We start from the raw sequence: 57,671 nt of genomic DNA, 5'->3' as shown, positions 1-57,671 counted from the left end.
AAATCAAAAAGAAAAATGATGCGCTTCTGGCTGACCGCAAGAAACTCAAAGCAGAGCTCGATAAAGTAGAAACATTAATGAACGAGATGACGTCGCTGCTGGAATATCAACCTTCCAAGGAACAGGACACGGCCGAAGCCTACGGCCAGTTCCTGGATAAACATCCCGAGAGCCCTTTTGCCCGGGAAGCTGCCGCCAGGATGTACGATCTTCAGTTCACACCTTATAAGGAGGAGGGTACGGCCCGGGCTTATGAGGAGTTTATCGCCAAATATCCTGAAAACCCCTATCTTGAAGAGGCTCAGGGGCTTCTTGGGGAGGCTGTATTTAATGAGTACAAGGCTTTGGGTACGGCTGCCGCCATGGAGGACTTTCTGAAAGAATTCCCTGGAAGTACGTATGTCGCGGAGGCTGAGGTGCTTCTGATCCAGCTCCAGTATCAGCCTTTCAAAGAGCAGGATACCCCCGAGGGCTATGCTGAATTTCTGGTGACCTACCCTGAAAACCCCAACGTGGAGGAAGCACAGTTAAGAATGGAAGAGCTCCAGTATGAGCCTTTCAAGGAGCAAAACACCATCGATGGTTATACGGAATTTCTTGCACTTTATCCTGACAACCCTTTCGCGGAGGAGGCTTCCAAAAAACTGGGGGACCTTCAATACGAGCCCTACAAGGAACAGGACACGGCCTCAGGGTATGCGGAATTTCTTGCCCAGTATCCCGAAAGCTCCTTTGCCCAGGAAGCCCAGACAAGGATGGATGCGCTCCAGTTTAAGACCTACAAGGAGATGAACTCCGTGGAAGGGTACGAAGAGTTCATCTCCAGCTATCCCGAAAATATCCATGTTGAGGAAGCCAGTTATCTCATTGAAGACCTGGAGTACGAGCCTTTCATGGCGGCGGGAACACAGGAATCTCTGGAGGAGTTTATCGAAACGTTCCCCACCAACAGGCACATTGAGGATGCTCGAAAGGTTATCGAGGAAATGAAAGCAGCAGCGGAACCGGAGGCTCCCGCAGGAGATAACCCTGAAGAGGCCCTGGTCCCTGAGGTTGACCAGGGAACCGGAAACTGAAGCCTTGGTGTTTTAGATGCCCAGAGGTGAAAAAAAGGTAGTTGAATCGCTGCTGACGGCCGGTCATGAACCGGCCGTCAGGCGTTTTGACCGAAAGACCGAAACGGCAGAGGATTCAGCAATGATGCTTGGGGTTGAAGTAGCCAGGATCGTCAAATCCATGGTTTTTTCAGCTCAGGATGAACCAGTAGTTGCCCTGATCCCTGGAAACCGCAGGGCTGATATGAGGGCCATTGCTCGCGTTTTGGAAGTGAAGAAGGTGAGAATGGCAGATCCGGATATGGTTCAGAAGTGGACCGGGTTTACTGTGGGCGCTGTGCCCCCGATAGGGCACTTCCAGAAGATCCCTGTCCTGATGGATGAAGGGTTTCCCCGGGACGGGAAGATCTACCCTGCAGCGGGGGAAAACAACAACGCGTTCGAAACCACCTTCGAAATGCTACAGGAAATAACCCGAGCCAAGGTGTGCCGCATTTCGAAGGAGTGAATAGTGAACAGTGGACAGTGAACGGTTAGAATCGGTCCAGGAATCAGGGGATCAGTGTTCGGTGATTATTAATAAGTGTTCTGTAAGGTCAGAACCAGGTGCAAGGTCCTGGTACTATTTAACCTTCGGACTTGACAGGAAAAGCAGAGTGGGTTTCGCTTCCACGCTCCACCCTTCACCCTTCACTTTTCACCGATCACTTCCAACAACTCCGTGATGATCTTCGCTGTTAATCCCCAGACAGGTTTCCCGTTCACAGGGTAGATCGGCGGAGGCAGTTCAAAGGAGTTGACTCCTGTGATCACCTCATTTACCAGGGTGCTCAAGATAGCAGTGTGAGTGCTCTGAACCTCAACAGGGTCCGGGGAGAAGTTATAGGGGAATGGAATTATGCCCACAAAGGGTTTTACCGTAAGTCCAGAAACGATCGTTTGGCGCTGTGAGAGTTCCCCGATGATCTGAACATCTTCAGGAAAAAGGTTGAGTTCCTCTTCCGACTCACGCAAGGCTGTCTGCAACAGGTCTCCGCCGTCTGCGGGCTCAGCCATGCCCCCCGGAAACCCCATTTGTCCCCTGTGCAGCCCTTTTGTTTCAGACCTATGGATCAGAACCAGACCGATGCTGCCGTTGTACTCAAAAAGAGGGATGAGGACGGCTGCATTGGCTTCCTGGTGAAGGTCATGGGGTTGGTGATCTTTTAATGTGTCTCTTATCTTTCGCAGCATAAAGCTTATTGTATCGGGTACATTTGCTTTGGTCACGGGAAAAGCTCCAAGCCCCGTTGATGGTCTTGAATAACCGTGCTAAAGTTCAAATCCATTCGGATGGACAGCATACAGTTAAAGGTTTACAGTCCACTGTAGGAGCTGAAATCAGGTGGAGATAGGGCCGGCATCGACCACTTTTCACCATTCCCTTTTCCCTATTCACAGGAAGCAGCCATGAAAATTCTAATCACCGATTCCATTGATCAGGAGGGTATCGATATTCTCCGCGCCCAGGAGGGTTTTGAGGTTGTTGTAGACCTTTCTCTTAAGGGAGATAAGCTCGCGGATAATATCGAATCCTATCATGCCCTTATTACGAGAAGCGGGACCGACGTGACTGCGGGGATCCTGGAAAAGGCCCAGAACCTGAAGGTCATCGGAAGGGCCGGCGTGGGCGTGGATAACGTTGATATTGAAGCAGCATCCCGGAAGGGTGTTGTGGTCCTGAACGCCCCTACCGGCAATACTCTGGCAGCCACTGAGCACACCCTTGCCATGATGCTGGGTGCAGTGAGAAAGCTGCCCTTCGCCCATCATTCCCTGGAGAGCGGCCAATGGGACCGCAAAAAGTTCATGGGAATCCAGCTTTACAAGAAAATCCTTGGTATCATCGGCCTGGGGCGCATCGGGAGCGAAGTGGCGCGAAGAGCGCTGTCTTTCGATATGAGTATTCTTGCCTACGATCCCTATATCAAGAGGGAAAAGGCGGAGAAGGCCGGAGTAGAGCTGGTGGAAGACCTGGACAAGCTTCTCAATCGGTCCGATATTATCACTTTCCACGTACCCCTTACCGAGGAAACAAAAGGGATGATCGGAGAGAGTCAGTTCGGTGTGATGAAGGACAAAGTGGTGCTGATCAACTGCGCCAGAGGCGGCATCGTGGATGAATCTGCACTGGCAAGGTCCCTTGAAAGCGGCAAAGTGAGCATGGCGGCAGTGGATGTTTTTTCAAAGGAGCCGCTGCCCGATGATTCGCCACTTCACGGAGTGCCCAACCTCATCATGACCCCACACCTTGGAGCAAACACGGAGGAAGCCCAGAAGAACGTTTCGGTGATCATCGCACAGCAGGTTATCAATGTGTTGAATGGGAGTTCCTATGAGAACGCTGTTAACCTGCCCTACGTCAGGGGTCGCTTGTCACCTGAGCTTCAGGCTTATTTCGATCTCTCCGAAAAGATGGGACGGTTCCTTTCTCAGTTCGTAACGGGCAGGATCGAGGAGGTCCATGTCACCCTGGTGGGATCCCTGTTCGCCGAAGATGTCTCTGAAAAGGTCTTCGATTCCCCCTTCCGCTATCAGCCGTACACCTTTGCGGTTCTGAAGGGACTCATGGAAAGAAATCAGCAGGAAGCGGCTACTTTTATCAGTGCTCCCTATTTCGCCAAGGAGAGAGGAATATCCATTACAGAGGCGAAGGCTGACCGGGTTAAAAACTACAGCGATCTCATTTCCGTCAAGGTTATCACTGACCAGGGAGACAACACGGTTGAAGGAACTGTGTTTGCCGATCTGCGCGGAAGGGTAACTGCGGTGGATCGGTTCCGCGTGGACCTCGTTGCTGAGGGAACGTTCCTGGTTTTTACCAACCAGGACAGGCCGGGAGTTATTGGAAAGGTGGGAACCATCCTTGGAGAGAACCGGATCAACGTGGCGGGGTTCTTTCTGGGAAGGGAGAGTTGTCAGGGGAGCGCCGTGGGGTTTGTTGCCCTGGATGGAAGGCTGCCTGAGGGGGTTTTGCGCGAGATCGTGAATCTTGAAGAAATACTCGAAGCGAAGGAAATCGTATTGTAGGCTGATTAGTACGGCTGCCAATAGCACGCCATCTGTTTCGTACTCCCTCTTCGACAATCCTCACGTACGATATCATGTACGCTCCGGTTCCCTCATCGGTCGAGCCTCCCATCTGGCATACTCTTGGCGACCGGTGAGCATGGTCCATCCGGTGCGATAATGGCTGTGTTATCACCCCTCTGAGATCCTCGCTCCCGCCACAGGCGGGACCTCCGGTCGGTTCCTCAATCGCACCCCGCATCTGATGCACTATGGTGTCCCTTGGTAAGTCAAGGAATGGGGCTTTCGACGCAGAAGGATGAATAATGCAAAATGGAGGATGAAGAAATACTTGTTTCTTTTATTCCTCCTACCTCTATTTGATTTGTTGTTCGGGCGATTGGTATACTTTTACTTGATTACGGATCACCCGTCTTCGCTTTCAGCTTCCGTCTTCGTTCTTCGAACTACGCCGTGACAAGTCGCCGTGGCAGGCGGATCACGGATTATGCTACACTTCTCCCAAAGGAGACAAATCATGAAAAAACGCACTCCCCTGCTATTCCTATTACCATTGCTGTTACTTGCTTTCCCTTCCCCCTCCCACGCAGTTGTGGAGTTAGGGGTGGGTTACGGACTCGTCTCCTTTGACAATGATCTGGATGGAGTGGACACCGACATGGGTACGACTATCGAGGGAACTTTTGGGTCGGGTGGAATCCGTCTCATGGTCGCCATGCAGGACAGTTCCCATGACCAGGGAGACTACAATGCCGTCATGGGCGGGCCTGCGTGGGTCATGGACATGGGAGGGTTTTCCACCCGGATCTACGCTCTCATCTCGGCCCATGAGTTCGAGAACATCGACGGAGCAGGTGTGACCCTTGGTGGAGGTTTCGGGTGGCCCATCTTCCCCTCGGCCAGCCTCGGGTTCGACCTTCGTATCAGCCGGTGGGATGGGGGTGGCGGATATAAAGATGTAGGAACGGGAACGCTGCAGGTTTTATTTAGAATAGGATTCTAAATAAGACCTGCAGTCCAGAGTGTAAAGTCCAGGGTCCAGAGGTAAAATAAGAGGCCGGAGCAAAAGCTCCGGCCTTTCTTTAGATTTTAGATCCTGGATTTTGGATTGGTTTAAGGCAAAACCGAGATGCTTGAAGCAAGAAGATTTACCACGTAGATCGGGTTGTGATAACCCAAACTTCCATCCCCTACCACGAAATCGTAGTTGTAGGCGGCGGCCCTCTCTGTGGTCGTTCTCGAGGCCATCTGGGTAAGGTCGAAAAGACCCTGGCTGCTATCGAAGAGTACTCCTGCTCCAGTGAGATCGTTTTTCAGGTTGTTTAACATCCCCTTGATCTCGGTTTGAAGTGGTTCAACGGTTCCATCGAAGTCATGGTCGGCTCCCGGCTGCCCGGCAACCGAATAGTAGATGGATGCGAAATTGAAGGACCCCAGGGTTGAGTCCTCAAAAGAGGGGTTGGTGCCGTCGGATAGAAGGAAGTCGGTTTCCTGATGGCAGCCGCCCAGCCCGTAACTTGACAGGCAATTCTCTACCCGCGGGACGAACCTGTGTCCTGTGGTGGCCTTGAGTGGAAGCTCGGTGGGGTTCTTCTCGGGCACAAAAAGGTAGTGGCAGCCGGCGCATCCTTCAGGGACGTTGCTGGTGCCGGCGTGGGCGGAATCGGCCGCAAGGAAGCTGGGCAGGGATTCCACTCCCCTCAACCCGTCATTATTTGTGTTGTTGACACCCTCAAACATCTCCTTCTGGGGGTGCCTCGGTATTTCCAGGCCGCCGGTACCGGATTGGCCGGAACCCACATCCGACATCAGTTGCCGCACGTTATGACACTTGACGCAGAGGTTGGCCATGCCCTGGGTACCGGTGGCGGCCCCGTCCAGCCCACGTACAAGCACGCCCGGCTCGTGGGATGGATGGCAGGAGACGCATGAGACCTGCGCAAGAGCAGCGCTGCCGGGAGCGTTTGATGGGTCCTCAATGTCGGTGTCCCCTGTCTCTGAGATGAGCCGATCGATGACCGCCTGGCTGGACGCCCAGGATGTGTCACCCCTGACGTAGTAGGTCACGAACCCTTCAACTGTGTGGCAAACGGCACATGGAACGCCGCGGACTGTGCTGGTCATCATGCCCTGGGCGGTCTCTACGATCAGGGAGTCGGAATGTCCGTCATCGGAATAAAAACCCTGTCCATCGCCCCCGTACCATTCTGGATACTGGTTGGCCAGGACATTGCTCAGGGAAGACCCTCCGGTGTGCTGGTCCGGACTGTGACAGGGGCCGCAGGGAAGAAGATGAAACGGGTTAGGGAAAACATTTAATACCGGGCTATCCATCGGTTCACGATGATTGCCATAATACAGGGTCGAATCAATGTATGCATAATGTTCCATTCCAGAACCGTGGCATGCTTCACAACCTATGATCGGTTTATAGGTGAGACCGAGGGCAGTATGAATGCTGTCGGCAATGATACCAGTCGAATTGGCAGTAAAGAGAAGAGAATAGTCGGAAATGTCATTGATCGGATCGTGACAGTCCGTGCAGGTTCCTGTAATAGAGCCCGATTCGGCGTCAACGTTTCCGTGAAACCCCAGGACCCATGATACAGCTGGATTGTACCCTGGATAAACGCTGGTTGTGGCCGTTGTAGAATCATGGCAACCGGAATACAGGCACTCGACGGTCCCCTTTTCCACCCCGGAAGGGATTCCTCCCCCGGAATCCTTGGGGTTGAACCCACACCCGGTAAAGGCCAGGAATGCCGATAGCAGGCCTGCTGTAACGCGTACCATCAGTGACATTTGGCGCAAACCTCCGGTGATTCCTTCCTGAACCTGGTCTGGATCTTGCCCCAGTTCCCGGGGTGAGGGCTTATCATCAGGCCCGTTTTGGCAGAATGGCAGTCCAGGCAGGCATCACCCTCAGGGTGACACGACTGGCAGCTGCTCAATGTGCGGCGCGCTTCCTTGGCGTGACCGCTGCTCCACTGGGCAGAGGAAAGGGCTCCGCCGGGATGACAGTCCTGACACTGATTCAAGGGGAAGGTGATGTGGTCGGTCATCGTTTCCCAACTATTCTGTTTCTGGTGGGAAACGATCTCCCGGCCGGTTACCCGAAACTTTTGTCTGTAATCCTCATGGCAGTCCACGCACTCCGACTTCGAGTGACATGTATAGCACTTTTCGATCTGCTCAGCGGTGGCTTTGAGGGGATGGACGATCCGGAACCGTGACGTGTGGGTGCTCGGAGCTGTATCCATCCTCACGATTCGTTTTTCCAGGTTCACTCCCAACTCCCCGCCCTTGTGGCAGTCCACACAGAAGGTAATGGTGTGACAGTCGGAACATTGCGCCCCGGCAGATTGGGAGTCGATCCCGTGCTGGCGCACCCATAGCGGGGTGTGAGTTTTGGTCGGGCCCAGCACAGTCTCCTCAATAGCCTTTTCTTCGTGGCATCCGTAGCAGACAGCCCTTTCGGGAATAATGGTCACGGCACCAGGAGTGTGACAACGTGAGCACTGGGAGATCTCATTCTTCTCGTGGAGAATGTGTGAAAAACGCATGGCCACAGCCTGGGTTGCAGTGAGAAGCGCAGCCGAAAATAAAATAAATATGAAGAGGCAAGACAGTCTGTTTTTGTTACTCATCCTAGCAGTGGGTCGGACTATCTCAACTCGCTGCTGTAAATTTTTCGAAATGCTCTTTTTTTGAGAGGTTATTTCAATAAAGGTAACCATAATGTCAATAGCCATAACGAGTTGCTCCAAAAATCCTCTTAAGTCGCCTCTTTTTAGGCAAAATTCCGTTTCGAAAAATTATTGCTAGGAGTCTGAATGGATACTCCAACAGACTCCTAGAACTCCACTTTCAGGGCCAACCTTGCGGTTCGGGTGGGTTCTGTAAGTTCATCGCCGCAGTGTTCCAATCGCAGGTCAACAGAGGTATTTGGTCCCAGCTCCCACTCTCCGCTCAGGTAGGCGAGGTGGCTCTTCACCGAACTCTCACCGGGATTCTCCGTAGTGGCAAGGTCCCCTCCGATACCCGCATAAAAGTTTTTGAAGACAGGTGTGGACACCGAAGCGGATATCTCTGTCACATCACCCCCGGTGCCTGTGTGCTGAAGCAGGCTGCTGTAGATCTTTGAGCGGCCAGGTGTCCAGTGGCCGCTGACTACATAGCGTTTGGCTCCTCCGTCCTTGGAGGATTCTACAACATAGTCCCAGGCGTATTTCGTGTTGCGGCTCGGAGTGAACAGAAGGGAAAAAGACCTTGTGTAAGCCGCGTCCACGGCGAATACACTGTAGATAGAGTCGGAGTCAAAAACCTGAACGTTGTGCGCAAATTCCACAACCGCTGAAAAACGATCGGAGAAAAAGAGCCGGGTGCCCACAAGAGACTCATGGAGAGTTTGGGACATGAGGTCCCAGTTAAGGTTGATGTAGGCCTTTGTAAACCGGTGCCAGCTGTAGACCCACTCGGTGGCCAGAAGTTCGGAAAGGGTACGGTCATCGTAGGTGCGGCCGTAATCGAGGGACAGGTACATCCCCTGCTTGATATTATAGTCAAACCCGAGGCCGAGGATGATGTCATCCTCCGAACCCCCGCTAACATCCGATCTGTAACCCCAGCGGGCATTGAAAGTGGCCTTGCCGGCTTCGGTCTGTATTGACAGACCGTCGATCATTTCAGGGCCCACAAGGGCGGTGACAAACTGTCGCCCCAATATGATCACATTCCGGTCGTTCTCTCCAGACAGCGTCATTGCGAGAACGTAAAGACGGTTGGGGTCTTCGTCACCTGGTTCGTCACCTGGTTCCCACTCTTCCTCCAGTTGAGAAAATCGCCCGTACCCCTCCAGGTCGAGTCTGAACCCTCCCAGTGCTCCCCGATTGTAAAACTTTAGATATTCGGAGGCCGAACTGTTGGTAGTCCCGTCCTCCTCCTCCCAGGATGTTGCCGAGGTCCGGGATGTCAGGGAAAAATCCCCTCCCAGGGCAGATAGAGGCAATATCAACATTGTTGAGATAAACAGGATGATAAGGGTGATTTGAGGAGATCTGAACAAAAGTATTTTGTCCTGTCCGGAAAGGTTAATTGGATTCAACTAGACAGACTTACAACAGGGCTCGGGGGTTGTCAAAGGGGAATAAAGAGAGTGCAGAGTGCAGGGTGTAGAGTGTAGAGGAGAATATAGGCAAAGCCTTTTGTTTGAACAAGGGCTATGGGCTATAAATGGGCATTAAAAAAGGGGAACTTCCGTTCCCCTCCATATTCAATTCTCTGCACTCTACACTTTACACTCTGAACTCCAACCTGACAGTTCTCAGTGCCGCGTCCGGTTGGGCGGATCCGCCATGGTGGTTCGCCCCGAAAAAAAGTTCGGGTCAGTCCCATGCTCCTCGGATACTTCAGAGGCCAGGTCAGCGAGGATCAGAGATGGATCGGCGTCCTCAAAGAAGGTGGCCAGGTAGTATGCGATGGTCATGAGCCTGTGGATAGTATCCTCCACCACTTCGGCTGCCTTTCCCGTATCGCTTCCCATGGACACTTCGCTCATGGCCCAGGTCAGATAGTTATCCAGGTCAGCTTTCACCTCGGTGAGGTATGTTGTGATCTCATTTTTCAGTTCATCCGGCATTTTGTTCTTCAAAATGTCCTCCATTTCCCCTCGCCCCCCTGATATAGGGAATCTCTCTCCGTGTCAAGGGGTAGGTAATGCCATTGAGAATTGAGAATTACTGATTGGGCATTTGACATCTGCACCTGGGTCCTTTCGGTGTTTTTCGAGGAATGCAGTCTTTTGATAGAATGCTCCCGCGTTTTTCAATCTTGACAGGGTCGCAAAAAGTCCAATCCGGGACTTTTCGCTCCACGGAAAGGGAAAAGCGTCGTTTCCCCTTTCCTTACAAATCAATGACTTACGGAGTGAGTCATTGATTTGGGTGCCCCGCGCGGGGCGCATTGATGACTTTTTGCGAAGTCATCAATCTTCAATTTTCAATTCGCAATCCTCAATAGTTAAACTGCCCGATCTTTCAGACCAGGCAGTTTAACTACTTGCAGTTGCGGACCGGTGAGGTCATGTGTATGTTTCATAGGACGATGTTCAAAATAGATGGACAAAAAAAAGATGTCTATAAAAACGGAAAGGAAAAGATCATTGAGACATATATTAAAGCGCCTGATCCTTATCTTGCTCCTTTTGCCTGCATTGGCTGTTGTAAGCAGCTCCGCCCGGGCAGAAATTATCGACCTGTCAGGGATGTCCACCCTTAAGAACGGTTTCGATGTTCGGCTCATGCGGGAAGCATCCACACCGGTGGTTGCTGCTCTTGTTCTTGTCCGTACCGGATACGCCAGCGAGAATGAGTCGAAAAGCGGGTTTTCCCATCTTCTTGAGCACCTTGTTTTTGCCGGAACCGAAAAAAGAACGAAGGAACTCATCCAAAGAGAGGTCAAGGACCTGGGCGGGTACATCAACGGTTTCACCCGGGATGACTATACGGGATATCTCGTCGTCGGCCACCGCGACCATCTCGCCAAGCTCCTGGAGATCCTGGCAGACATCCTGTTTAACTCCACGATAGAAGAGGAGGCCGTAGTTGAGGCAAAAGAGGTGGTGACCGAGGAGATCAATCGCTCCCGGAGCCGCCCCGGGACAAGGGAGGAGGAATTGTTTCAGTCCCTTCTTTATGAGGGTTCCTCCTATGCCGCTACGGGCCTTGGTAACGAAACCACAATGCGGACTGCCGGAAAATACGAGATCGCGCGTTTCTACCATCGGACCTATCGCCCGGACAATATGGTCCTGCTCTTAAAGGGCGGGTTTGACCCGGTCGAGGCCATGGAGGCGGTGAGGGTGTCTTTCGGTGATGTGGAAATGGGTGGTATCCCACCGGAAGTGGTGAAACCGATGCCCCTGCCGGCCGAAAGGACCTACTTCCTGGCTGGTGCCATGCCTGATGTCAGGGTGAGGATCGGGTTTACCGGGCCCGACCCAAGGGGGCCGGACTCTCAGGCGCTGGAACTGTTGGCGGCAGTTCTTGGCGGCGGGGAAGGTGTCCTGGACAGGGCACTCAAAGGCGCCGGCATGCAGCCCCACTCGGTCTCCGCCGGACTTTCCATAAATTATGGCTTTTCAAGATTTGTGATATCAGCAGTTCTCCCGTCCGGATCTGATCCGGCCGCCGCTCAAATGGTTCTTCTCGAAGCGATCCCGGCTGCCTTGACCCTGGACGCTTTCGCAGGTCAGGTAGCACAGACAAGGGAGTCCCTGGTGGCCGGAGAGGTCCTGGGAAGGGAAAAACTACACTATTATCTGATGGAAAAGGCACCCTGGGTGGCAGCAGGCTCTCCCGGACAGGGTTTCTCCTCCGGCAGGTGGGACAATCTGACCCATGAGGACCTGGCCGCCGCGGCCCGGAAATACCTGGTAAGCGCCCCCTTTGTTGCTCTCCTTACCGTACCTGAATCAATGAGATCGGATAATGCAGCTTCCAGGGGACCGGTTCGAGCCGAGGCTATGCTGGATAACGGGCTCCGGATCGTGGCAGAGCAAAGGTTCGGGTCCCCTGTATTTGCCCTGCACGTCATGACCAGGAACCGCCTGGCCGTGGAGCCTGAGGGGAAAACCGGGATTGCTGATTTTCTGCACCGTCTGCTCCCCCTGGGAACCCTCAACCAGAGCAGAGAAGATATAGACGTGACCCTTCGCAAGCTTGGTATTTCTCTTTCTACCGCAGACAACCCCATGGTTCCCTTTGGTGATTTCTACACATCACGCCTTTATTCCCACATCCGCCTCGAGTGTGTGGAGGATAAAGCCAAAAACGCCGTCACCCTCCTTTCAGATATGATGACAAACCCCCTTATGGAGGAGGAAGCTGTTGAGGAGGTCCGTTCCCGGATCCTTGAGTATATCTCCTACAGGAGTTCCAACCCCGGTACACTTGCCTCAGGAGCCCTGGCACAAAGGCTTTACAGCCCGGTACTCGCTGGGGACGTCTATGGAACCGAACCTTCCATCTCAGGGATCTCCAAAGAAAACCTGCTCCAGTTTCACAAAGGCTACTTTACCGGGCAAAATCTCATCATCTCTGTTGTAAGCGGGATGCCGCCAGAAGAGGCCATAGCCCTGGTAGAGGAGTTTTTCAAAGAACTTCCGGCAGGAGAGAGGGCTGAAATTACTCCCGTACCGCTGACATTGGAACCCGACCTGCTGGAGATGGAACTGGGCAAGCCCCAGGGAACCCTGGCGGTGGGTGCAGTGACAGGGGCAATGGATCGGGCAGACGCTCCGGCTCTGGCCATCGCTTCGAGACTTCTCAATGCCCGCCTGTACGAGGAGCTGAGGGAAAAGGAGGGGCTTGCCTATTCAGTGGGTGCATCCCTGGGTGGTGTGGGAGACAGGGCCGTGTTCACCCTTTCCATGGGGACCTCTCCTGAAAAGATCGAGCGGGCCCGTGCCGGGATCAGGGAGCAGATCGAGGCCGCAAGAGCGGCCTGGGTGACACCTGAGGAGATGCAGCGGGAGATCAACGGCCTTGCAGGCAGACTCCAGATGCGCATGCTTTCGTCCATAAACAGGGCCTACTATCTGGGCGTTGCCACCAGGCAGGGCTTGACCCACACTTTCGGGGAGGATTACAGAGAGCGGCTGCTGGCCCTTACACCGGAGGATGTGGAGCGGGCCACACGCAAGTACCTGCCGGAGGCCAACCTCGTAGAAATAGTGATTCGTTGATGGGATTTTGAAGGTCCCTAATCGGTGAAAACCCTTATGAATATTGTCTTTGGAATTCTGTTTGTATTTATTTTTCTTTTCCTGTGGGTCCGGTGGCAGGAGAGGAGCGGTTTGTTCTTCCCTGCCCGCGACCTTTACATCTCCCCTACTGCCGAAGGGCTGGCCTTTGAAGATGTCCACTTTAATTCCGCCGGCAACGAACTGCACGGGTGGTACATTCCCGCGTCTGGAGATCAGGTGGTCCTGTGGATGCACGGGAATGCGGGAAATATCGCCGACCGACTGGACCAGGCTGTGGAGATGAAGAGGTCTCTCGGGGTTTCCAGCCTCATGTTCGATTACAGGGGCTACGGTAAGAGCGAAGGGCGTCCTTCGGAAAAAGGCCTGTACCAGGACGCCGAGGCGGCCTTTAAGTGGCTCACCGGGACCATGGGTTTCGATCCAGGGAATATTATATTATACGGGCACTCTCTGGGATCTGCGGTTTCAGTGGATCTTGCACTTTCAAAGGGGGTGAGCGCGGGCGGGATGGTGCTGGAGAGCCCCTTTACCAGCGCGGCCGACGTGGCCAGAATGATCTATTTCGGCCTTCCTGTGGGCCTGGTCATGTCGGTGAAGCTCGACAACATCGGCCGGATCGGGGAGGTGAAGATGCCCATTCTCGTCATCCACGGGGTCAGCGATACGGTTATCCCCTTTAGGATGGGCAAAGAGGTGTTCGACGCCGCGCCGGAGCCCAAAACCTTCCTTTCCGTCGCCGGGGGGGACCACAGCGACTGCTATATTGTCGGAGGCGCCGATTATTGGAACGCGTGGAAGCGCCTCCTCCAGCACGCAGCACGCAGCACGCAGAATAAAGTCAAAAGCTTTAACGCAGGGTAATTGGGGTCAGGCCGGTGAATTGTAGCGTGCCTGACCTTATTTGTTGGTTTTGCTGGCGACCCTGCTGATGGTTGTCCGGTGTACTCCACCCTCTACATTCTCTGTCTTTACTGCGTGCTGTGTGCTGCCTCATTAACGCTTGCCGTTAATAACGCATAACGTTATTATGTTCCCATGATCCAGAGCTTCCGGGACAGGGCGACGCGGGACATATTCGACCGGCCTCGTGTGAAAAAACTATCACTGGAATTACAGCGAACGGTTTACAGGAAGCTGCTCCTGCTCGATGCCGCCGAGACCCTGGACGACCTCAGGGTCCCGCCCGGCAACAGGCTGGAGAAGCTGAGCGGCGACAGGCGGGGTCAATACAGTATCCGTGTCAATGATCAGCACAGAATCTGTTTTGTCTGGCGGGAAGGGAACGCCTTTGAGGTTCACCTGACCGATTATCACTAGGAGAATTTCGTCATGGCCGGAAAAATATCCGAAAAAATGTCGCCCATACATCCAGGTGAGATACTTATGGAGGAATTTCTAAAGCCCCTGGGCATCAGCCAGTACCGCCTGGCTGTAGACATCAGTGTCCCCCCCAGGCGCATCAACGAGATCGTTCACGGGAAGAGGGCTATCACAGCAGACACGGGCCTCCGGCTTTCCCGTTATTTCGACACATCCGAGCGCTTCTGGATGAACCTCCAGACCCGCTACGACCTTGAACTTCGCAAGGATGACCTGGGAGAGCGGCTTGCCAGGGAGGTGCCATCGCCGTATAAGGGGGAAGGACGGTGAACAGTGAAATGCGGATTCTGAGGTCGTATCTTGGGGTTTAAGGTAACCTTAAAAGGTAAGATACGACCCTCGATTTAGTACCAGCACTTCGACTGGACCGAGCCGGACGGCGGGAGCAGGGCAATCCTTGGGGTCGGAGCTCCCGTCTTCGTCACGCCAAAGGCGTGACTACGCCGCGACAGGCACATTCTCAGGTTTTATGAACGAAATCTTAAAATCTGAATTCTACCTCAGATGAGGTTCTTAAAATTATCAAGGACATGGAAGAACACCTGAAGAGGTTCCATGTCCTATCCTTGTCCCTTTTTGGTTCTGTCGCACGGGGGGAGGAGTCGGCCAGCAGCGACATCGATATCCTCGTTGAGTTCGCTGAACCTGTAGGGATATTTACCTTTATCCGTCTGAATAATTTCTTAGAGGAAATCCTGGGCAGTAAAGTGGACCTCGTTACACATGATGCTCTTAAGGACCGGTTCAGAGATAAGATCCTGAAAGAGGCGATCCGTGCCGCCTAGAGAGTGGGTTGTTCGCATCGAGGACATCCTCGAGGCAAGCAGAAGGATCGTGGATTATGTTGGAGGTTCCACTCAGAAAGAATTCGCTGCTGATACACGTACTATTGACGCTGTTATCAGGAATCTGACTGTTATTGGAGAAGCTGCGCGTCACATTCCGGAAGAGGCCATTCAAAAATATCCAGAGACCCCATGGAAGGAAATGCGCGGGATCAGGAACATAGTCGTTCACGAATATTTCGGCGTTTCGATCCCCATTCTCTGGAAAACCGCCACGGAAGACATACCCTCCCTTATTCCTCTCCTGGAGATGATTGTACGAGACAACCGTTAACCATTCCAATTCAACATACGTTAAGATATGAGCAATGCCTCTCAACGACCCTCTCAGGCCCTTACTGGGGCACTCCCCGTCCCCTTTATCCCCTTCATCCCCGAAAAATAATGTCTGTCATCGCGAGCCGATACCATGCGACCTGTCGCGGCAAAGCCGACTTGTGAGGGCATAGCCATCGGCGGCGACGCCCCAAGGCGACGACGGAAGCGATCCCAATCATTGAGATTGCCGCGCCCAGGAATAGGCACGGGGCTCGCAATGACAGCGTGGAAGCAGTTGCTTTTTTCTAAGTTCTATATTGTGCATTCTATTGGTGTACTGCGCCCTGTGTGCTGCGTCCTGCGTCCTGTGTTAATCGACGAAATCAGCCTTCAATCGCTCTTCTAGTCGTTTAACGATTCTTCGATTAACACTGGGCATCGCCAGCCCCTCCAACTCACCCAGGGTCACCCACTTCGCCGTGGGGTTGTGAACCGTCCCCGCTTTGCGCTTGCAGATAAAGACGTGGAGCTTCACCCGGAATCGGGTGTAGGCGTGATTGAACACCCCCAGCTTCTCGCACACCTGGACCGTTAACCCGGTCTCCTCGAGCACTTCATGCAGGACGGCTTCCTCGGGTGTTTCAGCTTTCAGCTTAGAGCTCTTTTCCCCGATACGCCGACACTCCGATACGCCGACACCGGTTATCTCTCCGTGTCCCCGTTTCCCCGTTTCCCCGCGTCTTGCCTTTTCGCCCACGCTCCCATGCGCCCCCTCTCCCCCTCTTATCGCCTTCCTGATTTTCCCACCCGGAAACTCCCACAATCCCGCCATGAGTCCAGTATCCGCCCGCCGCTGCACCAGGACCATGCCGTCCCGTACGATGATCCCGATGGCGGCCTCGATGTGCGTGGTGTCCGGTCGGGCTTTCTTCTGCGGATACTCTGACACCGTCCCCGTGCGGTAAGCCCGGCACCAGTCGGCGAGAGGGCACACCGGGCAGTCCGGGTTTTTTGGTGTACAGACAGAGCTGCCAAGGTCCATCAAGGCCTGGTTGAAGTCGCCGGGCCTGTCGGCCGGGATAACCCGGGCGAAGACCTTGTCGATCCGTTTTTTGTCGGAGGAGGTCAGGAGGCGGGACCACACCCTCAGGTTGTTGGCGTCTAACGCCGGCGCTCTGACACCGAAGGCGATGGAGGCTACAGCAGCGGCTGTATATTCGCCGATGCCGGGAAGCTTTTTAAGATCTACGGGAGTACCGGGAACCTTGCCCCCGTAGCTGGCAATGATCTCCCCGGCCGCCGCATGCAGGTTCCGGGCCCGTGAGTAGTATCCGAGGCCTTCCCACTGCAGCAGGACCTCGTCCAGCTCCGCTGCGGCCAGGTCCTTAACCGTGGGGTATGTGCTCATCCATCTGTCGAAATAGGGGATGACCGCCTGGACGGTGGTCTGCTGGAGCATGAACTCGGAAACCAGGACGGCATATGGGTCAGGATGGTCACGCCAGGGAAACTCTCTTTTCCCGGCGTCGTACCAGGAGAGAAGAGAAAATACCAAATCCGGAGCGAGGGTTGATCTCATATCTCAAATCTCAAATGGAGAAGGGCGGTGTTTGGTTGGCATTGAATGAATAGTGTTTTGGAGAATTTGTTTAAAGCCTTTCTTTGAGATCTGAAATCTGAGATCTGAGATTAGGCCCCGTCACATCCTCGCCCCCCGAAACAGTACCGCCCCGATGGTGAGCAGGGCCGCTGAAACGCCTCCCAGGACGAGCAGGTCCAGGGTGACCCCGAAGTGGGAGGTCCCCACCAGGGCCTGGCGCAGCCCGTCCACCCCGTAGGTGAGAGGGTTGAGCAGGGCGGCCCATTTAAGAAAGGGAGGCAGCTGGTCCACCGGGAAGAGGGCGCCGGACAGGAAGAAGGTGGGCATGATGAGAAAATTGAAGATGAGCTGGAACCCGTGGGGGTCCTCCATCCTCGAGGCCAGGGCCACCCCCAGGCTGGTAAAGGCGATGCCGATGAGGGCCATGAACAAAAGGGCCAGGAGAAGACCGGAGGCCGATGGCGGCTTGACCCCCAGGAAGATGCTGGCTCCGAGCATGAGCAGCGCCTGCATGGTGGCCGTTGTTGTGCCGCCCACGGTACGGCCCAGGACGATTGCCAGCCTTGGTATGGGGGCGACGAGCATCTCCTTGAGGAACCCGAACTGGCGGTCCCAGATCACCGAGATCCCGGCCACCGTGGAGGAGAAGAGCAGCACCATGCCCAGGATGCCCGGGGCGATGAAGTCGATGTACTTCTCTCCCCCCGGCTGGAGGGAGAAGGCCGACTGCATGCCGATGCCCAGGAAAGCCAGAAAGAAAAAGGGCATGCCCAGGCTGCCGATGATCCTGGAGGGAGACCTCAGGTACCGGATGACCTCACGCTGCCAGATCGTGGCTGATGCAAAAAAAAGAACTTTCATAAGATCGATCTCAAATCTCAGATCTCAAATCTCAAACGGTAATGCTGGTTGCTTATGTCATCGCGAACCGTAGATCGTGTGAAGCGATCCCATCTCCGAGATTGTTTCGCTTGGCAGTAACTCGCAATGACATCCTTTTGGCCCCGCGTCTCCGTGTCCCCCCATCCCCGTGTCAAAAGATTTACCTCCCCGTTACCCCGACACTCCGATACCTCGTTACGTTCCGAAGGAACTGGCCTTCACCTGTTGAAGGCCCGTCTTCTCTGGCGCATGCGGTCCACGTTGTCGGCCGTCTCGTCCCGGATGCTCCGTCCCGTGTGGTGAATGAACACGTCCTCCAGGGTCGGCTTCTTGAGAGTGAGGGAAAGGGCCCGCAGGCCGGCGTGCTCCATGAGTCTCAGAATTTCCGGGATGTGAGCTTCGCCGTTGTTGACTGTGATATCGGCCAGGCCGTCGCGGCTGCGCACCGCCTTGACCCACTCCTGATCTTCCAGGATCGGGACCACAGGGCCGGCATCGCCGTCGACCTTGATGCTGATGACATCGCCGCCCAGGTCGTCCTTGAGCTTGGACGGGGTGCCCAGGGCGATGAGCCTGCCGTGGTCCATGATGCCCACGCGGCCGCACAGGGCGTCCGCCTCCTCCATGGAGTGGGTCGTCAGCAGGATGGTGAGTTCCTCGGCTTTGTTGATCCTCTCGATGTGTTCCCAGATGCGTCGGCGCGTCTGGGGGTCGAGCCCAGTGGTCGGTTCGTCCAGGTAGAGGACCGAAGGGTGGTGGAGAAACCCCCGGGCGATCTCTAGCCTGCGCTTCATCCCGCCGGAAAAGGTCTTGACCCTGTGTCGGCTGCGGTCGGCCAGGTCCACCATTTTCAGCATCTCGGGGATCCTGGCGCGCCTTTCAGAACGCCCGACGCCATACAGCCGGCCGTGAAAATCCATGTTCTCCCACGCGGTGAGCTCCTCGTCGGTGGACGGGTCCTGAAAGACGAGGCCGATGGCGCGGCGCACACGGTCCTTTCCTCTCGTCACGTCGTGGCCAGCCACCGTCGCCGACCCTGACGTGGGGGGCAGGAGGGTGGCCAGCATGGAGAGGGTGGTGGTCTTGCCCGCCCCGTTGGGGCCCAGAAGCCCGAAGATCTCTCCGGCCCGGATCGTCAGGTTCAGATCGTTAACGGCGATGAGGTCGCCGAAACGGCAGGTCAGACCCTCTGTGATCACGGCATGCTGTTTCATCAGGTAGAGCAAGATACCAGAAAGTTCTTCAAGGCCCAAGGGGTTGTTGAAAAAACAGGGGCGGCCTGCAATGGCTGCCCCTGTTTTTTCTTGCATTCGGCTTATTGTGTTGCTATCGCCTGTTCACGATTCACGGATTAAAACAACTTCTTCAGCTTCTCCCCCAGATCCGTCCCGATCTTCTTCTTCAGATCTTCCGTTTTTTCCTTGATCTCTTTTTTTACCTCGGTTTTTGCCGCTTCATCCATGGCCGAAGAGTCCAGGCCGATCCTGGGAGAGGTGACGGTGCCGCCTATCTTAAGGGGGATCTGGACCCTGCCGTCCGGTTCTCTGGGGAAAAGCCTGCGACGGTTTGCAGGTATCTGGTCGCTCTTCTCCCGGGAGAGGGTCATACGTGAGGTCATGTCGAGAGATTTGTCCAGCCCGATATCCCCCCTGGCCTTCAGGGAGTATTCACCGGTGGAAATGCGCATGTTGCTCACCATCACCTTGCCTTCTGCTATGGTAAAACTTACGTCCATGTCCTCAAACTGTGTCTCGCCGTCACGCCCTTCAAGACCCAGGAGGGCTGCTGCCCTGGCGGCGTCTCCTCCCAGGTTCGCGGTAGTGAGGCGCCCATTGGCGGCCTTTACGGCTCCCTTGCCGGTGAGATACTTCTCGAGGTCCGCAAACTCCGTGCCCTTGCCTTCGATGGACACATCCATGGAAGCCTTGCCGTATACGATCCCGTCCATGTTAGCCACAGCGGTCAGGGCTTCGTTCACCTCAACGCCTGTCATCATCATTTTTGTGCCATAGGCAAGGGGCAAGGTGCCCAGTTCGGTCCAGGCTGAGCCGGCAAGACGTCCGGAAAAGGCACCCAGTTTGAGCTCCTCAAATGTGAACAGGGTCTCCCTCTGGGACAGTACGGCGGAAAGGTCTGTGAAGGTTATCCGCTCGAACCGGCCTTCCTCGACAGTGATCTTGCCGTTAACGGTGATGGGTGGTGCTTTAATGGGCTCTAACTGTGCCGCCGCTCCCACAGGAGGGACGATGATGTCGCTGGAGCTGCGCTCCATAAGGGCCGGACCTCTGTCCATCTCGAACCGTTTTGACCGGAACCCGAGCTCCGCAAAAAGGTCTTTTCCCACAGTGCCCGTAACGCTGCCTTCAAAAGTGAGATCCCCATCCAGTTTTACCATGGGGCCAAGATCCGGGAGCACCTTTTCCCAACCGGAGAGGGGAATAGGGTTTGATTTTACGGTCAGGTCCATGAGGGGCGTTGCTCCCAGGTTCCGGATTGAACCGGCAGCCTCGAATACGGCCTGGTACGCCTCAAGGGTGAACGCTTCCAGTGTCATGTTCATGTTATTCAGGTCCACAAGGCCTCTTTGTGTGATGGAACCGGTGAAGCCCGTGACCAGAGGCTTGTTGTCCGCGCCATTTATGTTCAGTTTTTCAAGAGCCCCGTCCATTTCAAAGCTGATTTCCTCGCTTATGCTTCCCTTGACCGTTTCGGAGGCGCTTACCACCCCTGAAAGTCCAATTGGAAGGGGCCCGATTATCCTGGAGATCCGTGCAAGTTCAAAGGGAAGGACCTCCAGTTTAAGGTCGAATGGTATTTTTCCGGGGAGGATGACCTTGCCCACGGGACCCACCGTACCGTCGAACTGAAGGTCTTTGGATTGATTTGGGGATTGATCTGGGGATTGATCTGGGGATGGGCCTCCGATCCTCAGGGCCGCATTGATAGTGACCGGTTTGTCGAGAGAAAGGTCCCTCAAGGTGAGCTCGATCCCCTCGATGGTGATCCCTTTTGACAGTCTGGGAATTGAGGCGTCTGAGAAGAAGACCTCGCCAGACTCCATGCGGATCTCCTTTACCAGGAGATCAATGGGTGGTGCCTTTATACCGCCGGCCCCGGGGTCCAGGGCGGCGTAGGGCAGTTCTGCCACAGCTGTTGGCTGGTTGATACGGTCGAGAATGTCGTCGAAATTAAAGCGCCCGTTCTTTTTCCGGAGAACAGTGATCCTTGGACCGGAGAGAATGATATGTTCCACAGAAAGGCGCAGGCGGAAAAGGTCCACCAGACGCAGTTTCAGGTCGAAGGATTGGAAACTGGCAAAGGGGTCGCCTCCCATACCCTGGGCTTCGGCTATGGAAAGTCCTGAGAGTTTAACCTTGGGACCGGACCAGCTGAAACTTGCGTCCTCGATGGTCACATCTCTTCCCAGATAGGCGGTCGCCTGCCCCTCCCCCCAGGTTTTCAATGCGTTCACATTGAGAAGGTAGGGGGCAGCGATGACCGTCGCGATGATCAGAAAAAGAAGAACGCCGCCGCCGATAAGGGAGTATTTAATGAGTTTTTTCATGGGTTACCTCTGTAGGATCTAATCCAGGATCCAAGAAAAAAGGGTGCCATTTTGTTGTCACTGCGAGCCAATTCCTGTGCGACTTGTCCCTCCATAGCCGAAGGCGGAAGCGATCAAAATACGGGATTGCCACGTCGCTCTCGCTTGTCCTCGGCGCTCCTCGCAATGACACCATCGGACGATGAACAGCTTTTCTCCGTGTCCCCGTTTCTCCCCGTCCCCGTGTCACGGTCTTTCCCACTCCACCTCTACGCATTTTTCAAAACGCTTTTTGTTCCAGCAGTATACCCGCCTGTAACCGCTGCTTTCCATGGTAGCCATTCGCATAAAGGTGACGCTGAACGCCTGTTCCTCCATTCCCAAAAGCGGGTAACCGGGAGGGGAGATCACATCCTCAAGGATAACATTAAAAACCGGCTTGGTGGGGTCCCGGTCGTCCAGAGTCAGAATACGGGCTGCCATAGCCGTGTTATTTTCTGTCAGATAGCAGGCGAGCATTTCGGCACGCCCGTCTCCATTGGTGTCGACGGTTTCCAGTGATCTTGGCGCGCTGCCGTCCTGAAGGCTTATACCCCCGTTGTCGTCCCACCACCTTGACCAGCGCCCCGAATCCCCCCTGAAAACAGTAAGGCGTGTTTCATCTGCTGTTGTGTAAAGAACGGCAAGCTCCTCCCGGGAATCCCCGTCAAAGTCCGCAAGGCTGAACTGAAGGACGCGGGTATCATCAGGAAGGACGTTATAAACGTCGGGGTTGGCGGAGGATGCTGCCGGTAAAATACATGACAGGGCCGTAAGGAGCAGGATTATGACCGTTGCTTTTACCGGTGGTATGAAGACGATGTCTGTTTTTCCGCTGCTTGTCATAATGCTTCAAGTATAAACTTCCCGATGAACCCTTTCAAGGAAAGACAGGAAAGACGGGCCTGACCGAAGGCCAGGCAGAAGGAGGAAAAATGAATAATGAAGGTGAAAAAAGCATTCTATTCCCCCTCCCTCCTTCCCTATTCCTCCTTCTGTCGTTTTAACCCTGTTTTTCCTCAGACTTGTGGTTAAATTTAACCCTCATTTGGGTTATACTCTTCAATATATCGTATGATTGGCAGTTCGCTTCGACCTGCCGGGGCTAAATTGATGATTGCACATGCTAGAAGGGAGAATGCATGAACGACAAGGGCAATGGCGGTTCCCAGGGACCGTTCCAGGACACTCCTATCTTCGGGAGGAAACGCCCTAAAATACCAGGGTTACCCAAACTTCCCGACTTCAAACTGCCCATCGGAGGACAAAAAACCGCAGCACTGATCGTGGCTATCCTCGTCATCGTGGCGATGGCTTATAACCTCCTCCTGGCGTACGTCGGGCCCGCCGAGTACGGGATCAAGCAGGTCAAGATCGGCATTAACCGGGGCATCCAGGAGAAGGTCTACGCGACGGGTCTCCACCTGGTTCTTCCGGGGATGGAGGTCATGCACACCTTCCCCAGGAATTTACAGGTCTTCGAACTCAACAACTTTCCCACCCAGTACACCCGCCTCAACCGCTACGAGAAGGCAGCTTACATCCAGACCTCCGACGGTTTCTTCGTGAGTGTAGATGTGGCGATCCTGTACAAGATCGTGGATCCTTACCTGCTTATCACCACCGTCGGCCCCGGCCGGGCCTTCGAGGATGGCGGAATTATCCCAAAAGCAGAGCCGGTGCTGAAGGAGGCCCTCGGCGAGCTTTCCACTGAGGAGTTCTACAACAGCCCCCTCAGGGTTGAAAAGACCATGAAGGCCAAGGATATGTTGAGCAAAGAGCTCAAGCCCTACGGGATCCGGGTGGAAGAAGTGCTCGTGCGCTACTTCACTTACAGCGAGGAGATCCAGAAGAACATCGAGGCCAAGAAGCTCCAGGATCAGCTGGTGTTCAAGAACCAGGCTGAACGCCGGGCTGCCGAGGAGGGCGCCAAACTCCAGAAGGTGGTCAGCGAGGGTGAGGCCCTCATCCAGGTGAAGCTCCAGGAAGGTGAGGCTTACCAGGTCACGCGCCTTGCCGAGCGAGATCTTTACGTCAGGACGAAGCACGCCAACGGGGATCTCCTCGTAAAGCTTGCCGATGCCAAAAAGACGGAGCTTAAAAACGCTGCCTTGAGGGGAGCCGGTTCCGAACGCCTGGTTGGCCTTAAGATGGCCGAGGTTTACGAAGGGCTCGAAGCGATCATCCTGTCCTCCGACGGTCCTGGGGGAGTCAACCCCCTTGACCTTGAGCGTACACTTCAGATGTTCGAGGTGAGGAAATGAGGTCGCAAATGAGATCTATAAAACACATGGCCATCCTGGCTGCTCTCAGTTCCTTCCTCATTTCAGGCTGCTGGCCCCATCAGGCCGGGCCCACCGAGGTGGGCGTTCGTACCGTCAAGTTCGGGATCTTTAAAAAACGCGGTGTCGAACAGACGTACTACGCCCCGGGCAAGACCTATTTTTTCCTGCCCATCATAAACGACTGGAACACCTTTGACACCAAGCTCCAGACCATGGAAATGACCTTCGACCCCAAGCGGGGAGACCTCCGCGCACGGGACGACCTGTTGTTTAAAACTATCGACGGCAACGACATCAGCCTTGACGTCATCATTCAGTACCGTATCGATCCGGCTAAAGCCCCTTACATTTTGCAGAACGTGGCTGAGGATGATTTTATTTTGCGCCAGAAGATCGTGCGCGCCGTGGTTCGCAGCGTACCCAGGGATATCTTCGGGGAGCTGCAAACAGAGGGTTTCTACATCTCCGGCCAGCGCCAGGAAAAGGCTGAGAAGGTCAAGGACGCTCTCAACTCGATCCTGGGGTCTATGGGGGTCGTCATCGCCAAGGTTTCCACCAAAGACTACCGGTTCCCCCCAGCTTACCAGCAGGCCATCGAGGACCGTAAGGTCGCAGACCAGCAGGCCGAAAAAAACAAATCCCAGGCCAAGGCTGCCGAGGAGGAGTACCGTCGGAAGGTGGCCGACGCCCAGGGGCAGGTAAATACCAGGGTCGCGGCTGCTGACGGCGAGTTCCAAAGGTCCAAGCTCGAGGCCGACGCCTATTTTCAGCAGCAGGAAAGCATCGCCCAGGCCATCATGGCGGAGGGTGTCGCCGACGCCAAGGGGATCAAGGCCATGAACGAAGCTTTGGGTGGATCCGGAGGCGAGATCCTGGTCAAACTCAGGATCGCCGAGGCCCTCAAGGGCAAGAAGATCTACCTTCTCCCTGTTTCAGAAGGTGGAATTAACCTCAAGACCACCGACATCAACGACCTGCTCAGGGTCTACGGGCTGCAGGGCATGGCTCAGAAGGCCGAGGTAAAACCCGCACCGCCAGCAGCGCCCGCTAAATAAGAGGCTTTAGGAGACAGCCGTAAAGGAGCGTGAATTGAAAGAAAACATGCGCAAGGTCCTCGTTCCCGTGGATTTTTCCAGTACCTCCAACAAGGCCTTCCTCTACGCGAGGGAAATGGCCGACTGCTGGGAAGGCGAACTCCATCTCGTCCACGTCCTGGACACCGAATTCCTGTCCGGAGCGGTTCATATAACCATCGAACCCCTGGATGAGTCCGTGGCCAAGTGGGAAAAGCGTGCGGAAGATAAACTGAAGTCCATCTACCATGAGGCGGGAGGGGAAGCGTTGTCTGGCGAGATCCACATTCGGAAGGGCAAGCCCCACGAGGAGATCCTCCAGATCGCCAAAGAACTTGATGTGGACATGATCGTCATCGGCAGCCACGGTCGGACGGGCCTGGAAAGGGCTATTTTCGGCAGTGTAGCCGAAAAGGTCACGAGGCTTGCCCCGATGCCGGTTCTGGTCATTAAGTAAGGGGCTTCGATACAACGGTTGTTCTCTTTACTGCTATTTTAAGTCCAAGGAATTTATTATTGGCGGCATTGAATAATATTCTCGAGGCCCGGGCAGTCATGGAAGAGGCTGTCCGGGCCTATTTTAACGAGGAGGGGTTTGTAGAGGTAACGACCCCCTCCGTGGTTTCTCACCCTAACCTTGATCCCAACATCCGCCCTGTTTCGGTAAATATCCCCGATCTTTCAGGCGGATCCCACGGATCCAATAGACACTGGCTCCACACCTCCCCCGAACTATCCATGAAAAAGCTTCTGGCAAAGGGATCTGGAAGTATTTACCAGATCGGTCCTGTCTTCAGGGACGAGGAGCCTACCCGGTTTCATCGACGCGAGTTTTCCATGCTGGAGTGGTACAGGGTGGATGCCGGTTATGAAGATGCCATCAGGGACACCATACGGGTGGTCCGTGCTGTGTGCCGAGCTGTAACAGATGAGGAAGAGTTGGTCTACGGTGGCCGGTACTATGATCTTGCAGGGCAGTGGGAGGAGATCACCATGGCTGAGGCTTTTAAGCGTTACGCCGGGGTTGATTCCCTCACCCATGATGACCTTGCCGAAGCCCTTGAAAGTCTGGGTTACAGGGTAGACGCCCAATCCACCACTGAGGATCTGTTTTTTCATGTATATGTGGAGGCGGTGGAGCCTTCCCTCGGCATCGAACGGCCCACCATCCTCAAGGATTACCCTTCCTACCTGGGCACCATGGCCAAGCCCAGAGAAGATGACCCTCATTTTCTGGAGCGGTTCGAGGTCTATATTGCGGGGGTGGAACTGGCCAACGGTTTCACGGAGTTGACAGATGGCATAGAGCTTGCCGGGCGAATGGAAAAGGTGCTGAGGGATCTATCGGAAGATGGTGTGGAGGGGTTGACCATCGATGAGCAGTTCCTGGAGGCCATGGATGATCTGCCCCCTTGCGCCGGGGTGTCCGTCGGTATGGACAGGCTGGCTATGCTGGTGCTTGACGCGCCGGACATTTCTCAAGTCGTCTTTCCTTACGAGGATCGGACGACTTGAGAATTGGACACGGAGACACGGAGACATCACGCCTCTGGCGTGACAGGCTTCGACACGGTGAACGACCACCCCGCGTCCCCCCTTCCCCGCGTCACCGCGTCACCATGCCAGGAAAGTCAACAGGATGATCACTTTCCTGGCCTGGAGCCCCATCCTCCTCCTCTTCCTCCTGGCCGTTGTCTTTCGCAGAAGCGCCCTGGAGCTTTCCGTTGCGGGCATGGCCTGGACCGTATTCATCGCTGTCACTGTCTTTGCCACACCGTTTGAGACAGTTGGGCTTGCCGCCCTGGACGGGCTTCTCGTTACTTTACCCCTTCTTTTTGTGGTCTACGGAGGCATTCTTCTCGCATCCGTTCTCATAGGCTCCGGATCCCTGGCCCGCCTGGCCAACTGGTTCACCGGAGCTGTCAGGGGGGAGTGGAACCGTTTGAGTCTCCTGGCGATGGGAATGGGGAATTCTCTTGAAGGGGCAGGGGTTATCGCCGAACCTGTGGCTGCTCCCATGCTGCGTGCATCCGGCCTGGCGCCGCAGGCCTCCGCTGCCCTGTCTATCATAGGCTACAGTGGTCTCATGACCCTGGGGCTGGGAGGGGTCATCATCACGGTCCTGGCTGCCGTGACCGGTTTTGAAGCAGGTGTTCTGGCCAGGGAGGTGGCTGTGCTGTCGGTTCCGGCTTCCGTTCTCATGGCGTGGTCCATGCCGTTCTTCGCGGGAAAGGGTGGATTCCAGCCGAGCCGCCTGCTTTATTTGACTGTCATCGGGCTCATCCCCGGCCTTGCCGCCTGGGGAGGAGTCGTCTGGCTGGGGCATCAGGTGGGAGAGTTAACCGGAGGTGTGGTTCTCATCCTCGTACTTGTGCTGCCCGGTATCCGGCGCCTCAAACTCACAAAGGAGTTGGCCAGGGATGCCTTGCCCCTGGTGGTCATGGGGCTGGGGATGGTGTCGGTCAGCGCCCTGCCCGGGATCAGGGACCTGGCCAGGGAGCATCTGGCCTTTGCTGTTTCAGTGATCCCGGGACGGGTCATCCACTTCCGCCCCTTGTCTGACGCCTATCTCTATCTCTTTGTGGCCTTTGGTGTGGCCCATTTTCTACACCAGCGGGGCCAGAGCCTCCTGGGTTCGTTGCGGACAGGAACCGTCCTGGGATCCAGAGCGATCCTCTCCATGGCCCTGTTTGCCGCCATGGGGCAGGTGCTTTCCTTCACCGGATCTGATCTTGTGTCCGGGCCAGCCATTGAGCAAGCGGGCAACATCCCACGTATTGTGGCCCAAAGCCTCACGGTGTTCGGTCCGGTGTACCCTGTGCTGGTCCCGTTCCTCGGGTGGGTGGGCACCTTCCTTACGGGGTATGGTGTAGCTTCCATCATGCTCTTCGCCGCCCTCCAGATGGGAATCGCCCTCCAGCTTGGATATTCGCCGGTCCTGTTCGTGTCGGCCCTTGCGGTAGGCGCGAGTATTGGCGGGATCTCCAGCCCCTTCAAGGTGGCTTTCGCCGCGAGCATGTGCGGCGCGGCCGGGGAGGAGGGGGATATTCTCCGGAAGACGATACCGCTGGGGATCGCAGCGTGTTTATTGCTGGGGGTGTTTTTACTGTTTATGTAGGACTTGGCAGTACCCGGTACCCAGGAGCCGGGAGCCGGGAGGAAATTCCGTGAGTGCGTAGAGCGTGCGTGGGTGTCTGCGCAATCAAGAACGCAGGACGCAATGGTAACGTATCGGTGTATCGGGGAAAATCCTGGAACGCGGAACTTGGAACCTGGAACTTCAGGTGGAGCCTGGGGTCATTGCGAGGCTAAAGATAGGGCCGAAGCAATCCCGGTTTATATAAAAGGCGACTAAAGCCTTAACGCAAAGTACGCCCTTCGACAAGCTCAGGGCAGGCAGTTAAACTAACTGAAGGCCGCACCGTCCCTCGACAAAGCTCGGGACCCTGAGCAAACGAAAGTGCGTCGAAGGGCAGGGTAACGCAGGGTAAAATCTTAATCCTGGGTAAAGCACAACAGTTATCATATAAGCGATGTTTTTCACCACGGAGGCACAGAGCACAGAGAAAGGCTGGGATCCAGTACAAGGTACAATGGCTATAGGCAACCCCGCATAATTCATGATGTTTATCGTGCCATTCCCATTTATCCATATTTGCCGCACAGTTAGCTGACATCTCATCACCATCATGAATAATGCGGGCTAGACGTAATTGTCTGTTTGGAGATTTAAAAACCAAGGTCGAAGATTTTAACAGCGTCACTCTGCGATGCGGCCGGAATGGGCCGCCCTGCGGTTCTCTGCGTTAAAGCTTTCATCGCTTTTGCAGTAAATTGGAGGCTCAATGGATACGATCTCATGGCCCGACTTTGAAAAAGTCGAGATACGTGTCGGCACAGTCCTCACCGCCGAACCGTTCCCCGAAGCGAGGGTCCCCGCCTTCAAACTTACCATCGACTTTGGTCCCTTGGGTATCAAACAGACCAGCGCCCAGATCACGAAGAGATATGATCCGACCTGGCTCGTCGGCCGTCAGGTCCTGGCTGTGACCAACTTCCTGCCCAAGAAGATCGCCGGGTTCAGATCAGAGGTGCTGGTCCTCGGGGCAGTGCCGGATGAAGGGGACGTAGTACTTTTGAATTTGGATGAGGAAGTAGAGAATGGAGTGAGGGTATTATAAGAAAATCCTGAATTGGGAGTTGGGAATAGGGAAGGAGGGTTTTGATGCCCATGGCCGCGGCTGTGTCGGCAAGGGCGGTGATAGCCCCGCCGTGGAGCAGCCCTTTCCCTTGAGCCAGTTTAACGGTAAAGGGCATGGTGAGGGTTGCCTTTCCATCACCCGAGGATTCGATCTTCATCCCCAGTGTCTGCTCAAAAGGAGCAAGCTCTACCCATCCGTTAAAATCAAAAGGCAGCGGTGCATCTGGATCCATCGGTTTTTCCCAGTCGGGGTTATGCATGCTGTTCCCTCCAAATGAGAAGTTCAAAACTCAAGGTTGATGACTTCGCAAAAAGTCATCAAGGCGCCCCGCGCGGGGCGCCCAAATCAATGACTCACTCCGGAAGTCATTGATTTGTAAGGAAAGGGAAAACGAAGCTTTTCCCTTTCCGTGGAGCGAAAAGTCCCGGATTGGACTTTTTGCGACTCTATCAAGGTTCAAAATTCAAAATAATGGCTGCCTCTCGCTCGTTCATCACGGTAAAGCGTGATTCACTAGAAACGCCGGTCTTCGCTGAAGTTTCGCCTCGGCAGGCAGGGAACACAGTTAAAACTTAAGCAGGGCTTGGTTAAAGCAAAGTCAACATTTGTCTTTCCCTGCGCTCCCTGCGAGAGACAGCTTTCGTCGCTTTTCCAGATAACGTTCTCTTCCACCAGTTCTCAGGTTTAACCCTGTGGGGCAGCCTTCAAATGGCTGTGCTGTGGTGAGTTTACTCTACTTGCTTATATTGCAACTGCTCTTCCCCCCAGATCAAGATTTTACCCTTTTCGCCGGAACCGTTCTTTAATACTCTACATCCTATTTTCCGACACCAGACACTAGAAACCAGACACTGCACTTTTCCTCTGCTATCCTTTACCTTGCGGGGTGATGTTCAGTGTGCCCGCATCCGGTCTGAACAGGGGCTATTACATCCCCAATTGAAAAAGGAGGGTACCATGCCGATATATATCATGCTCAGCACATTAACTTCCGACGGCCTCGAGACCATAAAGAAGAAACCTGACCGAATCCTGGAAGTTGGCGAGGAACTCAAAGCCATGGGGGTTACCGTCAAGGGCCAGTGGGCCGTTCTCGGTGACTACGACTTCGTCAACATCGTGGAGGCACCGGACAACGAAACCATCGCGCGAGCTTCGGTGGAGATCGGATCCAGGGGATCAGTCAGTATGGTGACCATGCCGGCCATACCGGTGGAGGATTTTATTGCCAGCTTGAAATAATAGGTGGATGGCATCCATGACACGGTGACACGGTGAAAGTGATTTTCCCTCCGCGTCACCGCGTCAGACGGTTTGAATGTTTTTTCGGAGAGTGATGGATAAAGACCAGGTCATTGTGCACGAACTCCTGGAGCTGGCCTTTCGCCTGGACATCAAGGTCCGAAGGGAGCGTCTTGGTGACGAAGAGGTGCCGGTTCAAAGCGGTCTGGCCTGGATCGACCACCGGCCGGTTCTTTTTCTCGATTCCCGGATATCATCCATCGAGGCGGTGGACATCATCGTCAAAGAGCTTGCCGGTTTCCCCCTTGAGGATGTCTATATTAAACCCGGGATCAGGGCCCTGTTCGAAGCCGCCCCGGAGGACGACGCCACACCTGGGTAACGAAATCCTCGAGAAATAGCACCGAAACCTCTTCCATGCCCTGTTCTTTCATCGCCGTTTTGGCTTGCCTGCTGTCTGTATAATCCAGCCCGGACAGGATCAGGTACCCTTCTTCTCTCGTGTGTTTTGCCAAACGACCCGCTTCTTTCAGGATGATGTCCCCGTGGATGTTGGCCAGGACCAGATCAAAATCGACGGAGTGAGTCACCGATTCCAGTGTTCCTTGAAACACACTTAACTGTTCACTCACCTGGTTGAGGACTGCGTTCCGGTTACAGTTCCGGGCGGCGCCACTGTCGATATCGAAAGCCAAAACCTTTCGAGCCCCGAGAAGGAGGCACGCCAGGGAGAGGATACCTGTGCCTGTCCCCACGTCCAGCACAGACCTGTTTTTAAGGGAACCCAGGCCCTCCAGCGCTTCAAGGCAGCTTACAGTTGTTTCGTGAAGGCCAGAGCCAAAAGCTTTCCCTGGGGATAGGCGTATAGGAATGCGACCGCCCGTTTCTTCAGGAGCTTTATTGGAGGGTGTTTCACCCGGGCTCAGCAGAAAACGGCGGCCGATTTTCACCGGGCGGCCGGTGGGAAAGGCGGGGTGGGTCCGGGGTGTTACCGGAGAACTCAGGCCGATGCCTCCGGGCTCATAACGGGCACTTCCTTCGGCCTGACGAACCAGAACCTGTAAAGGATGGCCCCGAGGGTGAAGTCGCCCCAGGCCATGCCGATACCGATGGATGTGGGGGCCGACAGGAGAAGAGTCAACAGGGAACCTGGCGGGTGGAACTGTGTCCAGCCCCAGTGGGCCATCATGACAGTGCCGTAGATGACGATAAGTCCGTTCAAAAGGTACCCCCACGCCGCGGTCTTTTTTCTTGAGAACAGAAAGGTGACTCCAAAGAGATCGATGAACGAAAGCAGGGCTGCCGCGGAGTTGGTAAGTGAAGCTCCCCCGGTCCGTGGATGTAAAAAGGTGAATGGATCTTCAGGTGGATAAAGAGAGAGCCTGCCGCGAGCAGGAACAGGCACGCGAGGAGGAGGTGGCGCTTCGCATTGATTCGGGTCATGGGTCCGGGTTCCTAGAAGGTGGCCCTGTGGCCGAGATAGAAGGTGATGGCAACCGCCAGGATGTGCAGGATCCACCAGCCAGGTTTGTACCGCATTATGTGTTTCAGCATGAACTCTCCCTCTTCAATGGTTCAAGTTTGACGGTTTTTCCGGGTGCTTTTCCAGACAGAAAACAGGGGCCTTATGAATGCTGTTTTCTACTTCCAGAGAATGTGGCCCAGGGAATAAACCACCGAGATCCCGGTCAGGTGAATGAGCCACCAGGCGGGCTTTAAAAAAGAGGTGTGACGGCGTAACTTTTTTCTGAAGTCGGTCATAGGGCGCCTCCTGCTCCTTTAAACTGATCTGACACGATGGACATTGCAAATATATCACGGAGAGAAGGCTATTGAACAACGATGGATCTCAGATCTCAAATCTCAGGAGTGACTTGCAATATCAACATTTCAAATTTTTCTCCATATTTCTGCTCCAGGATTCATTCAACGTTTTTATGGATATCGCGATCATCATTGAGATCTGAAATTTGAGATCTGAGATTCGCCTTATAAATATGGCGAAAATATCTTCACTGCTCCCTCCAGAAGCCTTGTGGTGAGGGGTCTTTCCAGCAGCGCCTTCCGGGACAGTAAGACCCCTTCGGAAGACATCTCCCGGGAGTATTGCAGCATCTTCTGTGCGAACTCTCTGGAATAGATCTCCAGGTCGAATTCAAAGTTCAGCCTGAAGCTCCTGGGGTCGATATTGGCAGACCCGATAAGGGACCATGCTTCGTCAACTATCATGAGTTTACTGTGCACAAAGGGTGGGGGAATAAGCAGGACCTTGACCCCGTTTTCGATGAGTTCAGGGATATTGGCCATGGATGCTCCCTGAACCAGGGGGTGGTCACTTTTTTCGGGCAGCAGGATCTCAACTCTGACCCCGGCCAGAACAGCGCTGGAAAGTGCCTGGATGAGGGCCCGGTCGGGGATAAAGTAGGGGGTCATGATGAGGACATGATCCCTGGCTGATCTCAAGGCACCGAGGATGAGATAGTATATCCTTTCCAGGTCTTCATCCGGCCCGCTGGACACAGCTCTGACAAGAGCCTCTCCTCCACCTTCAGGCTGTGCCAAAAACTCATCCGGATCCAGTAGCTCCCCTTTCGAGGCATGCCAGTCCTCGGCAAAAACTGCCTGCATTTGCTCCAGCACCGGCCCCGTTACCCTGAAGTGAATGTCTCTTATGGGCTCGATCTTTTTCCACGGGGTTAAAAAGTGGCGGCTGCTGATATTGATCCCCCCAGTGAATCCGATCCTGCCGTCGATGATGAGCAGTTTACGGTGATTCCGCATGTTGATGCTCGGCCGTCTGACCCAAAGACCAAAAAGCGGGTGAAAGATAGAAAGCATCGCCCCTGCTCCCCGAAGCTGTCTTGCCATGACGATGGCCGATCGGGTTGTACCAATCCCATCAACAAGAACTCTCACCTCTACGCCCCGTTGGGCAGCCGTGCAGAGCGCACTGATCATTCTCGAGCCGACGGCATCCCTGTCCAGAATATAGGTGCTCAGGTTCACGGATCGTTCAGCGGATCCTATGGCTGTCAGCATGGCCGGGAAAGTTTGGTTGCCCTCGTAGAGAGGTTCAATGGTGTTTCCCTGAAGAAGGGGGCGGCTGGTTATCCGCCCGGAAGTATTCATCAGGGATTCCAGTTCCGGGTACAATCCTTCATTTGGATGAACACGGTGCTCGGGACGCCAATGGGCCCAACCCGGGCGGGACCTTCTCCTTGCCCTGACAGTACTGCTTCTTTTAATCCGGTTTATTCCAAGGGTCCAGTAGAGCAAGGGACCCAAAATTGGGAGAAAGAAGGTCATGGCCAGCCAGAGGGCCGCTCCTCTGGGATCCCTCTTGTTCAGAAGAATGTGAAAGGTGGCCACTCCGGTAATTGTGATCCAGAGAATAATAAGTACTGCTAAAACAATGAATCCCATAAAGTAATATACCATCAATTAAAGGTTTTCTCCCACGGTCAGGTTTGTTAGAATCCTCCTAACTGCAATGGGGCAGTAATCTGGTGGATGTAAAACGCTATCTTGGGGAGAAGATTTGTTATGAAAAAGTTATTTCTTATCCTGGCCCTGGTGTTGGCCCTGGCCCCTGCTACCGTCCTGGCAGATGGGGTATCCGTCCTGGCTGGATTTCAGTCGGTGAGCTTCGGGGCAGATCTGGGAGAATACTATGATATCCCTCCTGGAGCGGGCTTTGCTCTTCTGGTTGGCCTGGATGTTGGAATACCACTTGATATCAGGTTCGGGAGAAGATCAGCCACCGAGGGGAACAGCGGCGCGGATACCACCTACCAGTGGATAGAGCTCGGCCCCAGGTTTTTCCTGGGCAGGGAGGATGCCGACATCCGTGGAGACTTTTTCCTTGGGGTCGGATCTTACGATCTTAAACTGGATGATTTCGAGTTTGATACGGCTTCTGGAGGTTATTTGGGGATGGGTGTCGAGGAGATTGTTTCAGAACATTTTGTCGGCCGGATCGAAGTTAAGGGCGTTTACTGGAAGAGTGACACCTTCAGTACCGATGGCGCTTCTCTTAACGTGGGCCTGCTTTTCGGATACAAGTTTTAAATCGGGTTCAACAGTTGGGACATAAGAAGGGGTCCCGTGTGGGACCCTTTTCTTATGAATCATGAACCCGATTTAAAGGTGGTTAACAGCAGATCTAGAAATTCGCTGGAGATATTTCCTGCGGATTTCTAGATTACCAGACTTACCAGGCACAGGACTGCGATGATCGTGAGGATAGGATCAAGTTCCTTGACCTTGCCCACAAGCACCTTGATCAGGGCGAAAGAGATGAATCCGAACACCAGACCCTGGGCGATGGAGTAGGTCAGGGGCATGAGAATGAGGGTCAGGAAGGCCGGCACTCCCTCTTCAAAGTCGTAGAAGTTTATCTGGCCGATCCCCCTCATCATGAAGATGCCCACGATGATCAGGGCGGGTGCTGTTGCGTAAGCCTGAACGGAGCCGATCAAGGGTGTAAAAAAGGCGGCCAACAGGAAGAGGATCCCTGTTGTGACGGCGGTCATTCCGGTACGGCCTCCTTCTGCCACACCTGCAGCTGATTCGATGTAAGAGGTTGTCGTGCTGGTACCCAGGATTGAGCCGAAAACAGTTGCCACGGCGTCGGCCGTCAACATCCTGGGAAGGTCCTTGATGTCCCCGTCCTTCTCCAGGTCAGCCTCCCTGCATACAGCCAACAAGGTCCCGAGGCTGTCGAACAGATCCACAAACATGAAGGAAAAGATGCTGGCCCACAGGGAGACTTTCAGGGCTCCCATGATGTCCAGCTTAAAGGCCACCGGAGCCATGCTTGGAGGCATGGCCATTATACCGCCCGGGAAGGGGGATAGTTGGAATATCATTCCAGCCAGGGCCGTGGCCAGGATTCCGATAAGGATGGAACCTTTGACCTTTTTGATCTCGAGGATGACAATGAGGAGCATCCCAACGAGTCCCAGGAGGACAGTCTTGTTCATGGTCCCCAGGCCCACCAGGACAGCGTCGTTCCTGACGATGAGCCCCAGGCCCTGCATGCCTATAAAGGCAATGAACAGCCCGATACCAACAGAGGTAGCGAGCCGGAGGGAGGCTGGTATGGCCTTGACGATCCTCTCTCGTATACCCAGGAATGTGAGGATGAGAAAGAAAACACCTGAAATGAAAACCACACCCAGTGCCTCTTGCCATGGCACTCCCTGTCCGAGGACCAGGGCAAAGGCGAAAAAGGCGTTCAGTCCCATTCCCGGAGCCATCATGATGGGAGCGTTGGCCCATAGCCCCATGAATATGGAGGACAGGCCCGCTACAAGGCATGTGACCGTGATAAGGGCCCCCTTGTCCATGCCGGTATTGGCCAGGATGTTCGGGTTGACGAAAACGATGTAGGCGGCTGTGAGAAAGGTCGTGAAACCCGCGATGATCTCTGTGCGGACATTGCTCCGGCGTTCAGTGAGCTTGAACAGATTTTCCAGCATTCCCCCTCCTTTCGACTTTGATAGGGTCGCAAAAAGTCCATTATTGGCTTTTTGCTCCACGGAAAGCGAAAAGTGTCATTTTCGCTTTCCTTACAAATCAATGACTTATACTACCGGTCATTGATTTGGGCGCCCCGACAGGGGCGCATTGATGACTTTTTGCGAAGTCATCAAATTTGCTGCGTTAATATATAAGCTTGTGTAACACAGCTTTAAATTCCAACGCAATGCATAAGGTGAAAGAAGAGGCAAAGTGCTGTATCTTGGTAGTACAGTTTAACGTTTGATGTTTGGTGCTAAAATCCAGGACTACTTGTTCCCTTATGTTGGACTGTCCGGGAGCAAAGCGGCTAAAACGATGAAGTTAAGAGGTGACACGATGGTGAATGTAAAAGCAAAATCAAGCAGGATTGGCATATTAGTGATAATGACCCTTTGCTTGTTGGCCCTGCTGCCTACGGCAGTTCAGGCGGCCGATGCCAGGGAGATCGACGTCAGCGTCGACGTGGCCCTGGAGCGGTTCCAAAAAGAGGTCAATGAAGCGAACGTATTCCTTTCCATGGCTAAGGGTTATCTCGTTCTTCCGAACGTGGTAAAGGCAGGTCTTGCTGTCGGGGGCGAGTATGGAGAAGGAGCCCTGCGCATCGGAGGGAAGTCGGTTGCTTATTATTCCACAGCTGCGGCGTCCATCGGCTTTCAGGTGGGCGTCCAGAAAAAGAGCATTGTCGTGATCTTTTTGACCGAAGAATCATTGGCTAAATTCCGCAAAAGTAACGGTTGGGAAGTGGGAGTGGACGGCTCGGTGGCATTCCTTGAAAAGGGTGCCGGCGGCTCTTTTAACACCAGCAACATCAAGGACCCCATTGTGGGCTTCGTCTTCGGCCAGAAGGGGCTGATGTATAATTTGACACTGGAGGGGTCGAAGTTTACTAAGCTGGATAAATGATTTTTAGAGTACCCAGTACCCAGTACCCAGGAGCTATTATAATAGCAATTCTTATAAGTGCGTTGTTTTTAACGCAGAGTACGCGACTTGTCGCGGCGTAGCTGAAAGCGAAGACGGAAGGAACGCAGAGGAAGGCTGAAGTCTGGTTTAAAATTGACTGTCATTCCGGGCCGATCAATAGTCCATTTCCTTACTCTTCCTCCCCCTGCGGAGGGGGGAGGACCGAGGTGGGGGTGAAAGCGAAGACCCGGAATCCAACCGTATTTGTAATCAAAGGAATTGGCGGTCCTGACGGGAAACAGCTGGCCTGAATTCGTTCAGAATCTATAAAAAGTCGAGGTTACATCCAGTTTCGAAATAATACCAGTGGTTGGGTAGTTATTCAGGTTTCTCTCCGACACCAACCTTGTCACGCCAAAGGCGGGATTTCCCCGAGACAGCTTTTTTCCTGTCTTTTATCCTTGTTCCAGGGCACTTTCGCTCAGTCGCTCAGTCGCTCAGCCTGCCCCGAACCTGGTCGAGGGGTCGACCCTTCGGCACTTTCCTTCCGCCGATCTTCCTTGCATTCCCGTCTGTTTGTGCCGGCTTTGAGGGTCAGGTCCACAAGCCTTCGGCGCGGTCTCTTGCTTATACGCCGTTCCCCTTTGCTGTCGCACTGTTTTTCTTTGCCGTCCGTTTTCATGGTTACCTCCGATCACCAACCTGGGTTCAAAATGCAATATTCATTAAAGGGAACTGTTGTTGGACAACTGACAGCCTTGAATCTTGTCTGGACCCGGGCTTTTTGTACCTGGTCTGAATATTGTCACCTCCCTTTGATTGACCAAAAAATGTGCGATCCCATCGATATAATTCCAGAGAACATGCTCATATATTGAACTTTGAATTTCTATCTCAACAAATCGATCACCTTTTGCAGCTCCACCCTGTTCACTCCTCTATTATACAACGGTTCGTCCGAACTGTCGTAAACAGGAAGAAACTCCTCGAAGGTGAGCTTGTCCTCATTTACAAATAGAACCCCCACTGGAAGGGTTTCCGTCATGAAGGCCAGTTCCAGGGCCTTAATCCTGTCAGAGGGGTCGTGGAAATGGGGGATCGGTTGGATGCGGTCCTTGAACCACTGGTACGTGTTGACCTTGTTGAAGGTGACACAGGGCTGGAGGATGTCTACGAGGGCAAAGCCTCTGTGCCTGATGGCTGCGGCCAGGACCCTGGATGTCCCCTCCCTGTCCCCGGCGAAGGTCCTGGCCACAAAGGACGCGTTGAGGGAAATAGCCATGGCGAGGGGGTTGAACGGTTCACTGGCTACGCCATGGACCTGGAGGCCTGTAGTGAAACCCCTGGCACTGGTAGGGGACGCCTGCCCCTTTGTAAGGCCGTAAACCATGTTGTTGTGCACAATGACCGTAATGTCGGGGTTTCGCCTGATGGCATGAAGAAGGTGGTTGCCTCCCTCACCGTACATGTCCCCGTCTCCGCCCTGGGCGATCACCGTCTGGCGGGGATTGGCTGCCTTGACCGCTGTTGCCAGGGGAAGGGACCTGCCGTGGAGACCGTTAAACATGTTGCACTTCAGATAATGGGGTGTTTTGCCTGCCTGGCCGATCCCCGAGACGATCACCAGCTCAACGGGATCCAGTCTGAGGATCTCAAAGGTTCCCTTTAAGGCCTCGAGAATGAAAAAGTTGCCGCACCCGGGGCACCATGAGATCTCGGCAGACTCGATGTCAAAGCGACTTTCCTTCATTTGCGATCCCCTTTCCTTGCCAGTCTGAGGATCTTTTTGGCAAGCGCCTCAAAACAAAAGGGTCTCCCGTTGTACTGGCGGATGCTGTGCCCGGTATCAAGGCCGGCATATGCTTTTAAGAGCCTGGCGAACTGTCCGGTGTAGTTGTTCTCCACCACGATGGTGCTCTCCGCTCTTTCCAGCAGTTCATTGGTTTCAGGGGGCAGGGGGAATACCTGGGAGAAGTGGAGAACCGCGATATCATCTTTCCCGAGGAGGGAGACAGCCTCGGCCACGATGTGGTAGTTCGAACCCCAGCAGATGACCAGCACGCGATATTTCTCGGGGCCGATAAGGGTCGGAGGCACGGAGTCACGGACGATGGGATCGAGTTTACCCATCCTCTTTTCCATCATCCGGTTACGCATTTGGATCTTTTCCGTGATGTGCCCCTCCTCGGTGTGCTCGTGGCTGTTCACGCAGACCAGCCCCTCGCCGAACCCCGGGATTCCCCTGGGAGATATCCCCTCTTCGGTAAATGCATAGCGTTTGTAATCGGCCAAAGTCCTCACTGTGTGATCTTCTATATCGGCAGTACCGGTATCAAGAGCGGGAACGCTGCAGTAAGAGTCAATAAAGTACTGGTCGGTGAGGACAAAAACGGGAACCTGGTATCTGTCGGCTTCGTTAAAGGCGCGGCGGGTCAGCTGGAACGCTTCCTCTACAGAACCTGGAGCGTAGACGATCCGGGGAAACTCGCCGTGCCCCGAGTGGAGGACAAGATCAAGGTCGCCCTGCTCTGTCCGTGTTGCCATTCCTGTGGCCGGTCCCGGCCGTTGACCAACATGCACCACAAGGGGGGATTCAGTAATACCGGCAAGGCTGACTCCCTCTTCCATGAGGGCGAACCCTCCGCCGGAGGTGGTGACCATGGCCCTGGCGCCTGCATACCAGGCTCCTAAAGCCATATTGACAGCAGCGATCTCATCCTCCGCCTGTTCCACCACAATGCCGAACTGGCTGTCGTGGTGGGCCATGAAGTTAAGGACTGCGGTACCAGGGGACATGGGGTAGGAAGAGATAAAGTTGCACCCTCCGGAAATGGCACCTAAAGCCACAGCCGCGCCGCCGCTGATGAGGATATCATTGGCCGTTTCAGGGTTCTTTTTCAGATCGAAGGATGTTTTCCCGGAAGAACGCAGTTCGCGCCCCGCCTGGAAACCCAGCCGGGCAGCCTCCAGATTCCCCTTGACGATGGATTTACCCTTTTTTTCAAAGCGATCCGACAGGTATTCCTCCAGGAGGTTTAACTCACCCTCCAAAATTCCCAGGAGAGCCGCTATGGCTACCGTGTTGGCGTATATCTTCCCCCCTGCTTTTTCAGCCAGACCGCTAAAGGGGATGTCAAGGAGGTCATGTAAAGTTTGGAGGTTTTCCCTTTCACCGATGATCATCGTTTCACGGGAGATGCGGGAGGCCAGATGCTCCAGGGCGTTGTCGTCCAGAGGGACGAGGACATCGATGCGGTCCACATGGGCAGGGGTTCGTTCGTGCCCGACGCGGATCAGGGTAGAGTTGCTGCCCCCTCGTATGCGGGACATGTACTCTTTCGTGGCGAATACATGGTAGCCCGATCTTTTCAGAACCATCGTGAGGATGGATTCGATAGTCTGGATCCCCTGGCCCGCCTCTCCGGCGACAACGATAGCCACGCCATGTTTAACTGATAAACTCATATAGAAGACTCTCCTTTAGGGTATTATTAATTGTCAGGCCCGAACCGATCCATATCAAGGCACAGGATGTCACCCTGAGTAAAGGTTACTGAAAAGTGATAAAATTGAAATACTTTTAATGATACATAACAAAGGTGGATGACCCGTTTATATACAGGGGGAGGTTGAGGATGATCGAGGTCTACGATTCCATGGGCAGGATGGAGGTTCCTGAGGAGGCTTACTACGGAGCCTCCACTCAGCGGGCAGTGGAAAATTTCCCCATATCCGGCTACACCATGCCGGCCAGTGTCCTCAGGAGCCTGGCTCTCATCAAGCTGGCCGCTTCCAGGGTGAACCACGAGCTTGGCCTGCTCGACAAAGAGCTCGCAGAGGCTATCGGGCAGGCGGCAGAGGAGATCGTCCAGGGGCGCTTTGTCGACCAGTTCCCGGTGGATGTGTTTCAAACCGGTTCCGGAACCTCCACCAACATGAACATGAACGAGGTTATCGCGGCCAGGGCCAACGAACTTCTGGGCAGCAAGAGGCAGGGGCGCACTCCTGTTCACCCCAACGACCACGTCAACCTGGGTCAATCCAGCAACGATGTGATCCCTACGGCTCTGCACATTGCCTCCAGGCTTCAGGTCCAGGAGATACTGCTGCCGGCCCTGGAGAGCCTGCAGGCGGCCCTGGGAAATAAGGCAGAGGAGTTCGCCAACCTTGTCAAGCTTGGGCGGACTCACATGCAGGATGCGGTCCCCATAACCCTGGGCCAGGAGTTTTCAGGCTGGGCGGCACAGGTCGTACACGGGATCGAGGCTGTGAACAGGTGCCTGCCGGACCTGGAGGAGCTGACCCTCGGGGGGACTGCAGTGGGAACTGGTCTCAGTGCCCACCCGGAATTCGCGGAAAGGGCAGTGGCGTTTCTCACAGCCAAGACCGGGGTCGAGTGCAGGATTGTGTCTAATCGATTTGCCGCGCAGGGCGGCAAGGAGGCTCTTACCGGACTTATGAAGGCCCTTGCCCTCTATGCTTCCTCCCTCGTGAAGATAGCTTCCGACCTGCGTTTGCTGGCTTCGGGTCCGCGGGGGAGTATCGGCGAGATCACCCTGCCCTCTTTACAACCCGGCTCTTCCCTCATGCCAGGCAAGGTCAACCCCGTGCTTGTGGAATCAGCGATCCAGGTGGGGGCAAGGGTCATGGGCAACGACCTTACAGTGACGATGGCTAACGCCTCGGGAATCCTTGAGCTTAACGTGGCCATGCCCCTGATCGGGTTTGTGATCGCCGAGTCAATTACCCTCCTGTCTGGCACCAGCCGCCTGCTGGGGGAAAAGTATGTCAGTAAAATCACTGCAAATGCGGATCGGTGTGCGGACCTGGTGGAGCAAAGCCTTGCCCTGGTGACCCCCCTGGCTGGGAAGATCGGATACGATCGGGCCGCGGAACTTGCCAAGGAGGCCTTTGAAGAAGGCAAGACGATCCGGGAGCTGGTGAAGGAGAAGGGGATCCTGACGGACGAGGAAGTTGAGGAAACATTGGACCCGAAAAAAATGGTGTAAATGCAGGAGCCAGGAGCCAGTTAGAAATTCCGTACGTGCGTGGAGCGTGATTGCGTGCTTGGGAGAATCAGAATGTAGAACGCGGAAGGAAAACAGCTGCTATTGTGCTTGTCATTGTGAGGCTATGGAATGCGCCGAAGCAATCTCGACTTTGGTAGAAGCGTTGAATTGAAACGCAGAGTACGCTTTTCGATCACGCGTTGGCGTGATGAGCCGGAATCCAGTCGATATTGTATGCAGTATTTTTTGAATATCGGATCTTGAATTGGGAAAATCCTCAAACAGGCGCCCAAAAGTTAGCGTAACGGAGAAATTATATGAATGAAAATAGTAACCTACCCTTCAATCCCAAAGATACGCTCAAGGTAGGCAGTGAAAATTTCACGATCTTCAGACTCGATTCCCTTGAAAAGGCAGGGTTGTGCACACTTCATACACTGCCCCGGTCCATCAGGATCCTCCTGGAGAACCTGATCAGAAGCGCAGCCGGGGGAAGAGGTTCTTTTGAGGAGCTTCAGAGTCTTGCCGGTTGGAGCCCTGACCTGAAGGACCCGGCTGTTTTCCCGTTCATGCCCGGCAGGGTCATCCTCCAGGATTTTACGGGTGTTCCTGCCCTGGTGGATCTTGCGGCTATGAGATCGGCTGTGGCCAGGTCCGGTGGCGACCCGCAACGTATTAATCCGCAAGTCCCGGCTGATCTCATCATCGACCATTCTGTCCAGGTGGACCGTTTTGGTACAGAGGATTCCTATGAGTACAACGTAAAGAAAGAGATCGAGCGGAACCAGGAACGGTACTCCCTTCTCAAGTGGGGGCAAGGCTCCTTTGAGAACCTGCAGGTGGTTCCTCCGGGGACCGGAATCGTTCATCAGGTGAACCTGGAGTACCTGGGTAAGGTGGTGGTCAGGTCAGAAAGGCACGGTGAGATCGTCGCCTTTCCCGACACCCTTGTAGGGACCGACTCCCACACCCCCATGATCAACGGGCTGGGAGTCCTGAGTTGGGGGGTGGGAGGCATCGAAGCGGAGGCTGTGCTGCTGGGACAGCCTTACTACATGCTTGTACCGGAGGTTGTGGGTGTCAAGGTAGCAGGCAGGCTGCTGCCGGATGTAACCGCCACCGACCTTGTTCTGACAGTGACCGGGATGCTGCGGGAAAAGGGGGTTGTGGGAAAGTTCGTGGAGTTCTTCGGCCCCGGTCTCTCTGCTCTGACCCTTCCTGACAGGGCGACCATCTCCAATATGTCCCCCGAGTTCGGCGCTACAGCTACCCTTTTTCCTGTGGACGAGGAAACACTGCGTTATCTTACCGGAACAGGGAGACCGGCCGGTCTGGTGCAGCTTGTGGAAACCTACATGAAGGAGCAGGGACTTTTTCAAAGGGCCGATACACCGGACCCCCATTACACAGATATTGTGGAGGTTGACCTCGGTGCGATAGAAAGATCCCTGGCCGGGCCGCGCAAGCCTCACGAGAGGGTCCCTCTCTCGGGACTAAAGAGTTCTTTTTTAAAAAACCTCCCCGAAATGCTCAAGGCAGGGATCATTTCCGATCCGAACAGCTTCGCTGACAGCGGGTGCTGGACCCAGGAAGGCGGCTCACCTACGGACAGCCCCAGTTCGTGCTCTTGTCCTGTGCCCCCCAGAACCGTATGCCGATGTGTTCCCTGGGACGGTGGACCGGAAACCATTCAATTATGCGACGGTTCGGTGGTCATTGCTGCCATCACCAGCTGCACCAACACATCCAACCCCTCGGCCATGATGGGTGCCGGGCTTCTGGCGAGAAACGCGGTACAAAGAGGCCTGAGAAGGAAACCGTGGGTCAAGACCAGCCTGGCGCCGGGTTCTAAAGTCGTTACCGACTACCTGGAGCTGGCCGGGCTCATGCCCTTCCTGGAGGCTCTGGGATTTCACGTTGTAGGGTACGGCTGTACAACATGTATCGGAAACAGCGGTCCTCTGCCTTCCCATATATCCAGGACTATCGAAGACAATCAGCTGGTCACTGCCGCGGTGCTGTCGGGCAACCGGAACTACGAGGCCCGCATCAACCCCTTTGTCAGGGCCAACTACCTGGCATCTCCCATACTTGTGGTGGCATACGCTATCGCGGGTACGGTAGAGCTCGACCTGACTTCGGAACCCATAGGGATCGACTCCAACGGGATCGAGGTTTTTCTTGCGGATATCTGGCCTGACCGTGAAGAGATAGATCAGTTCGTATCCGAAACGGTTCACGCTGACCTGTTCGAGAAAGAGTACGCCAACCTGTTCACCGGAGAGGCACAGTGGGATCAGATGGAGGTGCCGGAAGGAGACCTTTACCAGTGGGATCAGGAGTCAACCTACATCAGGGAGCCGCCATTTTTTATCGACCTGCCACCGGAACCGGCTCCCTTGATGGATATTACAGGCGCCAGGGTTCTGGCCGTTTTTGGCGACACCCTTACAACGGATCACATTTCCCCTGCAGGCAACATTCCTGAGGATGGCCCGGCAGGGCAGTATCTGATTGGCCAAGGGATCCAGGCCGAGGGTTTCAACAGTTTCGGCTCCAGGAGAGGAAACCACGAAGTCATGGTGCGGGGCACCTTTGCCAATATAAGGATCCGTAACGGCATGGTGGAGGAGGAGGGTGGATGGACCCGGCATCAGCCAGGCGGTGACCGGCTGACCATTTACGATGCTGCCGCCAGATACCGGGAGGAAGGTGTCCCCCTCGTGATCCTGGGGGGAGAAGAGTATGGCGCTGGCAGTTCACGGGACTGGGCAGCCAAGGGGGCTCATCTGCTGGGTGTCAGGGCTGTCATAGCAAGCTCCTACGAACGCATCCACCGCAGCAACCTGGTGGGAATGGGGGTGCTGCCTCTACAGTTCACGGGTGGGCAAAGTGTTGAGAGCCTGGGGTTGAGCGGCCGGGAAATTATCAACATCGAGGGGATTAAGGACGGACTCAAGCCCAAGGGGATACTCATTGTAACTGCTGCAGCCGAGGGGGCAGAGCCTGTCAGGTTCGAGGTTCTGGTCCGCCTCGATAGTGCTGTGGATGTGGAGTACTACCGCAACGGGGGAATTTTGCAGACGGTGTTGAGGGAAATGATGGAAAAGTAGTGAACCGTGAATCGTAAACACTAAAAAGCCCGGACATCGGCCCGGGCTTTTTAGTGTAAAACCTTAAAGCAGAAGCAAGGTCTAGCCCGCATTATTCATGATGGTGATGAGATGTGAGCTAACTGTGTGGCAAATATGGATAAATGGGAATGGCACGATAAACATCATGAATTATGCGGGGTTGTCCGGACATAGTCACGAGAGGAGTTTTTCGTTCCGGCAAGGCGACTGTCCAGGGAGCGCGGAGGCATACTTTAGTATTCCGCACAAGGGAACGACACAGCAACGCAGACAGAACGGAAAAGAACCTCGTGAATAGGCCGGGCTAGCAGTGGGCCCAAAAAAAGAAGTGGTGCGCATGGGCATCAATGGACAGGGCGGACATGTTTTGATCTTATCTTATTCTGCGTTCTGCATTCAACATTCAGTGCTTACCCTTCACTCTTCACAGTTCACAGCTCACAGTTCACCGAATTTTAGTCATCCCCCCACTCCCTGTCCCTCTTCTCCATCTTCTTCCTGTACTTTTTTTCCACCTTGAACCACGGAACCTGTTTGTTCGGTTTGTCAGATCTTTTCTCCCTGTATTCGGGCGGCAGCTTTCTGATGGTCTTGGGGATCTTCTCCATTTCCCTGTACCTCCAGGGCCCCGTATTGCTTTTTCCCTGATACCAGATGCCCTTGTACCGGCGATACCATGAGCCATCGTGGAAAACAACATCCGGGCTCTGAGGGCTGAGATAGACATTACTCTTGTACTTTTCCAGGTAGGGAGGAGTTCTGGGTTGGACCCTGGGAGGCACCTCTTCACGCCGCTTCTCCCAGTGCCCGTAGGGGACCCTGTAATAATCGTTCCGGTACCTGGCGCGGTAATCCCTGGGCAGCTTTCTGAGATGACTGGGGATATACCTAACCTCTATATAGGTCCACGGTCCGCCATAGTTTGCTCCCCAGTACCAGACACCATTGGCGCTGTAATACCAGCGGCCGTTCACGAAGAAGACCTCTGCGCTGATGTTGGGAACAAAATACACGCCGAAGCTGGGAATAATGTAGAGGTAGTCAGGCTGGCTGACCACCACCCTCGGCGACGGTTCGTGCCCGTAGGCTGGTTGTGCCTGGTAGGCAACGCATCCCGAACTTAAGAATACTGCAGCCAGCAGCACAATGTACGGTGTGTACTTTCTCATGGATTACCTCCCTGTAAGTCCCCTCTTGAGCTTAATTATGAACTGTGAAGGCTTCCCATGCAAGGCGGACGTGAAATCCGCTGACCACCTTTATGTGTAAAGACACCGGAGGGGAGTAAAGGTTTAAGGACTTATTAAGTTGGTACAGGATCAATAAGGAGCTTGGTGCGCTATTAGCAGGCATGTGAAAATTAATACTTGACCTGATTATTATATTCGTATATCAAAAGATTGTGAGAAATATAGTTTTTAAGTTAATGTATTATGAAACATTAATATGCTGTCAACATATACACATTCAGATATGAAGATCGATCGGACGATCCCGGCTCACTACAGGAGGTTTTTCATGAAGGTCAGAAGCATTACCATGATCGCAGCATTGACAGGAGCACTGCTGGTATTCGTTTCCTTGGCGATGGCCACGGAGGACCACACTGAATATATAGAAGGGCCCTTCACTACCGGTGAAGAGGTCACGGCAGCCTGTCTCGAGTGTCATCAGGAACAGGCCGAGCAGTTCCTCGAAACATCACACTACAAATGGAAGGGTCCGCCCCGGACGGTCAAAGGGATGGAAAAGAGTAAAGAAGAGTACGGCAAGGCCAACCTCATCAACAATTTCTGTGTGGACATCGAAGCCAGCCGGGCTTTTTGTACCAAGTGTCACGCGGGTTACGGCTGGAGCGATGGCGCTGACCCTCAGATGGACGTGAAAAAGATCGATTGCCTCGTATGCCACGCGAAAAAAGGTCACTACAAAAAAACTATGGCTGGTTTGCCCGACCAGGAGATGATTGAGAAGGGTCGCATGGATCTGGTGGCTGCTGCCAGAAGCGTCAGCATGCCGGACCGGAAAAACTGCGGTGTTTGCCACTTCTTCGCCGGGGGAGGGGACGCCGTCAAGCATGGGGACCTGGATTCCAGCCTGACAAAGCCGGCCCGGGAACACGATATCCACATGGGCGGCTCGGCCGATATGACGTGCCAGGAATGCCATTTGACCCGAGACCACCGCATTGCCGGCGCATCCACCTTCATGGCCACCAACGACGGAAGAGTAGCCTGCGAGGACTGCCACCGGGACCCTCACAGGGATTCCAACAGTAAAAATCTACTGACCGCTCACACCAGGACGTTGGCCTGCCAGACCTGCCACATCCCCTTCTTCGCCAAGGGGCAGGCCACCAAGATGAGCTGGGACTGGTCCACGGTGGGTAAGGAAGTTGAGCCCGAAGAGCAGTTCGGCAAGGAGACCTTCACCCGTCACAAGGGAACTTTTGTGTGGGAAAAGGACGTGGTGCCGACGTACGCCTGGTACAACGGCAAGATCACCCGCTATCTGAAAGGCGAGAAGGTTTCTGACACCAAAGGCCCCGTCATTATCGCCAAGCCGGTGGGCGACATCAAGGACAAGGGGTCAAAGATCTTTCCTTTCAAGAAGTTCACGGGCAAACAGGCCATCGATTCAAAGTTCAAATACCTGCTGATCTTCCAGAGCTACGGCGGTCTGTGGTCTCATTACGATTGGGAGAAAGCTCTGCAGGCGGGGGCGGAAACCGCTGGCCTGCCCTACAGTGGAAAGTTTACCTTCGTGTCTACGGAAAGTTACGGCAGCATCAACCACGAGGTGGCCCCCAAGGAACAGGCTCTCCAGTGCGGTGACTGTCACTTCGGCCGCGACAAGCGTCTGGATTGGGAAGCCCTTGGATATGAAGGCGATCCCATGCGTACCGGTGTCCGCAAGATCAAATAATCAACAGGAGAGTATGTCCTCTCCTAAGCAGGGATAATTTCACTTCCCATGGAGGAGCAAATGAAAACGGCAAGAGTGATCGCGATAACGGTGGCGGCCATTTTGTGCCTTTCGGCATTGTCCGGGGTGGCCATGGCCGAGGACAAGACCAAGGTTAAGGGGATCATCGTTTCCTTCGACCTGGATGAAAGGACAGTCACGGTGGATGTTGATGGAGAAGAGATGACCTTCTTCGTTGAGAACGATGTGGCGCTTTTCAAACTCGACGACCGCCTCTGGGAGGGTGACGAGGTGAAGATCAATTATGTGATCGAGGGAGACAGGAAGGTCATCAAGGAAGCCAATGACATGAAGGGCACAAAGCCCGGATGTTGAAAATAACCAAGCTAGGGAGGAAAACATGAAAAAGCTGACCGCAATAATGCTGATCGCTCTGCTCGCAGTCCCGTTCTCGGCCTTTGCACTCACGGACGCCGAGGTCGAAACTGAGATCACGAACATGAAGCAGCGCCTGGAAGACCTTTCCAAGGACAATGAGAAGCTGACCAGGAGGCTCAAGGACTCCCGCTCCCCCATCACTATCAGTGGTGACTACCAGTTCCGCATGGACTCTATCGAAGGGGATGTCCCCCTTTACTATCAGTTCAATCCGGCTGAGATAATGACTCCCATTGCCGCAGGAGGATACACAGTAAAGAACAGCGATCTGTGGACCAACCGCTTCGGTCTGAACATAAACGCCCGTGCCACTGAGGATATTAGCGTCAAGGCCCGCCTGGTGATGTACAAGGTCTGGGGCCACCAGTCCGCTGATACGGTCCTCGGCCCATACTTCGCGGACCGGTATAGCATGTTCGACGGCAACACCTCCCACGTTCCCCAGGACAGCGTGGTCAGAGTGGACACCGCCTTCGCGTCGTGGAGCGGCATCGGCGACTCTCCCGTATGGTTTTCAGTAGGACGCAGGCCCTCCACAGGCGGTATTCCCACCAACCTGAGGCACAATATGGAAAAAACAGGCGCTTCCGGCACTCCCGGTATCCTGGTGGACTACGCCTTTGACGGCCTGGTCCTGGGAATTGCCCCCGATATCGATGCACTGCCTGGCGCCTATGCCAAGCTGTGCTACGGTAAAGGGTTCGACAGCGGCTACCAGGTCGATGGTAGTTCCCCCCTCAAGGATGTAAAAATGATCGGCCTGGATGTGGCTGCCTACGAAACGGAGGCGCTGCGCATAGAGTTTCAGTACAACAGGGCACTGGACATCTTCGCCCAGCCCGAGACGACAGTGGACAACGTGAATTTAGGCAACATCGACCAGTTCGGTGCCGTGGTTACCGGCAAGGCCGGAAACATCAACTGGTTCGCCTCGGCGGCTATGAGCAAGACTGACCCCAACGATAACCTTTACATGGGCATGGCCGGCCTGCTGTACGATAACCCCATGATGGGCGGCGAAAAGAAATCCAAGACAGGCAACGCCGTCTACGTAGGCGCCAGATATGACATGGACGACCTCGGTCTGAAGTTTGGTGCCGAGTACAATCAGGGTTCGGAAGATTGGCTCACTTTTACCCCCGCAGCTGATGACATGCTCACCAGCAAGCTCGGCGTACGCGGTAACGTCACCGAGTTCTATATCATCAAGGACCTGAAGCAGGAGCCGGTGTTTCGCAGGGGCAGGGCCTTTTTCAAGCTGGGTTACCAGGATTACACCTTCGATTACACCGGAAGCAGCAACTGGGTTGGCGCTCCCAAGGACATGGATGACATCAACAACCCCATGTTAGCCCAGATGATGGTTCCCATCGAAACGGCCAGCAACCTGTATCTTACCTATAACGTGGAGTTTTAAAAACGCTCAGTTCCTTTCGCGTCTTTAAAAGTGGTCCGGTCAGGCCGGAGACCATGTCCATGGGGATAACCTGATTCCCCAAAAGAACAAATAACGGCTCCGCGGAAGCGGGGCCGTTTATTTTTGGGATTTTGATCTTGTCCTTCCGCCTTCATCTGGGGCTCTATTTTTCTTCTGGCTCCCGGCTCCTGGGTACTGGCTCTTTTTTTTCAACGCATTCCGCACTGACTCACCGCCCATACTCATGAGGCCGCACCCCATCGTCACGTTGATGACATTGTGCCGCTATTTCGTCACTTTGGCGATCTGCGGCTGGTAAACGGTCCTTCCACCCGGCACTTTCTGGAAGAAAAAGAATTTAAAAACAATTACATAGAGCAATTTTCCCTTGTTTTTCTCCCATGGCACCGCCCTTGCTTCTTACAGGTCAACGATACTTGAAAATAAAAGGGCCGGGAAAGATCATAGCGGCCGGAATTGGAGCTAAAGGGGGATCGGTCATGGAAAAGTCAGCCACTGTAATCGGAAATGCCGCGGCGGTCAGCGGGGCCAGGGATCTGGTCGTAAAGGGAAGTGTCGAAGAGCCCAAAGACCACCTGAAGGTCTGGAGGGAGATCTATCAGGATGTGCGGCGCCAGTGGGCCGAAGCGGAAAGCAGCAGTCTCCGGAGCGGCAGGTTCGGGAAGTAATGGTTGAAACGCAGGCATCGATTTCATGGCAAGGATGTCTTGGGGAAAGTTAAAGGGGGTAGGTCATGAAAAGGTTTGTTGGCAGTGTGGGAGTTTTTTTCAGTAGGTTGGGGGGCTGTTTTTCGAAAGCGTGGCAGGACTCGGATCGCCACTACCACATCCCCAAGAGCCGCTTCGGTGGAGGCAACACTGGGGGAGAAGGAGGCGGGTGCCTTCCCCGGCAGGAAAAGCCAGTCCCCAGGAACGCCTTTCTTGGGTCTTTCAGGGACTGTGTCGGCAGGGCCTGGGAGGAGGCTGATACCTGGTATCACATACCCAAGAGCCGCTTTGCCGATCCTGAATTTAACCAGATAGCATACAGTGCTGCCGAGGTTCAGGGGGTGCTTGGCAGGGTGGGAGTTTTTTTCAGGACCCTGGGAGATTGTGTTTCCATGGCGTGGAAAGAGTCGGATCATTACCATCACCTACCCAAAAGCCGGTACCAGGATCCCGGTTTTGTCAGGGAAAAGATGGCAACGGCTCCAAAACCTCAGGCCCGATTTGTCATACGCCCTTTGATCGTTGGAATGGGTGTCGCGGGTGAAGGCATCGAGGATGGCTGGTTGGCGAGACCATCCAGGTATCGGTATGACGAGGAGTTCATCGTCCCCGAGGATGGAGGGGGTAGCCGAAAACCGGAGATAGAACTGGAATAACCGACAAGGTTCCCTCGAGACCTCTTCTACGACCGAGCTTTGGGGTAATCGGGGGATTTGTTGAAAAGGTAACGAAAGTAAAACTCTAATTTGATTCCCACCCGATTCAGGTGTTGATCTTCTTAGCATCTTTGCGTCTTGAGTGAGTGAAGTGAGGGGGCGTGGAGTTGGACTGTAACTTTTTCCTCTGTATCTTCCAGTTTTAAGCTACAATGAGATCACCACACAGATTCTGGGTAAAATCCAAGGGCTTTTATCATGCACCTCTATAGGAATCTCTTCAATACTCTCAATAAACAGACTGTGCGTTACCTTGTCGTCGGTGGTGTGGCTGTCAACCTGCACGGTATCGAGAGGGCAACGGGTGATATTGACCTTATGATAGATCTGGAACAGGAAAATGTTTCTAAATTCCTGGAAACGGTCAGGGAACTTGGGCTAAAACCAAAGATCCCGGTAAAGCTGGACGAGTTCGCTGACAGCTATAAAAGAAAGGCATGGCGCGAAGACAAGGGGATGCTGGTCTTTCCCCTGTATGATCCGGAGCATCCCTATTTTCTTTTAGATGTGATGACAGAACCCCCTGTCGATTTCGATACAGTGTACGGTGACAGGCAGGAGATCGATTTCGGCGGGACCCCGGTTGCAACAGCATCCATAAATACGCTTATCGAGATGAAAAAGGATACGGGAAGACCCCAGGACGAGGCCGATGTCAGCCATCTGCAAATGATCCTCAAGAGTGACAAGGATGAGTGAACAGGACAAAGACAGGCTGCTCCTCTATTATCGAACACTCGAGCAGATGAAAGCTTACCGTAAAGTTCCGGTGGAGCAGAAGTTTGCCTGGCTCCAGATGCAGATGGAGTTTTACCACGAGTGCATGTCAGAGAAAGCGAAAAGATTCAGGGACCGCTTTAATAATGGGAAGATAAAGGGCTAGCCGGAAACAAGCTCAGGTTGTAAAGGTAAAACCAGGAGTAGCTTCTTCGCTTTCAGCTTCGACGTGGCAAGCAAAGTTACGCAAAGTTTAACCTGACTCTGGTGGGAGCAGCGGTTCCTGTAAGGGTGTGAGGCAGTTTCCCTTTTAGATTTTAAATTTTGGATTTTAGATTATCCCTTCTTACTGATCCCGTGCTTCTTCATCCTCGAGTTGAAGGTCGTTCTCTTGATCCCGGCATGACGGGCCGCGGCGGCGACGTTCCACTTCGTCATCTCGAGAACAGAGAGCATATATTTTCGCTCCATCTCGTCCATTGAGGCTCCGGCACCTGGTGCAGGGGGCGGGGTGGAAGGCAGGATATCCGTTTCGTCATGGGGCTGTGCTGGAGGTATGCCTTGACCCTTTTTTGGTTCCGCGTTATAGGGTGGCGGCAGGTCGGTAACCTCCACATTACCCTCGGTAACCGTAAGGAGGTATTTGGCAAGGTTCTCGATCTCCCGAATATTTCCCGGCCACAACTGCTTAACCAGCACCTCCATTGCCTCAGGGCTGAAAGTTCTAATTGGCATGTTCGGCCCGTTGGTGTAGTGAGCCATGAAGTGGGTGAGCAGGAGGGGGATGTCGTCCCTTCTCTTCCTTACAGGGGGGACCTCCAGGGGCAGGACGTTGAGGCGGTAATAGAGGTCCTTGCGAAAGCCTCCTTTTTTAATGCTTTCAACCAGGTTCTTGTTGGTGGCCGAGATAATACGGACGTCCACCTTCCGGGCGGTGGTGCTTCCCAGGGGCTTGACCTCACTGCTTTGCAGCACCCTCAGGATCTTGGCCTGTAGGCCCAGGGCCATGTCCCCGATCTCGTCGAGGAAGACGGTCCCGCCGTCCGACGCTTCGAAAAGCCCCAGCTTGTCCTTGTCAGCACCGGTAAAGGCTCCTTTCTTGTAGCCGAACAGCTCACTTTCCAGGAGGTTCTCGGGGATGGCGCTGCAATTCTGGGTAAGGAAGGGCCTGTTCTTACGGGGGCTGAGCCTGTGGATCTCCCTGGCCAGAAGCTCCTTTCCGGTGCCGCTCTCGCCGGTGATCATAACGGGAAACTGGTTGCTGGAGTAGACTTTGGCAAGGTCCAAGACCTTGAGGAACTCTTGACTCTGACCGATCATGAGAGGCTCGGCAAGCATCCGGTCTTTCACTTTCTTTATGTCCACATTCTGCTCGAACTGCTCGGCAAGTTCCAGGACAGTGCTGAGCGCAATACTTCCGATAGCAACGAGACCTTGGAGAAGTTCCAGGTACTCCGGGTCGAGGTTCATCCGGAAACCGCCCGCCGTGGTGTCCAGGATCTGCACCGCCCCGTAGACGGTATCGTCCCTTGCATGGAGCGGAAAACACAGGATGAGGCTGTTCTTGGTGTCGAGCCTGCGGTCCACCTCTTTGAAGTGCCGCCGATCCTTGTCCGGCTCGGCAATGGTCATGCGGCCGCTTTCGATGACGGCGCCCACGATGCTCTTTTGGGAGCGGCTTAAAATGAACCCTTTGACCTTGTCGGCCTCATCCCCGCTCGCCTCGACGCAGACGTAACCATCCCCCTTGCGGATCCAGATGGACCCCCGCTCCACCTTCTGGGCGCTGGTGAGCGCCTCCAGAAAAAGGGCCATGAACCGGTCCGGATCCAGCTTGTCGAAAAGAAGCTCAATGAAGGAAAGGGGCAGGTTCTGCTTCATGGTATCAAAGCCTCTTTAATCTTCACATATGAACAGGCTGTTCGGTTGATCAATATCTGCATAGTTGTAGTATCAAACATCCTCGGCTCTAATCCTTTGAAGAGGATGAGAAAGGTGTGGCCTCAGGTCTCCCCAAAATTTGGAAAAACTTTTGTGTGTTCTTTCTTGAGCGCCAGCCCTTGGCAAAACATCGATCACTTGCCCGAGCTGGAGTGTTTTATTACTGTTACAATCTTCTGATTTATTTCGCCCTCTCAGAAGATGCATCCGTTCTATTTCAAAATCAGTCATATCAGGCCTAATCTGATTCTGGTTATCCGTATTTTTGTCGTTGGGCCTGTCCAGAAGGTCGTTAATAACTGCAGCAATTCTGCCCTTGTACCGTTCACGTTAAGTCAGTCCTTTTTTCATCGTAAACCTGTGGAGTAATTCGCCTCCTTTTTACGACGAGGCATCCGGCGTCGACCAGTGTTTTTTCGACAGCCCTGCGCTCGCCCTTCGTCCTCTCCGACTTACTTTTGTCACAAAGTTTACCATAATATTCCCGGTTTTCACGGTGGGACCTTACAAAGTGTTCTCTTTCCTCACGGCTGATGGGTGTCCTGTTTTTCCAGACCGTATCCGGTGACGGCCCCTTCGGTCCCCAAGGCCGTGACGTTTCGTTGGCGATGAGCCGTCCCGCTTCCACATCGTCACAAGTCCAATAACATAATCTTCCACGCCGGGCTGCCTCATGGAAAGAATGAGTTTTCAAAGACCCGATGCCGGCCTCCATAGCGCCGTTATAAGGCGGGGGACTAAGGGGGTCAGGGCGGGAATTTGTCAATTCCTGACATCTGCTGCAGGTGTATTGCTAAATTCCCGCCCTGAACATCCCGCTGGAATTTTCAAGCGATTTTCGCCCTAATCCCTGATTTCGTATTCCCTGTTCTCCTTGAGCATCTTGAAGATGGTCCGACACAGGTGCCGTCCCAGGGCACGGACCGCCTGGTTGTGTTTCTTGCCTTCGGCGCGTTTCTTTTCATAGTATCGTTTTGACTCGGGAACACATTTCCTGTGGCTGTCCACAGCAGCCATCATTGCCATCTTGGCTCTGGTATTGACCATCTTCGATGACTTGGATCCCTTCCTCTTACCAGAGCTGTTATCCAGGCTGGCCATGCCCAGGTAAAGGGCCAGGCTGGACTCACTATCGAGCCGCTCTACAGTTCCGATCTCCCCGGCCAGTTCGGCAGTGCTGGTGGAACCAAAACCGGGGATCGACGACATGATCACAGCCTCGCGGGAACCTTCCGCGACCTCCGCGATCCGGTCATCGAGATCCCTGATCTTGTCACGAAGCTCCAGGATGCGGGTAGCGTCCTCCTGGATCATCTCACCCACGTAGGAGACCTCATCGCTGAAGTGGGCCCGTTTCTGCCAGGACCCGATCGCGTCAGCATACTTCCTCCCCACCGAGCGGATCTTCAGCAGGGTGGACCGGCGCAAACGAGGCAGCTTCTCGGGACGAATTGGGGTCAAAGCAGGAATTTAGCAATATACTTCTGTATGTGTCAGGTATTGACAAATTCCCGTTCTGACCCTCCACTCCCCTTTGTTCAATGGCAAGATACGACCATCTGGTCCCCCCACACAATTGTCACTGCGAACCATTATTCGAGTGAAGCAGTCTCGGTACCGGGATCGCTTCGCTCTAATATCAGCTCGCGATGACAGGCGATCACTGTTTACACACTCCACACGGTTCGTACCCCCGCCCCTTCGCCTCACCGAGCGTCACAGGGAAGCTGCTCTCACTCAGGTACCGGCACCCGTCCCGGTGGTACTTCCCCCCGCTGGCAGTGAGGAAGACTACGTCCGACCTGTCCAGGAGCACCTCCACAGAGTGATCCTCTTTTGGCGATACACCGCCCATGCGGAAGATCCAGGGCGGGATGACCTTCGGGTCCACCCACAGGCCTTTCTTCGCTTCCCGGGCCTCGGCCTGAAGGTTTCTCAGTTCCTCGTCATCGGAATACCTGGAGTACCACCAGGCGTAGCCTTCGGCAACAAGCCTTTTGTTCAGGCTCGTGCCGTCGGGCAGGATGACCTCGCCGATGGTCCGCCCGTAGCGGTCTTTCCCCTTGTCGATGACCGTGACCTTCTCAGCAAAGGACAGCTTCGACGTGAACTGCTTCGTACGGGCGCCGAAGGCCTGCTTTCGCTCCGGGCAGTCGATACCGTCCAGCCGGACCCGCACCGCCACGCCGCGGCGCATGACCTCGATAGTGTCCCCGTCCAGGACACCCACCACTTCGCCGGTGAAGGACCGCGTGACAGCCGCCTGTACCGCCATTACACCCAGGCAGAGGGTGATTGCTGTGATTGCGAAGAAAAGTCTAATCTTCATGATCTCAGGATATCAGGTACCTACATTTGAGCCACCTTAAAACAGATACTCAGGAAGAGGTGAATATCTTTTCCATATAAAAACCGGGCACCCGGTTTTTATATTACGAGCTAGAGGCCGATCTTAACTACCCTTCTCATCCCCATCATCATCATCGTTCTGAGGCTTGTCCCAATCCCTCAGGATCTTGGCTCCAACCAGAGCCAGCCACCCTATGATGAGATCATCGATGATCATTTCTAATGTCCTCGGACGACAATGTCAGGGTGTGAATTTTCATCCATCTCTCAATCCGACCAGTCAATCGGCCTCTGAGTTCCAGAAAAGTATAGATTTCACCATAAATACCAATAAGAAGAAAATTACAGGGCGTGGCGTGGGGTCAGTTCTCGTTATTCAATCTTTTCTAAATTTCAGGACAATGTTTGAGATATAACCTGGATGTAGTCCCAGATGTTCTCCAATCTCACGCTGTGTATAGGCGTGGATGTCATGAGCTCGCAGAATAAGATGGTTTCGATGTGCTTTGGAGTTGCTCTTTGTTTCATTAAATATGTTCTCTAGCGAAATTCTGTTCGCATGTTTTTGGACCTTGGGGACGTTATTAAGTTCGTCGTTTCCATTAACATGCTGCATTGCCTCAGCGATGAAGGAATCGGATCCCAGGAAGATCTGATTTTTGGCCTCCAGTAACGGGGACTCCATTCCAATGCCCGCCAGAACAAAATCCTCATACATCTTTTGAGCTTTTTTTCGAGACAAACTAAAATGTCTCAGGAGAAATTTTGATTCAAGGTACTTAGGGGCTTTTTCTATTCCGCGAGTAGCTCTGTAACTGCTCCATGGCCACTCGGAAGGGTGCTGAACCATCTTCGCTTCCACTGGATTATTGACGATGTAACGGGAATTATCGAGGAATTTTCCCTCCCTTTCCACGAGCCAGGCCTTATACCGTCCTTGCAGTACCGGTCCTACACGTTGGTATTTCCAGTTATAGAATTGGCTGTAAAACTGGTTAAGCTGTTTCATCCCGGGGATCATGTTGGCATCGGGAGTTTCCAAAAGGAGGTGGTAGTGGGTGCCCATGAGGCAATAGGCATGGCAGATCCAGTTGTATTTTTCCATGACTCGTTCCGTAAACTGGATGAACTTGATCCAGTCCTTCTCGTTATGGAAGATCGTCATTCGGCCGATTCCTCGGCTTATGATATGATACATGGCTCCTGGGTATTGGATTCTGAGTGGCCTAGCCATTCTTGCTCCTCCTTTCCATTGTCAGGAAAGAGGAGCAAGAATAGGGCCAACTCGGTTAACCAGACCCCACGGGCGTTCTAAAAGTATGAATAACGAGAACTGACCCCACGGGACCCCTCGTGTCTTCGACAGGATCGTAAAGGAACGCCGATGGAGGGTAGATCCCTTTGCGACGGCCCTTGCCACTGTGAGAATCCGTCAAGGGAGGCATATGGGCACGGATACCCTTCTGGTCACAGCCCAGGAAGTTCTCCATCGTCCCGTACTTTGTGTCAGCCATCACCGTTACAGCCCCCCGTCCGGTGTTGGCCTGAAGACAAACCGTGGCGTGGGGTCAGTTCTCGTTATTCAATCTTTTCTAAATTTCAGGACAATGTTTGAGATATAACCTGGATGTAG

Annotated in this window: 53 protein-coding genes (1 of these 53 running past the window's edge); 29 read left to right on the top strand and 24 right to left on the bottom strand. The window is 54.2% G+C overall.

The features are described from left to right. Together bamD and P1S59_06890 are read left to right on the top strand one after the other, a co-directional pair. Nucleotides 1–1,076: the 3' portion of an outer membrane protein assembly factor BamD gene (gene bamD / locus P1S59_06895; protein MDF1525978.1), read on the top strand. 253 nt of this gene lie to the left of the window's left edge; the window shows 1,076 of its 1,329 coding nt (coding positions 254–1,329); its start codon lies beyond the left edge, outside the window; the stop codon is at nt 1,074–1,076. 16 nt (nt 1,077–1,092) lie between these two features. Further along, on the top strand, nt 1,093–1,563 hold the full coding sequence (locus tag P1S59_06890) for a YbaK/EbsC family protein (protein MDF1525977.1): 471 nt from the start codon (nt 1,093–1,095) through the stop codon (nt 1,561–1,563). 182 nt (nt 1,564–1,745) lie between these two features. Here P1S59_06890 and P1S59_06885 read toward each other — a convergent pair whose 3' ends face one another. Then, nucleotides 1,746–2,324: a CoA pyrophosphatase gene (locus tag P1S59_06885; protein ID MDF1525976.1), complete on the bottom strand. Its 579-nt coding sequence runs from the start codon at nt 2,322–2,324 to the stop codon at nt 1,746–1,748. Nucleotides 2,325–2,504: 180 nt separating this feature from the next. Between P1S59_06885 and serA the strand changes: the two genes are divergently transcribed. Beyond that, nucleotides 2,505–4,124 (top strand): phosphoglycerate dehydrogenase, encoded by a 1,620-nt coding sequence (gene serA / locus P1S59_06880; GenBank protein ID MDF1525975.1) that lies wholly within the window; start codon nt 2,505–2,507, stop codon nt 4,122–4,124. A gap of 517 nt (nt 4,125–4,641) precedes the next feature. Further along, on the top strand, nt 4,642–5,127 hold the full coding sequence (locus P1S59_06875; GenBank protein ID MDF1525974.1) for a hypothetical protein: 486 nt from the start codon (nt 4,642–4,644) through the stop codon (nt 5,125–5,127). 110 nt (nt 5,128–5,237) lie between these two features. Here P1S59_06875 and P1S59_06870 read toward each other — a convergent pair whose 3' ends face one another. From P1S59_06870 to P1S59_06855, 4 genes are all read right to left on the bottom strand, one after another. Continuing rightward, nucleotides 5,238–6,926, bottom strand: coding sequence for a hypothetical protein (locus P1S59_06870; GenBank protein MDF1525973.1), 1,689 nt, complete (start codon nt 6,924–6,926; stop codon nt 5,238–5,240). Next, nucleotides 6,917–7,687, bottom strand: a complete 771-nt coding sequence (locus P1S59_06865) for a cytochrome C (protein MDF1525972.1) — start codon at nt 7,685–7,687, stop codon at nt 6,917–6,919. The genes P1S59_06870 and P1S59_06865 overlap by 10 nt, the downstream gene beginning before the upstream one ends. A 290-nt stretch (nt 7,688–7,977) precedes the next feature. Next, the gene (locus tag P1S59_06860; GenBank protein ID MDF1525971.1) at nt 7,978–9,189 is read right to left on the bottom strand and encodes a hypothetical protein; all 1,212 of its coding nucleotides are present in this window, start codon (nt 9,187–9,189) and stop codon (nt 7,978–7,980) included. Nucleotides 9,190–9,447: 258 nt separating this feature from the next. Continuing rightward, on the bottom strand, nt 9,448–9,774 hold the full coding sequence (locus P1S59_06855; protein MDF1525970.1) for a hypothetical protein: 327 nt from the start codon (nt 9,772–9,774) through the stop codon (nt 9,448–9,450). A 510-nt stretch (nt 9,775–10,284) separates the two neighbouring features. Between P1S59_06855 and P1S59_06850 the strand changes: the two genes are divergently transcribed. The 6 genes from P1S59_06850 (at nt 10,285) to P1S59_06825 (ending at nt 15,387) form a co-directional block, all read left to right on the top strand. After that, on the top strand, nt 10,285–12,867 hold the full coding sequence (locus tag P1S59_06850) for a pitrilysin family protein (GenBank protein ID MDF1525969.1): 2,583 nt from the start codon (nt 10,285–10,287) through the stop codon (nt 12,865–12,867). Nucleotides 12,868–12,903: 36 nt separating this feature from the next. Further along, nucleotides 12,904–13,749: an alpha/beta hydrolase gene (locus P1S59_06845; protein ID MDF1525968.1), complete on the top strand. Its 846-nt coding sequence runs from the start codon at nt 12,904–12,906 to the stop codon at nt 13,747–13,749. 174 nt (nt 13,750–13,923) lie between these two features. Then, entirely contained in the window at nt 13,924–14,205 is a 282-nt protein-coding gene (locus P1S59_06840; GenBank protein ID MDF1525967.1) for a type II toxin-antitoxin system RelE/ParE family toxin, read from the top strand. A 12-nt stretch (nt 14,206–14,217) separates the two neighbouring features. Then, nucleotides 14,218–14,538, top strand: coding sequence for a HigA family addiction module antitoxin (locus P1S59_06835; protein MDF1525966.1), 321 nt, complete (start codon nt 14,218–14,220; stop codon nt 14,536–14,538). Between the two features lie 260 nt (nt 14,539–14,798). Next, nucleotides 14,799–15,053: a nucleotidyltransferase family protein gene (locus P1S59_06830; GenBank protein ID MDF1525965.1), complete on the top strand. Its 255-nt coding sequence runs from the start codon at nt 14,799–14,801 to the stop codon at nt 15,051–15,053. Continuing rightward, nucleotides 15,043–15,387 (top strand): DUF86 domain-containing protein, encoded by a 345-nt coding sequence (locus P1S59_06825; protein MDF1525964.1) that lies wholly within the window; start codon nt 15,043–15,045, stop codon nt 15,385–15,387. Before P1S59_06830 ends, P1S59_06825 begins: the two co-directional genes overlap by 11 nt. A gap of 354 nt (nt 15,388–15,741) precedes the next feature. On the opposite strand, the gene mutY is transcribed toward P1S59_06825, so the two are convergent. From mutY to P1S59_06800, 5 genes are all read right to left on the bottom strand, one after another. Further along, nucleotides 15,742–16,950, bottom strand: a complete 1,209-nt coding sequence (mutY, locus tag P1S59_06820) for an A/G-specific adenine glycosylase (GenBank protein MDF1525963.1) — start codon at nt 16,948–16,950, stop codon at nt 15,742–15,744. Between the two features lie 120 nt (nt 16,951–17,070). After that, on the bottom strand, nt 17,071–17,832 hold the full coding sequence (locus P1S59_06815) for an ABC transporter permease (protein ID MDF1525962.1): 762 nt from the start codon (nt 17,830–17,832) through the stop codon (nt 17,071–17,073). 239 nt (nt 17,833–18,071) lie between these two features. Then, nucleotides 18,072–19,163 carry an ATP-binding cassette domain-containing protein gene (locus P1S59_06810; GenBank protein ID MDF1525961.1) on the bottom strand — a complete coding sequence of 364 codons (1,092 nt, stop codon included), beginning with the start codon at nt 19,161–19,163 and terminating at the stop codon, nt 18,072–18,074. A 41-nt stretch (nt 19,164–19,204) separates the two neighbouring features. Further along, nucleotides 19,205–21,418 (bottom strand): AsmA family protein, encoded by a 2,214-nt coding sequence (locus P1S59_06805; GenBank protein MDF1525960.1) that lies wholly within the window; start codon nt 21,416–21,418, stop codon nt 19,205–19,207. A gap of 225 nt (nt 21,419–21,643) precedes the next feature. Further along, a complete protein-coding gene (locus P1S59_06800; protein ID MDF1525959.1) occupies nt 21,644–22,282 on the bottom strand; it encodes an FG-GAP-like repeat-containing protein in 639 nt (212 codons plus the stop codon). Between the two features lie 296 nt (nt 22,283–22,578). Here P1S59_06800 and P1S59_06795 point away from each other — a divergent pair, with 296 nt between their 5' ends. The 6 genes from P1S59_06795 (at nt 22,579) to P1S59_06770 (ending at nt 28,975) form a co-directional block, all read left to right on the top strand. Continuing rightward, entirely contained in the window at nt 22,579–23,700 is a 1,122-nt protein-coding gene (locus tag P1S59_06795) for an SPFH domain-containing protein (GenBank protein MDF1525958.1), read from the top strand. Nucleotides 23,701–23,708: 8 nt separating this feature from the next. Continuing rightward, a complete protein-coding gene (locus tag P1S59_06790) occupies nt 23,709–24,776 on the top strand; it encodes an SPFH domain-containing protein (GenBank protein ID MDF1525957.1) in 1,068 nt (355 codons plus the stop codon). Between the two features lie 34 nt (nt 24,777–24,810). Continuing rightward, nucleotides 24,811–25,251 (top strand): universal stress protein, encoded by a 441-nt coding sequence (locus tag P1S59_06785; protein ID MDF1525956.1) that lies wholly within the window; start codon nt 24,811–24,813, stop codon nt 25,249–25,251. Nucleotides 25,252–25,310: 59 nt separating this feature from the next. Further along, nucleotides 25,311–26,309 carry an EF-P lysine aminoacylase EpmA gene (gene epmA / locus P1S59_06780; GenBank protein MDF1525955.1) on the top strand — a complete coding sequence of 333 codons (999 nt, stop codon included), beginning with the start codon at nt 25,311–25,313 and terminating at the stop codon, nt 26,307–26,309. 124 nt (nt 26,310–26,433) lie between these two features. Then, nucleotides 26,434–27,912 (top strand): L-lactate permease, encoded by a 1,479-nt coding sequence (locus P1S59_06775; GenBank protein MDF1525954.1) that lies wholly within the window; start codon nt 26,434–26,436, stop codon nt 27,910–27,912. Nucleotides 27,913–28,639: 727 nt separating this feature from the next. Next, nucleotides 28,640–28,975: a tRNA-binding protein gene (locus P1S59_06770; protein ID MDF1525953.1), complete on the top strand. Its 336-nt coding sequence runs from the start codon at nt 28,640–28,642 to the stop codon at nt 28,973–28,975. Here P1S59_06770 and P1S59_06765 read toward each other — a convergent pair. Beyond that, nucleotides 28,875–29,228, bottom strand: a complete 354-nt coding sequence (locus tag P1S59_06765) for a PaaI family thioesterase (protein ID MDF1525952.1) — start codon at nt 29,226–29,228, stop codon at nt 28,875–28,877. The two genes, P1S59_06770 and P1S59_06765, sit on opposite strands and share 101 nt — an antisense overlap. 725 nt (nt 29,229–29,953) lie before the next feature. Here P1S59_06765 and P1S59_06760 point away from each other — a divergent pair. Together P1S59_06760 and P1S59_06755 are read left to right on the top strand one after the other, a co-directional pair. Beyond that, nucleotides 29,954–30,238 (top strand): GYD domain-containing protein, encoded by a 285-nt coding sequence (locus P1S59_06760; protein MDF1525951.1) that lies wholly within the window; start codon nt 29,954–29,956, stop codon nt 30,236–30,238. Between the two features lie 94 nt (nt 30,239–30,332). Beyond that, nucleotides 30,333–30,620, top strand: a complete 288-nt coding sequence (locus tag P1S59_06755; GenBank protein MDF1525950.1) for a hypothetical protein — start codon at nt 30,333–30,335, stop codon at nt 30,618–30,620. On the opposite strand, the gene P1S59_06750 is transcribed toward P1S59_06755, so the two are convergent. From P1S59_06750 to cls, 3 genes are all read right to left on the bottom strand, one after another. After that, nucleotides 30,571–31,188 (bottom strand): 50S ribosomal protein L11 methyltransferase, encoded by a 618-nt coding sequence (locus tag P1S59_06750; GenBank protein MDF1525949.1) that lies wholly within the window; start codon nt 31,186–31,188, stop codon nt 30,571–30,573. The genes P1S59_06755 and P1S59_06750 overlap by 50 nt on opposite strands. Before the next feature lie 50 nt (nt 31,189–31,238). Then, on the bottom strand, nt 31,239–31,460 hold the full coding sequence (locus P1S59_06745) for a hypothetical protein (GenBank protein ID MDF1525948.1): 222 nt from the start codon (nt 31,458–31,460) through the stop codon (nt 31,239–31,241). Between the two features lie 767 nt (nt 31,461–32,227). Beyond that, nucleotides 32,228–33,676: a cardiolipin synthase gene (cls, locus tag P1S59_06740; GenBank protein ID MDF1525947.1), complete on the bottom strand. Its 1,449-nt coding sequence runs from the start codon at nt 33,674–33,676 to the stop codon at nt 32,228–32,230. A gap of 105 nt (nt 33,677–33,781) precedes the next feature. On the opposite strand from cls, the gene P1S59_06735 reads away from it, so the two are divergent. After that, a complete protein-coding gene (locus P1S59_06735) occupies nt 33,782–34,306 on the top strand; it encodes a hypothetical protein (GenBank protein ID MDF1525946.1) in 525 nt (174 codons plus the stop codon). Nucleotides 34,307–34,434: 128 nt separating this feature from the next. Here the strand turns inward: P1S59_06735 and P1S59_06730 are convergent, their stop codons facing one another. Then, on the bottom strand, nt 34,435–35,718 hold the full coding sequence (locus P1S59_06730; protein ID MDF1525945.1) for an NCS2 family permease: 1,284 nt from the start codon (nt 35,716–35,718) through the stop codon (nt 34,435–34,437). 427 nt (nt 35,719–36,145) lie between these two features. Between P1S59_06730 and P1S59_06725 the strand changes: the two genes are divergently transcribed. Next, complete coding sequence (locus P1S59_06725; GenBank protein ID MDF1525944.1) at nt 36,146–36,664, top strand: YSC84-related protein; 519 nt, start codon at nt 36,146–36,148, stop codon at nt 36,662–36,664. Nucleotides 36,665–37,145: 481 nt separating this feature from the next. Here the strand turns inward: P1S59_06725 and P1S59_06720 are convergent, their stop codons facing one another. The 3 genes from P1S59_06720 to P1S59_06710 form a co-directional block, all read right to left on the bottom strand. Beyond that, nucleotides 37,146–37,346, bottom strand: coding sequence for a hypothetical protein (locus P1S59_06720; GenBank protein ID MDF1525943.1), 201 nt, complete (start codon nt 37,344–37,346; stop codon nt 37,146–37,148). 207 nt (nt 37,347–37,553) lie between these two features. Continuing rightward, the gene (locus P1S59_06715; GenBank protein ID MDF1525942.1) at nt 37,554–38,414 is read right to left on the bottom strand and encodes a thiamine pyrophosphate-dependent enzyme; all 861 of its coding nucleotides are present in this window, start codon (nt 38,412–38,414) and stop codon (nt 37,554–37,556) included. Next, nucleotides 38,411–40,129, bottom strand: coding sequence for a 2-oxoacid:acceptor oxidoreductase subunit alpha (locus P1S59_06710; protein MDF1525941.1), 1,719 nt, complete (start codon nt 40,127–40,129; stop codon nt 38,411–38,413). Before P1S59_06710 ends, P1S59_06715 begins: the two co-directional genes overlap by 4 nt. Nucleotides 40,130–40,299: 170 nt before the next feature. Between P1S59_06710 and P1S59_06705 the strand changes: the two genes are divergently transcribed. Both P1S59_06705 and P1S59_06700 read left to right on the top strand, forming a co-directional pair. Beyond that, nucleotides 40,300–41,673, top strand: a complete 1,374-nt coding sequence (locus P1S59_06705; protein ID MDF1525940.1) for a class II fumarate hydratase — start codon at nt 40,300–40,302, stop codon at nt 41,671–41,673. A 317-nt stretch (nt 41,674–41,990) separates the two neighbouring features. Beyond that, nucleotides 41,991–44,786 carry an aconitate hydratase gene (locus P1S59_06700; GenBank protein MDF1525939.1) on the top strand — a complete coding sequence of 932 codons (2,796 nt, stop codon included), beginning with the start codon at nt 41,991–41,993 and terminating at the stop codon, nt 44,784–44,786. Nucleotides 44,787–45,262: 476 nt separating this feature from the next. Here the strand turns inward: P1S59_06700 and P1S59_06695 are convergent, their stop codons facing one another. After that, nucleotides 45,263–45,976, bottom strand: coding sequence for a hypothetical protein (locus P1S59_06695; protein MDF1525938.1), 714 nt, complete (start codon nt 45,974–45,976; stop codon nt 45,263–45,265). A gap of 349 nt (nt 45,977–46,325) precedes the next feature. Between P1S59_06695 and P1S59_06690 the strand changes: the two genes are divergently transcribed. From P1S59_06690 to P1S59_06660, 7 genes are all read left to right on the top strand, one after another. Beyond that, nucleotides 46,326–47,732, top strand: coding sequence for a tetrathionate reductase family octaheme c-type cytochrome (locus tag P1S59_06690; protein ID MDF1525937.1), 1,407 nt, complete (start codon nt 46,326–46,328; stop codon nt 47,730–47,732). Between the two features lie 60 nt (nt 47,733–47,792). Then, entirely contained in the window at nt 47,793–48,107 is a 315-nt protein-coding gene (locus tag P1S59_06685) for a hypothetical protein (protein MDF1525936.1), read from the top strand. A 25-nt stretch (nt 48,108–48,132) separates the two neighbouring features. Beyond that, nucleotides 48,133–49,587 carry a DUF3373 family protein gene (locus P1S59_06680; GenBank protein MDF1525935.1) on the top strand — a complete coding sequence of 485 codons (1,455 nt, stop codon included), beginning with the start codon at nt 48,133–48,135 and terminating at the stop codon, nt 49,585–49,587. A gap of 500 nt (nt 49,588–50,087) precedes the next feature. Continuing rightward, nucleotides 50,088–50,276, top strand: a complete 189-nt coding sequence (locus P1S59_06675; protein ID MDF1525934.1) for a hypothetical protein — start codon at nt 50,088–50,090, stop codon at nt 50,274–50,276. Nucleotides 50,277–50,341: 65 nt separating this feature from the next. Then, nucleotides 50,342–50,971 carry a hypothetical protein gene (locus P1S59_06670; GenBank protein MDF1525933.1) on the top strand — a complete coding sequence of 210 codons (630 nt, stop codon included), beginning with the start codon at nt 50,342–50,344 and terminating at the stop codon, nt 50,969–50,971. 258 nt (nt 50,972–51,229) lie between these two features. After that, the gene (locus P1S59_06665) at nt 51,230–51,730 is read left to right on the top strand and encodes a hypothetical protein (GenBank protein MDF1525932.1); all 501 of its coding nucleotides are present in this window, start codon (nt 51,230–51,232) and stop codon (nt 51,728–51,730) included. Continuing rightward, nucleotides 51,723–51,914: a hypothetical protein gene (locus tag P1S59_06660; protein MDF1525931.1), complete on the top strand. Its 192-nt coding sequence runs from the start codon at nt 51,723–51,725 to the stop codon at nt 51,912–51,914. Before P1S59_06665 ends, P1S59_06660 begins: the two co-directional genes overlap by 8 nt. Before the next feature lie 170 nt (nt 51,915–52,084). Here the strand turns inward: P1S59_06660 and P1S59_06655 are convergent, their stop codons facing one another. From P1S59_06655 to P1S59_06635, 5 genes are all read right to left on the bottom strand, one after another. Then, nucleotides 52,085–53,629: a sigma 54-interacting transcriptional regulator gene (locus P1S59_06655; GenBank protein MDF1525930.1), complete on the bottom strand. Its 1,545-nt coding sequence runs from the start codon at nt 53,627–53,629 to the stop codon at nt 52,085–52,087. Nucleotides 53,630–54,532: 903 nt separating this feature from the next. Beyond that, nucleotides 54,533–55,117, bottom strand: coding sequence for a transposase (locus tag P1S59_06650; GenBank protein MDF1525929.1), 585 nt, complete (start codon nt 55,115–55,117; stop codon nt 54,533–54,535). 232 nt (nt 55,118–55,349) lie between these two features. Next, complete coding sequence (locus P1S59_06645; GenBank protein ID MDF1525928.1) at nt 55,350–56,018, bottom strand: thermonuclease family protein; 669 nt, start codon at nt 56,016–56,018, stop codon at nt 55,350–55,352. A gap of 396 nt (nt 56,019–56,414) precedes the next feature. Beyond that, nucleotides 56,415–57,236, bottom strand: coding sequence for a transposase (locus tag P1S59_06640; protein ID MDF1525927.1), 822 nt, complete (start codon nt 57,234–57,236; stop codon nt 56,415–56,417). Nucleotides 57,237–57,327: 91 nt separating this feature from the next. Beyond that, complete coding sequence (locus tag P1S59_06635; protein ID MDF1525926.1) at nt 57,328–57,552, bottom strand: hypothetical protein; 225 nt, start codon at nt 57,550–57,552, stop codon at nt 57,328–57,330. Nucleotides 57,553–57,671 lie beyond the last annotated feature (119 nt).

It is taken from the genome of bacterium (genome assembly GCA_029210965.1).
GTDB lineage: Bacteria > BMS3Abin14 > BMS3Abin14 > BMS3Abin14 > BMS3Abin14 > JALHUC01.
Note: the sequence above shows the minus strand (reverse complement) of the source record. Positions and strands in the feature narration are given on the sequence as shown.

Bases quoted from the DNA above. Each gene is read 5' to 3' on its own strand.
- P1S59_06890 (MDF1525977.1), top strand. From the start codon at position 1,093: ATGCCCAGAGGTGAAAAAAAGGTAGTTGAATCGCTGCTGACGGCCGGT.
- serA (MDF1525975.1), top strand. From the start codon at position 2,505: ATGAAAATTCTAATCACCGATTCCATTGATCAGGAGGGTATCGATATT.
- P1S59_06875 (MDF1525974.1), top strand. From the start codon at position 4,642: ATGAAAAAACGCACTCCCCTGCTATTCCTATTACCATTGCTGTTACTT.
- P1S59_06870 (MDF1525973.1), bottom strand. From the start codon at position 6,926: ATGTCACTGATGGTACGCGTTACAGCAGGCCTGCTATCGGCATTCCTG.
- P1S59_06865 (MDF1525972.1), bottom strand. From the start codon at position 7,687: ATGCGTTTTTCACACATTCTCCACGAGAAGAATGAGATCTCCCAGTGC.
- P1S59_06845 (MDF1525968.1), top strand. From the start codon at position 12,904: ATGAATATTGTCTTTGGAATTCTGTTTGTATTTATTTTTCTTTTCCTG.
- P1S59_06840 (MDF1525967.1), top strand. From the start codon at position 13,924: ATGATCCAGAGCTTCCGGGACAGGGCGACGCGGGACATATTCGACCGG.
- P1S59_06835 (MDF1525966.1), top strand. From the start codon at position 14,218: ATGGCCGGAAAAATATCCGAAAAAATGTCGCCCATACATCCAGGTGAG.
- P1S59_06830 (MDF1525965.1), top strand. From the start codon at position 14,799: ATGGAAGAACACCTGAAGAGGTTCCATGTCCTATCCTTGTCCCTTTTT.
- mutY (MDF1525963.1), bottom strand. From the start codon at position 16,950: ATGAGATCAACCCTCGCTCCGGATTTGGTATTTTCTCTTCTCTCCTGG.
- P1S59_06815 (MDF1525962.1), bottom strand. From the start codon at position 17,832: ATGAAAGTTCTTTTTTTTGCATCAGCCACGATCTGGCAGCGTGAGGTC.
- P1S59_06810 (MDF1525961.1), bottom strand. From the start codon at position 19,163: ATGCAAGAAAAAACAGGGGCAGCCATTGCAGGCCGCCCCTGTTTTTTC.
- P1S59_06805 (MDF1525960.1), bottom strand. From the start codon at position 21,418: ATGAAAAAACTCATTAAATACTCCCTTATCGGCGGCGGCGTTCTTCTT.
- P1S59_06800 (MDF1525959.1), bottom strand. From the start codon at position 22,282: ATGACAAGCAGCGGAAAAACAGACATCGTCTTCATACCACCGGTAAAA.
- P1S59_06795 (MDF1525958.1), top strand. From the start codon at position 22,579: ATGAACGACAAGGGCAATGGCGGTTCCCAGGGACCGTTCCAGGACACT.
- P1S59_06790 (MDF1525957.1), top strand. From the start codon at position 23,709: ATGAGATCTATAAAACACATGGCCATCCTGGCTGCTCTCAGTTCCTTC.
- P1S59_06775 (MDF1525954.1), top strand. From the start codon at position 26,434: ATGATCACTTTCCTGGCCTGGAGCCCCATCCTCCTCCTCTTCCTCCTG.
- P1S59_06770 (MDF1525953.1), top strand. From the start codon at position 28,640: ATGGATACGATCTCATGGCCCGACTTTGAAAAAGTCGAGATACGTGTC.
- P1S59_06765 (MDF1525952.1), bottom strand. From the start codon at position 29,228: ATGGATCCAGATGCACCGCTGCCTTTTGATTTTAACGGATGGGTAGAG.
- P1S59_06760 (MDF1525951.1), top strand. From the start codon at position 29,954: ATGCCGATATATATCATGCTCAGCACATTAACTTCCGACGGCCTCGAG.
- P1S59_06755 (MDF1525950.1), top strand. From the start codon at position 30,333: ATGGATAAAGACCAGGTCATTGTGCACGAACTCCTGGAGCTGGCCTTT.
- cls (MDF1525947.1), bottom strand. From the start codon at position 33,676: ATGGTATATTACTTTATGGGATTCATTGTTTTAGCAGTACTTATTATT.
- P1S59_06735 (MDF1525946.1), top strand. From the start codon at position 33,782: ATGAAAAAGTTATTTCTTATCCTGGCCCTGGTGTTGGCCCTGGCCCCT.
- P1S59_06730 (MDF1525945.1), bottom strand. From the start codon at position 35,718: ATGCTGGAAAATCTGTTCAAGCTCACTGAACGCCGGAGCAATGTCCGC.
- P1S59_06725 (MDF1525944.1), top strand. From the start codon at position 36,146: ATGACCCTTTGCTTGTTGGCCCTGCTGCCTACGGCAGTTCAGGCGGCC.
- P1S59_06720 (MDF1525943.1), bottom strand. From the start codon at position 37,346: ATGAAAACGGACGGCAAAGAAAAACAGTGCGACAGCAAAGGGGAACGG.
- P1S59_06715 (MDF1525942.1), bottom strand. From the start codon at position 38,414: ATGAAGGAAAGTCGCTTTGACATCGAGTCTGCCGAGATCTCATGGTGC.
- P1S59_06710 (MDF1525941.1), bottom strand. From the start codon at position 40,129: ATGAGTTTATCAGTTAAACATGGCGTGGCTATCGTTGTCGCCGGAGAG.
- P1S59_06705 (MDF1525940.1), top strand. From the start codon at position 40,300: ATGATCGAGGTCTACGATTCCATGGGCAGGATGGAGGTTCCTGAGGAG.
- P1S59_06700 (MDF1525939.1), top strand. From the start codon at position 41,991: ATGAATGAAAATAGTAACCTACCCTTCAATCCCAAAGATACGCTCAAG.
- P1S59_06695 (MDF1525938.1), bottom strand. From the start codon at position 45,976: ATGAGAAAGTACACACCGTACATTGTGCTGCTGGCTGCAGTATTCTTA.
- P1S59_06690 (MDF1525937.1), top strand. From the start codon at position 46,326: ATGAAGGTCAGAAGCATTACCATGATCGCAGCATTGACAGGAGCACTG.
- P1S59_06685 (MDF1525936.1), top strand. From the start codon at position 47,793: ATGAAAACGGCAAGAGTGATCGCGATAACGGTGGCGGCCATTTTGTGC.
- P1S59_06680 (MDF1525935.1), top strand. From the start codon at position 48,133: ATGAAAAAGCTGACCGCAATAATGCTGATCGCTCTGCTCGCAGTCCCG.
- P1S59_06675 (MDF1525934.1), top strand. From the start codon at position 50,088: ATGGAAAAGTCAGCCACTGTAATCGGAAATGCCGCGGCGGTCAGCGGG.
- P1S59_06670 (MDF1525933.1), top strand. From the start codon at position 50,342: ATGAAAAGGTTTGTTGGCAGTGTGGGAGTTTTTTTCAGTAGGTTGGGG.
- P1S59_06665 (MDF1525932.1), top strand. From the start codon at position 51,230: ATGCACCTCTATAGGAATCTCTTCAATACTCTCAATAAACAGACTGTG.
- P1S59_06660 (MDF1525931.1), top strand. From the start codon at position 51,723: ATGAGTGAACAGGACAAAGACAGGCTGCTCCTCTATTATCGAACACTC.
- P1S59_06655 (MDF1525930.1), bottom strand. From the start codon at position 53,629: ATGAAGCAGAACCTGCCCCTTTCCTTCATTGAGCTTCTTTTCGACAAG.
- P1S59_06645 (MDF1525928.1), bottom strand. From the start codon at position 56,018: ATGAAGATTAGACTTTTCTTCGCAATCACAGCAATCACCCTCTGCCTG.
- P1S59_06640 (MDF1525927.1), bottom strand. From the start codon at position 57,236: ATGTATCATATCATAAGCCGAGGAATCGGCCGAATGACGATCTTCCAT.
- P1S59_06635 (MDF1525926.1), bottom strand. From the start codon at position 57,552: ATGGCTGACACAAAGTACGGGACGATGGAGAACTTCCTGGGCTGTGAC.